Annotated in this window: 57 protein-coding genes and 1 pseudogene; 38 read left to right on the top strand and 20 right to left on the bottom strand. The window is 36.4% G+C overall.

Going from position 1 to position 57,055, the window contains the following annotated elements; translation table 11 throughout:
* Positions 1–244: 244 nt before the first annotated feature.
* From rpmB to ftsY, 4 genes are all read left to right on the top strand, one after another.
* A complete protein-coding gene (rpmB, locus tag BELBA_RS01075; RefSeq protein WP_014770902.1) occupies positions 245–487 on the top strand; it encodes a 50S ribosomal protein L28 in 243 nt (80 codons plus the stop codon).
* A 31-nt stretch (positions 488–518) separates the two neighbouring features.
* Entirely contained in the window at positions 519–701 is a 183-nt protein-coding gene (gene rpmG / locus BELBA_RS01070; protein ID WP_014770901.1) for a 50S ribosomal protein L33, read from the top strand.
* A 42-nt stretch (positions 702–743) separates the two neighbouring features.
* On the top strand, positions 744–896 hold the full coding sequence (locus tag BELBA_RS19215) for a DUF4295 domain-containing protein (RefSeq protein ID WP_014770900.1): 153 nt from the start codon (positions 744–746) through the stop codon (positions 894–896).
* Positions 897–985: 89 nt separating this feature from the next.
* Complete coding sequence (gene ftsY / locus BELBA_RS01065) at positions 986–1,945, top strand: signal recognition particle-docking protein FtsY (RefSeq protein WP_014770899.1); 960 nt, start codon at positions 986–988, stop codon at positions 1,943–1,945.
* Between the two features lie 75 nt (positions 1,946–2,020).
* On the opposite strand, the gene BELBA_RS01060 is transcribed toward ftsY, so the two are convergent.
* A complete protein-coding gene (locus tag BELBA_RS01060; protein ID WP_014770898.1) occupies positions 2,021–4,027 on the bottom strand; it encodes an alpha-ketoacid dehydrogenase subunit alpha/beta in 2,007 nt (668 codons plus the stop codon).
* Positions 4,028–4,130: 103 nt separating this feature from the next.
* Between BELBA_RS01060 and BELBA_RS01055 the strand changes: the two genes are divergently transcribed.
* The 6 genes from BELBA_RS01055 to BELBA_RS01030 all read left to right on the top strand — a co-directional run bounded on the left by BELBA_RS01055 (position 4,131) and on the right by BELBA_RS01030 (position 10,407).
* Positions 4,131–4,688: a helix-turn-helix domain-containing protein gene (locus BELBA_RS01055; protein WP_014770897.1), complete on the top strand. Its 558-nt coding sequence runs from the start codon at positions 4,131–4,133 to the stop codon at positions 4,686–4,688.
* Between the two features lie 623 nt (positions 4,689–5,311).
* Positions 5,312–6,628 carry a 30S ribosomal protein S12 methylthiotransferase RimO gene (gene rimO, locus BELBA_RS01050; protein WP_014770896.1) on the top strand — a complete coding sequence of 439 codons (1,317 nt, stop codon included), beginning with the start codon at positions 5,312–5,314 and terminating at the stop codon, positions 6,626–6,628.
* A gap of 83 nt (positions 6,629–6,711) precedes the next feature.
* Positions 6,712–7,581 (top strand): glycerophosphodiester phosphodiesterase, encoded by an 870-nt coding sequence (locus BELBA_RS01045; protein WP_014770895.1) that lies wholly within the window; start codon positions 6,712–6,714, stop codon positions 7,579–7,581.
* A gap of 47 nt (positions 7,582–7,628) precedes the next feature.
* On the top strand, positions 7,629–8,048 hold the full coding sequence (locus BELBA_RS01040; RefSeq protein ID WP_041779171.1) for a hypothetical protein: 420 nt from the start codon (positions 7,629–7,631) through the stop codon (positions 8,046–8,048).
* A gap of 118 nt (positions 8,049–8,166) precedes the next feature.
* Positions 8,167–9,333 (top strand): hypothetical protein, encoded by a 1,167-nt coding sequence (locus tag BELBA_RS01035; protein WP_014770893.1) that lies wholly within the window; start codon positions 8,167–8,169, stop codon positions 9,331–9,333.
* Positions 9,334–9,411: 78 nt separating this feature from the next.
* On the top strand, positions 9,412–10,407 hold the full coding sequence (locus BELBA_RS01030; protein ID WP_014770892.1) for an adenosine kinase: 996 nt from the start codon (positions 9,412–9,414) through the stop codon (positions 10,405–10,407).
* 70 nt (positions 10,408–10,477) lie between these two features.
* On the opposite strand, the gene BELBA_RS01025 is transcribed toward BELBA_RS01030, so the two are convergent.
* The 5 genes and pseudogenes from BELBA_RS01025 to BELBA_RS01005 all read right to left on the bottom strand — a co-directional run bounded on the left by BELBA_RS01025 (position 10,478) and on the right by BELBA_RS01005 (position 16,371).
* On the bottom strand, positions 10,478–11,002 hold the full coding sequence (locus BELBA_RS01025) for an FKBP-type peptidyl-prolyl cis-trans isomerase (RefSeq protein ID WP_041779457.1): 525 nt from the start codon (positions 11,000–11,002) through the stop codon (positions 10,478–10,480).
* Between the two features lie 66 nt (positions 11,003–11,068).
* The gene (locus tag BELBA_RS01020) at positions 11,069–11,386 is read right to left on the bottom strand and encodes a hypothetical protein (protein ID WP_014770890.1); all 318 of its coding nucleotides are present in this window, start codon (positions 11,384–11,386) and stop codon (positions 11,069–11,071) included.
* A gap of 151 nt (positions 11,387–11,537) precedes the next feature.
* Positions 11,538–14,312, bottom strand: coding sequence for a leucine--tRNA ligase (leuS, locus tag BELBA_RS01015; protein WP_014770889.1), 2,775 nt, complete (start codon positions 14,310–14,312; stop codon positions 11,538–11,540).
* A 147-nt stretch (positions 14,313–14,459) separates the two neighbouring features.
* Complete coding sequence (locus tag BELBA_RS01010; protein WP_157466039.1) at positions 14,460–15,392, bottom strand: hypothetical protein; 933 nt, start codon at positions 15,390–15,392, stop codon at positions 14,460–14,462.
* A gap of 76 nt (positions 15,393–15,468) precedes the next feature.
* Positions 15,469–16,371, bottom strand: a pseudogene (locus BELBA_RS01005) (mechanosensitive ion channel family protein).
* Between the two features lie 158 nt (positions 16,372–16,529).
* On the opposite strand from BELBA_RS01005, the gene BELBA_RS01000 reads away from it, so the two are divergent.
* The 4 genes from BELBA_RS01000 (at position 16,530) to BELBA_RS00985 (ending at position 21,240) form a co-directional block, all read left to right on the top strand.
* Complete coding sequence (locus tag BELBA_RS01000) at positions 16,530–18,071, top strand: bifunctional GNAT family N-acetyltransferase/carbon-nitrogen hydrolase family protein (RefSeq protein ID WP_014770887.1); 1,542 nt, start codon at positions 16,530–16,532, stop codon at positions 18,069–18,071.
* 3 nt (positions 18,072–18,074) lie between these two features.
* Entirely contained in the window at positions 18,075–18,635 is a 561-nt protein-coding gene (locus BELBA_RS00995; RefSeq protein WP_014770886.1) for a KdsC family phosphatase, read from the top strand.
* Positions 18,628–19,476 (top strand): 3-deoxy-8-phosphooctulonate synthase, encoded by an 849-nt coding sequence (kdsA, locus tag BELBA_RS00990; RefSeq protein WP_014770885.1) that lies wholly within the window; start codon positions 18,628–18,630, stop codon positions 19,474–19,476. Before BELBA_RS00995 ends, kdsA begins: the two co-directional genes overlap by 8 nt.
* 66 nt (positions 19,477–19,542) lie before the next feature.
* On the top strand, positions 19,543–21,240 hold the full coding sequence (locus BELBA_RS00985) for a L,D-transpeptidase family protein (RefSeq protein ID WP_041779170.1): 1,698 nt from the start codon (positions 19,543–19,545) through the stop codon (positions 21,238–21,240).
* Here BELBA_RS00985 and BELBA_RS00980 read toward each other — a convergent pair.
* A complete protein-coding gene (locus BELBA_RS00980) occupies positions 21,229–21,936 on the bottom strand; it encodes a murein L,D-transpeptidase catalytic domain family protein (RefSeq protein ID WP_014770883.1) in 708 nt (235 codons plus the stop codon). The genes BELBA_RS00985 and BELBA_RS00980 overlap by 12 nt on opposite strands.
* A gap of 352 nt (positions 21,937–22,288) precedes the next feature.
* On the opposite strand from BELBA_RS00980, the gene BELBA_RS00975 reads away from it, so the two are divergent.
* The 9 genes from BELBA_RS00975 (at position 22,289) to guaA (ending at position 29,537) form a co-directional block, all read left to right on the top strand.
* On the top strand, positions 22,289–22,699 hold the full coding sequence (locus tag BELBA_RS00975; RefSeq protein WP_014770882.1) for a 6-pyruvoyl trahydropterin synthase family protein: 411 nt from the start codon (positions 22,289–22,291) through the stop codon (positions 22,697–22,699).
* The gene (gene folE / locus BELBA_RS00970; protein ID WP_014770881.1) at positions 22,659–23,354 is read left to right on the top strand and encodes a GTP cyclohydrolase I FolE; all 696 of its coding nucleotides are present in this window, start codon (positions 22,659–22,661) and stop codon (positions 23,352–23,354) included. Before BELBA_RS00975 ends, folE begins: the two co-directional genes overlap by 41 nt.
* A 118-nt stretch (positions 23,355–23,472) precedes the next feature.
* Positions 23,473–24,159, top strand: a complete 687-nt coding sequence (locus tag BELBA_RS00965) for an SDR family NAD(P)-dependent oxidoreductase (RefSeq protein WP_014770880.1) — start codon at positions 23,473–23,475, stop codon at positions 24,157–24,159.
* 79 nt (positions 24,160–24,238) lie between these two features.
* Positions 24,239–24,502, top strand: coding sequence for a hypothetical protein (locus tag BELBA_RS00960; protein ID WP_014770879.1), 264 nt, complete (start codon positions 24,239–24,241; stop codon positions 24,500–24,502).
* 24 nt (positions 24,503–24,526) lie between these two features.
* Entirely contained in the window at positions 24,527–24,970 is a 444-nt protein-coding gene (locus BELBA_RS00955) for a hypothetical protein (RefSeq protein WP_014770878.1), read from the top strand.
* Positions 24,967–25,599: a flavin reductase family protein gene (locus BELBA_RS00950; RefSeq protein ID WP_014770877.1), complete on the top strand. Its 633-nt coding sequence runs from the start codon at positions 24,967–24,969 to the stop codon at positions 25,597–25,599. The genes BELBA_RS00955 and BELBA_RS00950 overlap by 4 nt, the downstream gene beginning before the upstream one ends.
* Before the next feature lie 162 nt (positions 25,600–25,761).
* Entirely contained in the window at positions 25,762–26,904 is a 1,143-nt protein-coding gene (locus BELBA_RS00945) for a hypothetical protein (protein WP_014770876.1), read from the top strand.
* Positions 26,905–26,923: 19 nt separating this feature from the next.
* Complete coding sequence (locus BELBA_RS00940; protein WP_014770875.1) at positions 26,924–27,931, top strand: ligase-associated DNA damage response exonuclease; 1,008 nt, start codon at positions 26,924–26,926, stop codon at positions 27,929–27,931.
* A 76-nt stretch (positions 27,932–28,007) separates the two neighbouring features.
* On the top strand, positions 28,008–29,537 hold the full coding sequence (guaA, locus tag BELBA_RS00935) for a glutamine-hydrolyzing GMP synthase (protein ID WP_014770874.1): 1,530 nt from the start codon (positions 28,008–28,010) through the stop codon (positions 29,535–29,537).
* Positions 29,538–29,782: 245 nt separating this feature from the next.
* On the opposite strand, the gene BELBA_RS00930 is transcribed toward guaA, so the two are convergent.
* The 3 genes from BELBA_RS00930 to BELBA_RS00920 form a co-directional block, all read right to left on the bottom strand.
* Positions 29,783–30,043, bottom strand: a complete 261-nt coding sequence (locus BELBA_RS00930) for a type II toxin-antitoxin system RelE family toxin (RefSeq protein ID WP_014770873.1) — start codon at positions 30,041–30,043, stop codon at positions 29,783–29,785.
* On the bottom strand, positions 30,030–30,227 hold the full coding sequence (locus BELBA_RS00925; protein ID WP_041779456.1) for a hypothetical protein: 198 nt from the start codon (positions 30,225–30,227) through the stop codon (positions 30,030–30,032). Before BELBA_RS00925 ends, BELBA_RS00930 begins: the two co-directional genes overlap by 14 nt.
* 139 nt (positions 30,228–30,366) lie before the next feature.
* Positions 30,367–30,639 carry a hypothetical protein gene (locus tag BELBA_RS00920; RefSeq protein WP_041779169.1) on the bottom strand — a complete coding sequence of 91 codons (273 nt, stop codon included), beginning with the start codon at positions 30,637–30,639 and terminating at the stop codon, positions 30,367–30,369.
* A 66-nt stretch (positions 30,640–30,705) separates the two neighbouring features.
* Here BELBA_RS00920 and BELBA_RS00915 point away from each other — a divergent pair, with 66 nt between their 5' ends.
* The 3 genes from BELBA_RS00915 (at position 30,706) to BELBA_RS00905 (ending at position 34,165) form a co-directional block, all read left to right on the top strand.
* Positions 30,706–32,379, top strand: coding sequence for an ABC transporter substrate-binding protein (locus BELBA_RS00915; protein ID WP_014770871.1), 1,674 nt, complete (start codon positions 30,706–30,708; stop codon positions 32,377–32,379).
* Between the two features lie 10 nt (positions 32,380–32,389).
* Positions 32,390–33,685, top strand: a complete 1,296-nt coding sequence (hemL, locus tag BELBA_RS00910) for a glutamate-1-semialdehyde 2,1-aminomutase (RefSeq protein WP_014770870.1) — start codon at positions 32,390–32,392, stop codon at positions 33,683–33,685.
* A gap of 231 nt (positions 33,686–33,916) precedes the next feature.
* Entirely contained in the window at positions 33,917–34,165 is a 249-nt protein-coding gene (locus BELBA_RS00905) for an ArsC/Spx/MgsR family protein (RefSeq protein ID WP_342626389.1), read from the top strand.
* A 746-nt stretch (positions 34,166–34,911) separates the two neighbouring features.
* Here the strand turns inward: BELBA_RS00905 and BELBA_RS00900 are convergent.
* The 5 genes from BELBA_RS00900 to BELBA_RS00880 all read right to left on the bottom strand — a co-directional run bounded on the left by BELBA_RS00900 (position 34,912) and on the right by BELBA_RS00880 (position 40,581).
* The gene (locus tag BELBA_RS00900; RefSeq protein WP_014770868.1) at positions 34,912–37,584 is read right to left on the bottom strand and encodes a peptidase associated/transthyretin-like domain-containing protein; all 2,673 of its coding nucleotides are present in this window, start codon (positions 37,582–37,584) and stop codon (positions 34,912–34,914) included.
* A gap of 48 nt (positions 37,585–37,632) precedes the next feature.
* On the bottom strand, positions 37,633–38,454 hold the full coding sequence (locus tag BELBA_RS00895) for a GLPGLI family protein (protein WP_014770867.1): 822 nt from the start codon (positions 38,452–38,454) through the stop codon (positions 37,633–37,635).
* Between the two features lie 51 nt (positions 38,455–38,505).
* The gene (locus BELBA_RS00890) at positions 38,506–38,700 is read right to left on the bottom strand and encodes a hypothetical protein (protein ID WP_014770866.1); all 195 of its coding nucleotides are present in this window, start codon (positions 38,698–38,700) and stop codon (positions 38,506–38,508) included.
* 31 nt (positions 38,701–38,731) lie between these two features.
* Positions 38,732–39,652 (bottom strand): IS1595-like element ISBeba1 family transposase, encoded by a 921-nt coding sequence (locus BELBA_RS00885; RefSeq protein WP_014770856.1) that lies wholly within the window; start codon positions 39,650–39,652, stop codon positions 38,732–38,734.
* Between the two features lie 368 nt (positions 39,653–40,020).
* Positions 40,021–40,581 (bottom strand): hypothetical protein, encoded by a 561-nt coding sequence (locus BELBA_RS00880; protein WP_014770865.1) that lies wholly within the window; start codon positions 40,579–40,581, stop codon positions 40,021–40,023.
* A gap of 156 nt (positions 40,582–40,737) precedes the next feature.
* Here BELBA_RS00880 and tnpC point away from each other — a divergent pair, with 156 nt between their 5' ends.
* Entirely contained in the window at positions 40,738–42,180 is a 1,443-nt protein-coding gene (tnpC, locus tag BELBA_RS00875) for an IS66 family transposase (RefSeq protein WP_245531113.1), read from the top strand.
* A gap of 11 nt (positions 42,181–42,191) precedes the next feature.
* Here tnpC and BELBA_RS00870 read toward each other — a convergent pair whose 3' ends face one another.
* The 3 genes from BELBA_RS00870 to BELBA_RS00860 all read right to left on the bottom strand — a co-directional run bounded on the left by BELBA_RS00870 (position 42,192) and on the right by BELBA_RS00860 (position 44,977).
* Complete coding sequence (locus BELBA_RS00870) at positions 42,192–43,226, bottom strand: BF3164 family lipoprotein (protein WP_014770863.1); 1,035 nt, start codon at positions 43,224–43,226, stop codon at positions 42,192–42,194.
* Between the two features lie 350 nt (positions 43,227–43,576).
* On the bottom strand, positions 43,577–43,900 hold the full coding sequence (locus tag BELBA_RS20445; protein ID WP_014770862.1) for an SdpI family protein: 324 nt from the start codon (positions 43,898–43,900) through the stop codon (positions 43,577–43,579).
* Between the two features lie 687 nt (positions 43,901–44,587).
* Positions 44,588–44,977 carry a hypothetical protein gene (locus BELBA_RS00860; protein WP_014770861.1) on the bottom strand — a complete coding sequence of 130 codons (390 nt, stop codon included), beginning with the start codon at positions 44,975–44,977 and terminating at the stop codon, positions 44,588–44,590.
* A 207-nt stretch (positions 44,978–45,184) separates the two neighbouring features.
* On the opposite strand from BELBA_RS00860, the gene BELBA_RS00855 reads away from it, so the two are divergent.
* From BELBA_RS00855 to BELBA_RS00845, 4 genes are all read left to right on the top strand, one after another.
* Positions 45,185–45,478: a transposase gene (locus tag BELBA_RS00855; protein WP_014770860.1), complete on the top strand. Its 294-nt coding sequence runs from the start codon at positions 45,185–45,187 to the stop codon at positions 45,476–45,478.
* The gene (locus BELBA_RS20030) at positions 45,475–45,972 is read left to right on the top strand and encodes a hypothetical protein (RefSeq protein ID WP_245531112.1); all 498 of its coding nucleotides are present in this window, start codon (positions 45,475–45,477) and stop codon (positions 45,970–45,972) included. Before BELBA_RS00855 ends, BELBA_RS20030 begins: the two co-directional genes overlap by 4 nt.
* Positions 45,872–46,312 (top strand): DDE-type integrase/transposase/recombinase, encoded by a 441-nt coding sequence (locus BELBA_RS19210; RefSeq protein ID WP_342626388.1) that lies wholly within the window; start codon positions 45,872–45,874, stop codon positions 46,310–46,312. Before BELBA_RS20030 ends, BELBA_RS19210 begins: the two co-directional genes overlap by 101 nt.
* Before the next feature lie 256 nt (positions 46,313–46,568).
* On the top strand, positions 46,569–47,171 hold the full coding sequence (locus tag BELBA_RS00845; RefSeq protein ID WP_014770859.1) for a TetR/AcrR family transcriptional regulator: 603 nt from the start codon (positions 46,569–46,571) through the stop codon (positions 47,169–47,171).
* A 595-nt stretch (positions 47,172–47,766) separates the two neighbouring features.
* Here the strand turns inward: BELBA_RS00845 and BELBA_RS00840 are convergent.
* A complete protein-coding gene (locus tag BELBA_RS00840; RefSeq protein ID WP_014770858.1) occupies positions 47,767–48,453 on the bottom strand; it encodes a protein kinase domain-containing protein in 687 nt (228 codons plus the stop codon).
* 197 nt (positions 48,454–48,650) lie between these two features.
* Here BELBA_RS00840 and BELBA_RS00835 point away from each other — a divergent pair, with 197 nt between their 5' ends.
* The 6 genes from BELBA_RS00835 (at position 48,651) to BELBA_RS00810 (ending at position 53,915) form a co-directional block, all read left to right on the top strand.
* Positions 48,651–49,571: an IS1595-like element ISBeba3 family transposase gene (locus BELBA_RS00835; protein ID WP_014770857.1), complete on the top strand. Its 921-nt coding sequence runs from the start codon at positions 48,651–48,653 to the stop codon at positions 49,569–49,571.
* Positions 49,572–49,739: 168 nt separating this feature from the next.
* Positions 49,740–50,660 (top strand): IS1595-like element ISBeba1 family transposase, encoded by a 921-nt coding sequence (locus tag BELBA_RS00830; protein ID WP_014770856.1) that lies wholly within the window; start codon positions 49,740–49,742, stop codon positions 50,658–50,660.
* 52 nt (positions 50,661–50,712) lie between these two features.
* Complete coding sequence (locus BELBA_RS00825) at positions 50,713–50,889, top strand: hypothetical protein (protein ID WP_169315097.1); 177 nt, start codon at positions 50,713–50,715, stop codon at positions 50,887–50,889.
* Between the two features lie 111 nt (positions 50,890–51,000).
* Positions 51,001–52,224, top strand: coding sequence for a DUF4221 family protein (locus BELBA_RS00820; protein WP_083833680.1), 1,224 nt, complete (start codon positions 51,001–51,003; stop codon positions 52,222–52,224).
* On the top strand, positions 52,211–52,633 hold the full coding sequence (locus tag BELBA_RS00815; RefSeq protein WP_014770853.1) for a hypothetical protein: 423 nt from the start codon (positions 52,211–52,213) through the stop codon (positions 52,631–52,633). Before BELBA_RS00820 ends, BELBA_RS00815 begins: the two co-directional genes overlap by 14 nt.
* Before the next feature lie 43 nt (positions 52,634–52,676).
* Positions 52,677–53,915 (top strand): IS256 family transposase, encoded by a 1,239-nt coding sequence (locus BELBA_RS00810; protein ID WP_014770852.1) that lies wholly within the window; start codon positions 52,677–52,679, stop codon positions 53,913–53,915.
* 593 nt (positions 53,916–54,508) lie between these two features.
* On the opposite strand, the gene BELBA_RS00805 is transcribed toward BELBA_RS00810, so the two are convergent.
* The gene (locus BELBA_RS00805) at positions 54,509–55,462 is read right to left on the bottom strand and encodes an NAD-dependent epimerase/dehydratase family protein (RefSeq protein WP_014770851.1); all 954 of its coding nucleotides are present in this window, start codon (positions 55,460–55,462) and stop codon (positions 54,509–54,511) included.
* A gap of 150 nt (positions 55,463–55,612) precedes the next feature.
* Here BELBA_RS00805 and kbl point away from each other — a divergent pair, with 150 nt between their 5' ends.
* A complete protein-coding gene (kbl, locus tag BELBA_RS00800; protein ID WP_014770850.1) occupies positions 55,613–56,809 on the top strand; it encodes a glycine C-acetyltransferase in 1,197 nt (398 codons plus the stop codon).
* The last annotated feature ends 246 nt before the right edge of the window (positions 56,810–57,055 follow it).

Raw genomic sequence — 57,055 nt, 5'->3', positions numbered from 1 at the left:
CATTTTCATAAAAATTAACCTCTGCGCAAGGAGTTTCATCTCTTAAATGTTCTCCACGCTAGCTTTTAATTTCTAGCCTCTCAATTGTTCAGTCTATTATCTCATATCTTAATATCTCTCCTAATCATCCACATTTTTAAAACTTTACGGAATTATTTTGAAGTTCACTTTTGGTAATTCATTAAAAACTCCGATATTTGCAGACTCAATTATAAAAACGTCTTAAATAATACGATCATATATCATGGCAAAAGTTTGTGACATCACCGGTAAAAGACCTCAAGTAGGTAATAATGTATCGCATGCGAACAACAAGACCAAGCGTAAATTCCTTCCAAACTTACATAAGAAATCATTTTATGTGCCTGAAGAAGATGCTTGGATCACTTTGAAAGTCTGTTCGAAGGCTTTGAGAACCATCAATAAGAATGGTATCAGCTCAGTATTGAAAAAAGCTCAGAACGAGGGTTTCATCATCATTAAATAATTAGAATTACTCTTTATAAATAATCAGAGCTATGGCTAAGAAAGGTAACAGAGTACAAGTGATTATGGAATGTACAGAGCACAAAGCTTCTGGTGTTCCAGGTACTTCAAGATACATCACAACAAAAAACCGTAAGAATACAACTGAGAGATTGGAATTGAAAAAATTCAACCCTATCTTGAAAAAAGTAACGGTTCACAAGGAAATTAAATAATCAAGGAATACTGTCGAAAGACTTTATATAAACCTCACAGATATGGCTAAGAAAGTAGTAGCAACCCTAAAAAAAGAAGGTGGCGTAACATATGCTAAGGTAATCAAGGCTGTTAAGTCTGAAAAAACTGGTGCTTATACCTTCAGAGAAGAAATGGTTCCAACCACTATGGTTCAGGATACCTTGAAGAAATAATATTTTGCACTTAGTTGCAAACTAAAGTCCCTCTGAGTAAGACTCAAGAGGGACTTTTTTATTATATTCGGGTTCAAATTGTAAAAATTATGGGAATTTTCGGTTTTTTCTCCAAAGAGAAAAAGGAAAGTCTTGACCAAGGACTTCAAAAATCTAGTGAAAATATTTTTTCAAGACTCGGTAAGGCTGTTGTGGGTAAATCCAAAGTTGATGAGGAAATTCTAGATGAACTCGAAGAGATTCTGATCACTTCAGATGTTGGAGTGGATACCACAATCAAGATAATCAGAAGAATTGAAGCTCGGGTATCTCGAGATAAATATGTTAATACTGCTGAATTAGATCTTATCCTAAGAGAGGAAGTAATTGGCTTGCTTGAAGAAAATCAGAGTGTAGATTTAGCTGACTTTGATCTTCCTGCTGATAAAAAACCTTATGTCATTATGGTGGTAGGTGTCAATGGTGTAGGGAAGACTACAACTATTGGTAAACTCGCTCATCAGTTTAAGCAAGCTGGAAAATCCGTCGTATTAGGTGCTGCGGATACTTTCAGGGCAGCTGCGGTAGATCAATTGATTCTTTGGGGTAAACGTGTCGATGTGCCTGTGATTTCTCATGGTATGAATACCGATCCTGCTTCCGTAGCTTTTGATACAGTAAAAAAGGCTGTAGAAATGAATGCTGATGTGGTTATCGTAGATACTGCTGGTAGATTGCACACCAAAGTCAACTTAATGAACGAGCTGACCAAAATCAAAAGGGTTATGCAAAAGTTTATTGAAGATGCCCCTCATGAAATACTCCTTGTTTTAGATGGCTCTACTGGTCAAAATGCTTTTTTACAAGCCAAAGAATTTACTAAAGCTACTGATATCAATGCCTTGGCAATTACCAAACTTGATGGTACAGCAAAAGGAGGAGTGGTCATAGGTATTTCAGATCAATTCAAAATCCCAGTGAAATACATTGGAGTAGGTGAGAAAATGACGGATTTACAAGTCTTTAATAGAAAGGAATTTGTTGATTCCTTATTCAAAAAGAAAAAATAAAGAATTCAATTTTTGTTAGATTATGTGATTAAAATTCAGGTTCTAATCACATAATCTTTCCTTTTTATCTTTATTTCAATATTTTTTGAGCTTCAATAGCTTCTCTTTAAAGCGGTCAACTGGAAGAAAATTCTTCTCTAAATTTGGTGCAAATGGAATAGGAGTATCTAGACTTCCCTCGCGCAGCACCGGTGCATCAAGTAGCTCAAAACAATGTTCAGAAATCCAAGCACAAATTTCTCCACCAATACCACCTGTCAGACAATCTTCCTGAAGGAAAATTACTTTACCCGTCTTTTGAACAGTTACTTTGACAGCTTCTTTGTCCCACGGAAGTAATGTCCTCAAATCTAGAATGTCTGCATCAATTCCTAGTTCTTCTACAGCAGTTTTAGCCCAATGCACACCCATGCCATAGGTGATGATGGAGAGTTCGTTACCTTCAGCTGCCAAATTGGCTTTCCCAATTTCTATTGTATAATAATCGTCTGGAATACCTGCAGTAATAGATCTGTACAATGCTTTATGCTCAAAATATAAATAAGGATTTGGGTCTTCTAGTGCGGCATTAAGTAAGCCTTTTGCATCATATGGATTAGATGGATAGACAATTTTCAACCCAGGTGTGTGGAAAAACCACGCTTCGTTGGATTGGGAATGAAAAGGGCCTGCTGCAACTCCCGCTCCTGTTGGCATGCGAACGACTACGTCGGCATTTTGTCCCCAACGGTAATGGATTTTTGCAAGGTTGTTTACAATTTGATTGAATCCCACAGAGACAAAGTCGGCAAATTGCATCTCTACCATGGCTTTGTAACCTTTGATCGAAAGTCCTAAACCTGCACCAATTATAGCACTTTCACAAAGTGGGGTGTTTCTCACCCGGTCTGCTCCAAACTTCGCTTTAAAGCCTTCTGTAATTTTGAAAGCTCCCCCATATTCTCCAATGTCCTGTCCCATAAGGATCAAATTGGTGTATTTTTCCATAGACTGACTTAAACCATCTGATATCGCATCAATAAATCGTTTTTCGGATGATGAGTTACTTTGTGGCTCAATGACTTTTTGTTTAAAAGGGAAAAATAGATCCGCCAACTCCTCTTCTGTATTGGCTTTTACTGCCTCTTCTGCAAAAGCAATATCCAATCCTTCATTGATCGCTGATTTGATTTCAGCATTGAATTTTTCTTTTTCCTTTACACTCAAAATACCAGAGTTTAATAAAAACTTTTCGTAATTCTCTACAGGATCTTTGAGCGACCAGGTTTCCATCAGCTCTTTGGGAACATACTTGGTTCCTGAAGCTTCCTCATGTCCTCGCATTCTAAAAGTGATGGCTTCTACGAGAACAGGTCTTGGGTTTTTTCTGATATCTTCTGCCAGATTTTTGATGCAATCGTACATTTCGATCACATTATTGCCATCAACTCTAACCGTCTCCATGCCATAACCCGGCCCTTTTTCAGTGAAATACTGGAATGCAAATTGCTCCTCACTTGGCGTGCTTAACCCATAGCCATTGTGCTCCACAACAAAGATCACAGGAAGTTTCCAAACAGCTGCTACATTCAAACCTTCATGAAAATCACCCTCCGAACTTGCTCCATCACCAGTAAAGACAAGTGTTACTTTTTCCTCTTTGGATAATTTATGTGCCAATCCAATTCCGTCAGCAATAGCCAACTGTGGACCTAGATGTGAAATCATTCCCACTATATGATGTTCTCTACTTCCAAAATGAAAAGAACGATCTCGACCTTTTGTGAAACCTGATTTTTTTCCCTGAAACTGTGCGAATAGCTTTTCTAAAGGAATATCTCTCCCTGTGAAAATCCCCAAGTTTCTATGCATTGGGAGAATGAATTCGTCTTTTTCTAAGGCATTTACAGCTCCAATAGAGATTGCTTCCTGTCCCCAGCCACTAAACCATTTTGATATTTTCCCTTGTCGAAGAAGAATCAACATCTTTTCTTCAATCCGTCTTGGAACCAACAGGGATCTGTAGAGTTGAAGAAGGGTTTCTTCACTGTATCCTTTTCTTTCAAAAATCACTGGTGTGCTAGCTGTAATATTTCTATTCATGATGGGTTTATTTTACGATACCAAAATAGAGTTTATTACTCAATTTTCTGATGATTCTGCTTAGGATATCCTAAGATTCATAATCTTTCAGTAAATTAGATAGATGGAAGAGCTTCAAATCAAAAATATGGTTTGCCCGAGATGCATTATGGCTGTCGAAAATCTACTTTTTGATAAGCACATAGCTTTCGAAAAGGTGGTTTTGGGAAAAGCAATTCTTCTTCAAAAGCCGAGTGAAAAGCAATTAGAAGAGCTTGAGGCTGACTTGATGAGAATGGGCTTTGAGATACTTCAAGATAAAGATGTTCAAAGAATAGAAAAAATAAAAGCTAGTCTACATCAGGTCTTACAGTCCGGAGAGATTCCTTCAGGCTTTAATCTAATGGATTATATCAAATCTATTCTCAATGAAGATTATAGCAAATTGAGTCACCTTTTTAGTAGCATGGAAGGTATTACCATAGAGAAATTTTTTATAGAACTCAAAATTGATAAAGTCAAAGAATGGCTCTTTTATGAAGAAATGAATCTGAGCGAAATTTCCTACAAACTTGATTACAGCTCTGTACAACACCTTTCTTCTCAATTTAAGAAAGTAACTGGAATGACTCCTTCCGATTATAAAAAGATGATCAAAAAAAGTCCGGAGGGTTGGAGGTGAGGATTGGGGATGGTTTAAAAGTTGTAAGGTTTGAAAGTTTGGGGATCGATAGGATTGGTTGACTTTTTTCTTTGTACATCCTACTTGGTACTTGGTACATTTTTAAGATAAAAAGCAAAAGCGTCGATTCACATCGACGCTAAAAAATAATGCAAGGAGTTGAAAAAATGTTCGTTTGCTGTACGAAATCAAAAGTAGAAAGAATCCCTCCTTTAAATGCAAACAAATCATTAAGGATATTTTAATTAAAAGGATAATGATTCTTGGATTGTTAATATTTTCTTAATATTCGATTTGGAGTAAAAAAATCTGGTCTTTTACTTTGGTCATCAGACAACAAATGACGATGTAGTAATGGGCTGTACTCTGTAATAGTTTGTGAACATCTGTATTTTAGGTTTTTAAGATGGGATCTATGGTAGATAGGTTTGTCAATAAAAGGCGAGCAAGGAATACAGCCCTTTGTTACACCTTGGGAAGCGTACCTTTTTATAAGTATTTGATGTGAATAATACCTAGAAAATCGAATACTAATATTTTAATAAATACTATCAAAGAATGATTTTCTGCTAAACCATTCTGTTGTTGTAAAATGCTTACCTTTGCACCAAAGTAAGAAATAAGTGAAAGCGAGAACATTAAAAAAAGACAAGGTCAATATCATCACCATGGGATGCTCCAAGAATTTGGTAGATTCCGAGGTGCTTTTGACCCAACTCAAAGGAAATGGCATCAATGCTAGCCATGAATCGGAAAAGGATGATAATAATATCATCATCAATACTTGTGGTTTTATTGACAATGCTAAGCAAGAGTCTATTGATACAATTTTACAATATGTAGATGCCAAAGAACAAGGTTTGGTTGATAAAGTATATGTGACGGGTTGTCTTTCTCAGCGTTACAAGGATGATTTGGAAAAGGAAATTCCACAAGTAGATGCATTTTTTGGGACGAGAGACTTGCCCGCGATTTTGAAAAAATTCAAAGCAGATTATAAACATGAATTGGTAGGGGAGCGCTTACTGACGCATTCATCGCATTATGCTTATATGAAGATTTCAGAGGGCTGTGACAGACCTTGCTCCTTCTGCGCTATCCCATTAATGCGAGGAGGACATATTTCTAGATCCATCGAAGATCTAGTCAAAGAAGCGGAACATAAGGCTGCCAATGGTACCAAAGAATTGCTTTTGATTGCCCAAGATTCCACCTATTATGGTTTGGATTTGTATAAAAAGAGGAGATTGGCAGATTTGATGCGTGCTTTATCAGATGTGAATGGCATCGATTGGATTCGCTTGCACTATGCTTATCCTACGGGTTTCCCAATGGATGTCATAGATGTGATGAAAGAAAGACCAAATATTTGTAATTACCTCGATATTCCTTTGCAGCATGGATCCACTTCTGTATTGAAAACCATGCGTCGTGGAACGACAAGAGAAAAGCAGGAAGAGCTGATTCACTCTATCAGAGATATTATGCCTGATATTGCTATTCGAACCACCTTGATTGCCGGACATCCGGGTGAAGGAGAAGCTGAGTTTCAAGAAATGGTAGAGTTTGTGGAGAAAATGAAGTTTGAGCGCTTAGGAGTCTTTACGTATTCTCACGAGGAAAATACCCATGCAGGTGCGATGGAAGACATCATCCCGCAGGAAGAAAAACAAGCGAGAGCTAATCATTTGATGGGTATTCAGGAGCAGATTTCTTACGATCTTAATCAAGAGAAAATCGGAAAGACCTTCAAGGTTTTGATTGATAAAAAGGAAGGAGGTCATTTTGTTGGCAGAACAGAATACGACTCAGTCGAAGTCGATAATGAAGTGCTTATTGATGCAGCCAAACATTACTGCAGGGTTGGAGATTTCGTTGATGTCAAAATCACAGACGCTACGGAGTTTGACCTCTATGGAGATGTTCAAGACACACAATAATCAAGGTTTAGAAATCATCACAATTAATTCATATTGTGGTGATTTTTTGTTTTCGGACAAAGTGTAATTTGCAAATAAAAAACATGAAAAAGATTCTCCTTTTTGCTTTAGCTATGCTGCCAATGATTTTACAAGCACAGTTTTCTTATGATCTTCAAGGCCACCGTGGTGCGCGTGGTCTGATGCCGGAAAATACTATTCCAGCGATGATCAAAGCTTTGGATTTGGGAGTGACTACGCTTGAGTTGGATTTGGCAGTGACCAAAGATGGAGAGGTCATCATTTCGCATGAACCTTATATGAATCCATTGATTTGTCTAACACCTGAGGGGAAAGAAATTCCTGAAGGAGATAGAAGTCATAATATTTATCAAATGACATTCGAAGAGGTGAAGCAATACGATTCAGGCTCGAAATATCATTCAGGATTTCCACAGCAAGTCAAGTTTCATGTGACCAAACCAAGACTGAAGGATCTTTTTGAAGTGGTAGAGAAATATGTAGCCGATCACGATTTGCCTCAGCCAAATTACAATATCGAGATCAAAAGCAGTCCTGAAGGTGATGATGTTTATCATCCTAGTCCGGCTGAGTTTTCGGATATGGTTTACAAACTAATAGATTCCAGTATTTCATGGGACCGAGTGAATATACAGTCTTTCGATTTCCGTGTTTTAAAATATTACAATCAAAAATATCCTGAGGTGACTTTGGCGATGCTCATTACTGACTCAAGGAAATCACAGGAGCAATTGAAGGAACTTGGTTTTCAGCCAGAGATTTATTCTCCTTATTTCGTGGCTTTGACAAAGGATGTGGTTAGTGATTTGAAGGGAAAAGGTATGAAAGTAATTCCTTGGACTGTGAATACCACTGAACAAATGCAAAACTTGCTAGATATGGGTGTAGATGGAATTATCACAGATTTCCCAAATTTGGCTCCAAAACGTTGATTTATGGTTTTTTTGATTGGATTAATAAATGAAAGCAATTTTATTTCATGCGAAAAATATTCATTATTATCTGCCTTTTAGCGACACTTTCATGTCAGTCAAAAAAAGAAAAATCATTTAATTATTCTCTAGAAACAAGCAGTCATAATTTGGTAGGCTCTAGTGATTTGATTTTTGACAAGCCCTATCATATTATTAATGACACATTGTTTAGTTTTGATTCGTATCAGAGTAAAATCACAAAAACTCCGCTAAATGGCGAGGAAGGCAATGAGCTTATTCTCTCTTTTAGTTTTGATGAACAACCAAGTACATTTTATTATATCAATTCGGATTCCATAGTTTTTTCTACTGGAAATACATTGTTTATATCAGATCAGAAAGGTATTCAGTACCACTCCATTAGACTTTTTAGTAAACTAGACAAAAACAATCAATATCTACTTCAGGAGAATCATATTTTCTGATTTTTCTCCGAGCCTCTTTGTGTAATAAAAATATTTACCCCTTTTTCCTAAAAAAAGCCAAACTTCGGACTTTCAGATTATATGCTTATTTTTGGCTTTTCTTAATCAAAAGCAAAGCATGAAGATTGTAGAAGTAAGCAGCCCTGCGCATCAAAAGGAATTTATAGAAATGGCAGTTCAGCTGTATAAAAATGAGCCTAACTGGATTCGTCCTTTGGATAAAGATATTGAGGGTTTGTTTCATGCTGATATTAACAAATTATTCAAGCTTGGTGGAAAAGCTAAGAGGTGGCTGCTTCAAGATGAAAATGGAAAAACCATAGGGAGAGTCGCTGCATTTGTAAATCCAAAATGGAAAGAGAAACAGCCTACAGGTGGAATGGGGTTTTTTGAATGTGTAGAAAATCAAGAAGCAGCATTTCTTCTAATGGATACTGCCAAAAGCTGGCTTGAGGAACAAGGCATGGAAGCGATGGATGGACCAGTCAATTTTGGTGAAAGAGACAAATGGTGGGGTTTGTTAGTTCAGGGTTTTTCGCCTCCTAATTACAATATGCCTTGGAACTTTCCATACTATAAAGATTTCTTCGAAGCTTATGGCTTCCAAATCTATTTCAAGCAATTCACCTACATGCGTCCTGTTCAGGGAGTAGGCTTTGATCCGAAGATGATAGATAGAGCAAATAAAATCATTGGTGATCCTGATTTTGAATTCAAACACATGACTGGAAAAGAGCTTTCAGAAAAAGCTCCTGAGTACTTTATGACTGTTTACAATAAAGCATGGGCGAGACACATGGGGAAAAGTTTGACCCTTCGGGAAACTCAGTTGATGTTTGGAAAAATGAAGCCCATCATGGATGGGAGGTTGATTTATTTTGGATTTCATAAAGGCGAGCCGGTATCTTTTTTTATAAACATTCCAGAGATCAATCAGCTGTTCAAATATGTAAATGGAAAAATGGATTTGATTGGAAAATTGAAATTTGTTTGGAATAAGATTTTCAATCCACCGAATAAGATGCTTGGATTGGTTTTCGGAGTTGTTCCTGAATTTCAAGGAAAAGGTGTAGAAAGTGCGATGATCATGGCTTATAATGAGAAATTCGCGAAGCATGATTCCTTTCCATATAAGACAATAGAGATGAACTGGATCGGAGATTTCAATCCTAAAATGATGCGTGTCTGTGAGCAACTCAATGCAGAGATTTATAAAACACACCATACATATAGGTATCTTTTTGACAGAGAAAAAACTTTTGAAAGACACCCGATTTTCGAATAACTAAGACTAGAAAAAAAATAGAATCACATTTTCCGTACAGTATGTGTCGGAAAGATAATTAATTAGAAAAAAAATAGAATGAAGAAGTACGACGTAACAGGCATTGGAAATGCACTTGTAGATATTGAGTTTAAAGTTAAAGATCAGTTTTTTATCGACAATCAAGTTGAAAAGGGCTTGATGACTTTGGTAGATGAAGACAGGCAGAATGCCTTGATGAATGTCATCAATACAGCGGAAGCTAAAAAACAATGTGGAGGTTCTGCTGCCAATACTGTAATCGCAGTGAGTCAGTTTGGTGGAAAATCCTATTACTCATGCAAAGTAGCCAATGATGAGTTAGGTAAATTTTTCGTTGCAGATATGAAAGAAGCAGGTGTGGAAAATAACCTGAATCCTGAAAAACTGGAAGAAGGAATCACTGGAAAATGTCTGGTGATGGTAACAGAAGATGCGGAACGTACGATGAATACTTTCTTGGGAATCACTCAAACATATTCTGTAGCGGATGTCAATGAAGCAGCTATCAAAGATTCCAAATATCTCTACATCGAAGGCTACTTAGTGACTTCCGAAAATGGTAAAGCAGCCATGCGTCATGCCAAGAAATTAGCGGAAGACAATGGAGTGAAAGTAGCCATGACTTTCTCTGACCCTGCTATGGTGAAGTATTTCAAAGAGGCATTTGATGATGTAATCGGTCATAGTGTTGATATGCTTTTTGCCAATGAAGAAGAGGCCATGCTTTATACAGGAAAAGATAATCTGAAGGAAGCGAGAGAAGAATTGAAGAAAGTAGCCAAACATTTTGTAATCACCCAAGGAAAAAATGGGGCGATGATTTATGATGGGGATACTTTTATAGATATAGAACCGTATTCAACAACTGCTATTGACAGTAATGGAGCAGGTGATATGTTTGCAGGAGCATTTATGTATGGGATCACTAATGGCCATTCTTATGCTTCAAGTGGAAAGTTAGCATCCATGGCAAGTTCAAAAATTGTCAGTCAATTTGGTCCGCGATTACAATGGCACGAGGCCAAAGACATATTGGCAAGGTTAAATCCTTAAAACAAGTAGCCCTTCCGAATTTGATTCAGAAGGGCTATTTTATTTTTAAAAGGGTAATTTACACTGCTTTTCAATGCTGATGCCCATGTTCTCCATGCACATGACCGTGCTCGAGTTCTTCTTCTGTTGCTTCTCTGACATCAAAAATCTCTCCATCGAAGTGAAGGTCAAATCCTACCAAAGGATGATTGAAATCCAACAAGATTTCTTCGCCAAGGTCTTTGATTACTTTTGCTTGCATTGGGAAGCCATTTTCATCTACCAAAGGAAGGAAATTTCCTTCTTCAAGCATATTCGGCTCAAATCCATTTTGATCATTAAACTGACTTTTTGGCAATGCCATAATCATTTCTTCATCTGCTTCTCCATAAGCATCTTCTGAAATGATGATAAAATTAAATTTATCTCCTTTTTCTTTTCCAGCGAGTTCTTCTTCGAATTTTTCAGGTAAACCACTATTTCCAAAAAGGAAATAAAAGGGATCTTCCCCATCTCTTACTTCCACACTGAATGGTGCAGATTCCACTTCTTCCTCGTCCTTGCTTACTTTGAGTTCATAGGTAAGCCCTACTACTGAGTTTTTTGTAATTTTCATATTGATTTTTTCAGACTGCAAAGGTACATTTATTTTAATAAATGGCCTGAGAATCATCTGATTTCCTTATTTGATTGCTCCGTTAATCATGACTACGAACATTCCGAGCATACTCAAAACAAAGGTTAAAAACACCAATCCATGTTTTTTCTTCCAAGTACCATAAACAGCCAAACCAAAAATGGATAAGAAAAGCAATCCGAAAACAAGGATATTCAAGAGGTACAAGTCCTCTGAGGAATGGAAATAAGGCGCTTCAGGATTGTCAATTTGCAGGTGAACTTCTTCTCCAAATAATTTTATTCCGATCCATTCTCTAAGATATGCATAAGTAAAAATCCCGGAAGCCGACAATGCTGCAAATGTGATAAAAAATCTATTCATAATATTCCTATGGTCAATATTCGGGAAATTGATTGGGTTTTGGACAAAAGCAGAAGCATGTGGAAATAAATCTCCTTGCTAAGGAAATTTAAAAATAAAAACACTTTGCCCTGAGAAAAGCACTATGTAATTTATTCAGGGCAAAGTGTTTTTAAATAACAATATTGACAATCTTTCCAGGCACAACAATCATCTTTTTAGGAGCATTGCCTTCCAGCCATTTCTGTACGATTTCGTCTTCCAAAGCTGCTTTTTCTATCTCTTCTTTCGTCAAACTCAAAGAAAGTGAAAGTTTTGTCCTCATTTTCCCATTGATGGAAACTGGATATTCATGGCTGTTTTCTATCAAAAACTCTTCCTTGAATTCTGGGAAACTCGCATAAATGATAGATTTTTCATTGCCCAAGATTGCCCACAGCTCTTCTGCGATATGGGGTGCATAAGGAGAAACCAAAATTGCAAGTGGCTCCAAAATAGCTTTCTTATTGCATTTGAGTGCAGTCAGTTCATTCACACAGATCATAAAAGAAGCTACTGAAGTATTGAAAGAATAATTCTCTAAATCTTCTTCAGTCTTTTTGATTGTTTTGTGCAATGTTTTCAACTCTTCCTGGCTTGGAGCTTCATTGGAAATAGACACTTCACCATTACTGTCATGGTAAAGTTTCCAAAGCTTCTTTAAGAATTTCGATACACCGTCTATTCCATTGGTGTTCCAAGGTTTGAATTGCTCCAATGGACCCAAGAACATTTCATAAAGTCTCAAAGTATCCGCGCCATATCGTTCTATAATATCGTCTGGATTGACGACATTATATTTCGATTTGGACATTTTCTCAACTTCCGCACCACATATATATTTTCCGTCCTCAAGAATAAATTCCGCATCTGCTAAATCCGGTCTCCAAGTTTTGAATTTATCTAAGTTCAATTGATCATTGTGGACAATATTCACATCCACATGCATAGCAGAAGTTTCATAATCATCCTTCAATCCCAAGCTGATAAATTTGTTGCTTCCTTTGATTCTGTACACAAAATTTGACCTTCCTTGAATCATACCTTGGTTAATCATTTTTTGGAATGGCTCTTCGATATTGACTACGCCGATATCAAATAAGAACTTCGTCCAAAATCTTGAATAAAGAAGATGTCCGGTAGCATGTTCAGCTCCACCGATATATAAATCAACAGCACCCCAATATTTGGCGATTTCTTGATCCACGAATTGAGTTTCATTTTTTGGATCCATGTAGCGGAAGAAATACCAACTCGAGCCTGCCCAGCCTGGCATGGTGCTTCTTTCCAATGGAAATTCACCTTCAGCTGTTTTGTAATTCCAGTTTTTTGCTCTAGCCAAAGGAGGTTCACCATCTTCGGTTGGAAGATATTTATCTACCTCAGGAAGCACCAATGGCAAATCCTTTTCTTCAATCAAATAAGGAAGTCCATCTTTGAAATAGACTGGAAGTGGTTCGCCCCAATAGCGCTGACGCGTGAAAATCGCATCACGCATTCTGAATTGAATTTTACCTTTCCCGATTTTTCTTTCTTCTACGAATTCAATGGCTTTGTCCATTGCTGCCTGCATTTCTAATCCAGATAAAAAGTCAGAATTGATGATGGTTCCACCTTTTCCAGGAAAAGACCCTTCTTCCATGCTTCCTTCAATCACCTGACGGATTTCAAGTCCAAAGTGCTTGGCAAAATTATAATCTCTCTCGTCATGTGCTGGAACAGCCATCACAGCACCTGTCCCATATCCTGCTAAGACATAATCAGCGATCCATATCTGAATTTCTTCTCCATTGAATGGATTGATAGCATAAGAACCTGTAAATGCTCCCGAAATGGTCTTGACATCTGTCATCCTATCTCTTTCTGAGCGGTTTTTGGCTACTTCTACATAAGCTTCTGCTGTAGTTCTTTGATCTTCTGTGATCAAGTCTTCTACATAATCATGTTCAGGAGCCAATGCCAAATAGGTGACACCATAGATGGTATCTATTCTTGTGGTAAAAACCTTGATTTGCTTGTCATGCCCTTTGACTTGGAAAACCATCTCCGCACCCTTGGATTTTCCAATCCAGTTGCGTTGCATTTCTTTAATTGGTTCTGTCCATTCAACGGTGTCCAAGCCTTTTAGTAATCTGTCTGCATAAGCAGTGATTCGCATCGACCACTGCATCATCTTTTTTCGTTCAACAGGATGTCCTCCTCTTTCAGAAAAGCCATCTTTCACTTCGTCATTGGAGAGCACAGTCCCCAAGGCAGCGCACCAGTTTACAGTGGTTTCTGCCAAAAAAGTCAATCTATATTTTAAAAGGATTTCTTGTTGTTTTTCTTGATTGAAATTATTCCAGTCTGATGCTGAAAATTCACTCGTGTCTTCATCACAAACGGCATTCACTCCTGCATTTCCCTTATTCTCAAACCTACTGATCAAAGAATCTATACTTTTGGCTTTGTCTTCATCCTTATCATAATAGCTCTTGAAAAGCTGCATAAAGATCCATTGGGTCCAACGATAATAAGCAGGATCCGAAGTTCTCACTTCCTTATCCCAATCAAAAGCAAAACCGATATTTTTCAATTGCTCAGTATATCTTTTGATATTTTGCTCAGTTGTCACTGCTGGATGCTGACCAGTTTGAATGGCATATTGTTCCGCTGGAAGACCAAAAGAATCATAACCCATCGGATGAAGCACATTGAAGCCTTGAAGTCTTTTGTATCGAGTAATGATATCAGAAGCAATGTAACCTAATGGATGTCCCACATGCAACCCCGCACCTGAGGGATAAGGAAACATATCCAAAGAATAGAATTTAGGTTTGCTTGCATCAACTTTGGCATTGAAAATCTGGTTCTTTTCCCAATATGTCTGCCACTTTTTCTCTATTTCCTGCGAGTTATAATCAGCCATTTTTGAATTTGCGCTTTGATTTTTGTGAATTGCTTGCAAAAATAGAAAAATATGCGGGAAAAGAGGGTAGGATCATCAATACTTCAAGGAGTATTTTGTTTAAAGCTAAATTGTATATGAAGTTGAAAAAATAGATTTGGCTAAATTTTACCAGAATCTGAAACGTTTTTCGTAAAGTCTGTTTCTGAAAATCCAGTTGTCCCAAATGTCAGGTGAAAGATAAATTTCTATTCCTAAGTTCAAGCCCATATAACCATCAAATCTTTCTGTAAGTCCCGAACCACGACGAATTCTACCTCTATTATTTAATATTTTTTGAATATCTGGCTCTCCATTATCTTCTCTTAAAAATTGTGGGTTTCTAACTGCTAATCTTAATCGATCTTGATTGTTTCCACTTTGATAATCTGCAACCAAATCTTGATAAAACTCACTGATATTGTATGCGCTGATGTCATCCATATAATCGGTTAAGGTCCATCTGTAATTCAACTCTAAGGTTAAATCTGCATAAACGCTCAATTTGTACTTGGCTCCGATCCCTGTTGGGAAGACAATGATATATTTGTTGTAGGGATTGTTTTCAATTTGAAGCGGTCTTAGATCCACCCAGATGCCATTTAATTCAGCTTTTGGATCGTTTGAAGATACACCTACACCAGCAAATAAGAATAAATTAAAATAGCTTCGCGTAATATTATAAACCTTTACAGGCTTCCAATGAAACTCCCCAATCATCGAAGCTTCCATATTCCTTGCTCTGAAATGAAGATTCCTAGGATATCTAAATGCTCTTGGATCTGAAGGTGGATCTTGACCAGAAATTTGATAGTATGAAAACTCTGCTCTTGCACGAATTCTTGTTCCAAGTGTTCTTCTTACTGCTATATTAGCATTCCAGTCAGGTTGAATACCTTCATTATATTTCCAAAGTGAATAGAGCTCACCAAAATATTGCGTAGGACCGGTGGAGACTGAGATTGACCAAGGCTCTTCAAATCTATACCTATACAAACTTTGCCCAAAAGCCTGCTCAGATACCATGAAGAGTATCAAAAAGAAAATGATATTTCTGAGCATTTTTAACATTTGAAAAATTCCTTAATTTAAATTTTTGTACTTAAATGATTTTAACATGTAAATAAAGCAATATTCTTTAGCTTTTCAATTTTTCTCCGCCAGTGATCACATGAATATCTCTCTGAGGGAATGGGATTTCCACTCCTTCTTCTGAAAATTTTTTGAAAATATCATAATACAATTCGCTCTTTAAAACTTTAGGCTTGTTAATGTAATCGGATGACCAAACTCTTAAGGTAAAGTTGAGACTACTATCTGCAAATTCATCAAATAGAACATCAGGTTTTGGACTTTTCAAAACCCCTTCATTTCTATCGGCTACATCTAACAAAATAGCCCTGATTTTTTCTGGATTTTCTTTATAAGATACTCCGACAGGGAAGTTAAACCTGATATTTCTATCATTATGTGATCAGTTGATGACTTGACTGTCAATAAATTGAGAGTTGGGTACAATGACCGAAATATTATCATTCGTGACAATAGTTGTTGATCGTGCTGAAATCACAATTACATCTCCAGAGATATCTCCAACTTCTATTCGGCCCCCCACTTTGATAGGCTGCTCGAATAGGATTATCAGCCCACTTATAAAATTATTGGTGATATTTTGAAGTCCAAATCCAATACCTACACCTAAAGCCCCTGCTAAAATACCAAAAGCACTCAGATCAATTCCACTTGTTTGAAGAATGGAAAACATACCGGCGAAAATGATAAAGTATTTGACAATAGTTGCTGCGGACTGTCGGGTTCCCGGAGTAATTGCATAACGCACCAAAACTCGACTTACTAAAAATCTTCTTACTATTTCTGATACAATTAAAAGTAAGGTAATAGAAACCAAAAGTGTTAAAATAATGCTGACTGTAATACTTGATTCTCCAATGTTGAAAAGTCTCAGATCTAGGATTTTATTCATGTATTCCAAAAAATCATCAAAGGTTGTTTCTTTTAAATCTGTTAATTTTTCTTCCATTATCAATTTTGATTTCTTCTTATCTTTTAAATTTAATTAAATTATCATATTAATCAATATGGCTAAAAGTTTGTTTGATATTCGAAAGAATATACTGTTTTGGATTTAGAATGATTCTCTTTTAAAATATTTGCCTGAAATTTAATTAATTTTGTATCATGACTAAGCAAAAAGAAGAGTTAGAACACCGCTTAAAATTAAGAAATATCAAATTGTCTGATTATGATGATATTAGAGAGATCATGGTCAGTATTTATAAAGAGCCAGGGGGGGCATGGACTAGACAAGAGCTAAAAAACCAGCTTAAAGTTTTTCCTGAAGGTCAAATTTGCATTGAAGATAATGGCAAAGTTGTCGCTGCTGCACTCAGTTTAATTGTTGACTATACCAAATTTGGAGATAACCATACTTATGATCAAATCACAGGATATGGCAAGTTTGATACTCATGATGCTGATGGGGACACCCTTTATGGCACAGATGTATTTGTAGACAAAGAGTATCGCGGGATGCGTTTGGGAAGAAGACTTTATGATGCAAGGAAAGAACTTTGTGAAAATCTTAACTTGCGTTCTATCATTGCAGGTGGTCGAATCCCAGGTTACTCAAAATATTATGATCAGATGACACCAAGGAAATATATTGACTTGGTAAAAAGCAAGGAGATTTTTGATCCTGTGTTGTCTTTTCAGCTGGCGAATGAATTTCACGTAAGAAAAGTAATCACCAAATACCTTCCAGAAGATACCGACTCCAGAGCTTATGCAACACTTTTAGAATGGATCAATATCTATTACGAAAAAGACGAAAAGCTGATTGGTAACAAAAAATCCATAGTCCGACTTGGTTTGGTGCAATGGAAAATGCGTCGCTTCAATGATGTCGATGATTTGATGCAGCAAGTAGAGTTTTTTGTTGATACTGTTTCAGGATATAAATCTGATTTCTGCCTTCTGCCTGAGTTTTTCAACGCGCCACTTCTAGCAGCTTTCAACGATATGGATGCTTCAGAGGCAATTAGAAACTTGGCGGACTATACAGATGAAATTGTCACTAGAATGAGAGACTTGGCACTTTCATACAATGTGAACATTATTGCTGGAAGTATGCCGGAATATGATGGCAAAAAGCTTCGGAACGTAAGTTATCTCTGTAGAAGAGATGGTACTGTAGATAAGCAGTATAAATTGCATATTACACCCGACGAACAATCATATTGGGGTTTACAGGGTGGAAATGGAATTAAAGTATTTGATACCGATGCAGGAAAAATAGGAATTTTGATTTGTTACGACGTGGAATTTCCTGAATTGGGAAGAATTCTTGCAGAGCAAGAAATGGATATTTTATTTGTGCCTTACTGGACTGATACCAAAAATGCCTTCTTGCGTGTCAATACTTGTGCAAAAGCACGTGCTGTGGAAAATGAGTGTTATGTTGCCATCACAGGATCTGTAGGTAATCTTCCGCGTGTGGAAAATATGGATATTCAGTATTCTCAAGCTGCAATTTATTCTCCATCTGACTTTTCTTTTCCTCATGATGCCACAGTGGCTCAAGCTTCTGAAAATGCGGAAACTACCATCGTTGCAGATGTGGATTTGGATCTTCTCACCAAACAAAGGAAAGCTGGAAGTGTAAGAAACTTAGATCAAAGAAGATTGGACCTTTATTCAATTCATTGGAAGAAAAAGAAATAAATTATGCAAAATTATCTCTCAGGTTTGACTGAGGAAATAAAAAATAAAGCAAGTGCAATTCGATTGATAATCACAGATGTTGATGGAGTTCTTACTGATGGAGGTATCATCTATGACGATAATCAACTTGAGTATAAGCGGTTTAATGTAAAAGACGGTTTAATAGTCAGTCACTTACGGAAAAACGGAGTCATGGTCGGAGCCATCACAGGTCGGAAGTCAAAAGTGGTAGAAGATCGATGTGAAGAATTGAATTTTGATTTTCATTATCACGGAGTAAAAGACAAAGGAAAGAAATTGAAAGAGGTGTTGGAAACTTTGGAAATACAGCTGTCAGAGGTAGCTTATTTAGGGGATGATTTGATCGATTTGCCCATCTTGACGCAAGTAGGGTTGTCAGTTTGTCCAGCCGATGCTTTGCCTTATATTCAGGATAAAGTCGACTTGGTATCATCTCTGAATGGTGGACAAGGGGTGTTTAGAGAAGTTGGCGATATTGTACTGATAGCAAAAGGGTTATTAGATGGAATTATTGAGAAACTAGTAAATCAAACTCATGAATAGAAATACACAGGTAATGAAAATCACCGAAAATGTGATTTTGGGAGCAGATAAGCCCGTACTTTTTGCAGGCCCATGTGCCGTTGAAAGTTTTGATATTTGCATAGAAATTGGTTCAAAAGTAAAAGAGCTGTCGGAAAAATTTGGTTTTTCTTATGTTTTCAAAGCATCTTTTGACAAAGCAAATAGGACTTCCTCTGGATCATTCAGAAGTATCGGCATGGATAAATCCCTGGAAGTTTTACAAAGGGTTGGAAAGCAGCTGAATGTTCCTTTAGTAACTGATATTCATGAAAGTTATCAAGCAGCTGAGGTAGCAGAAGTTGTTGATGTACTTCAGATTCCAGCATTTCTATGTCGTCAAACAGATTTGTTGTTGGCTGCGGGAAATACAGGCAAAGCGGTAAAAATCAAAAGAGGTCAGTTTATGGCACCGGAAGATATGCAGTACGCGGTGACCAAAGTGCGATCTACTGGGAATGAAAATGTTTGTTTGACAGAAAGAGGATTTTCCCTTGGATATCACAACCTTGTAGTCGATATGCGAGGGCTTCCAATCATGCGCCAATTTGCCCCCGTGGTTTTTGATATCACACATAGTGTGCAACAGCCAGGTGGTCAAGGTGGCACAAGTGGAGGTCAGCGGGAATTTGCTCCTTTTTTGGCAAGAGCAGCCGCAGCAACTGGAATTGATGGGTTTTTTATTGAAACACATCCTGAACCTGAAAAGGCACTGAGTGATGGACCAAATTTAATTCCTTTACACAAAATGGAAGGTTTTCTTGAGATGCTGAAAGAGTCTTGGGAACTTGGAAGAAAATATCAGGATTTTCAAGTGAAATAATATCAAATCATTTAAAAAAGGGAATTCAACTTGTTGAACTCCCTTTTTTTTTGGACTTTTAAAGATATGAAGAAGCTGTATATTTCATCCTTTGTGCTATTTATAGTCGTTTTTTTACCCCATAAATCCTTTTCTCAAAACCCTCAAGTGCTGATTTCAGGCTTTATCAGGAATCTAATAGAAATGGATAGTCCTGAAAATGGCGGTCAAGTTTATGATCAAGAATTATTCAGTTCTGTCGTCATCAAAAGATTTTATAGTGACAGATTTTTTAGTCCTACTTGGTCCAATGGCATAGTACTTCCTGAGATAGCTTATGAAATGCGCTATGAAATTCAGCAAATTAAATTTGACGGTCTCAACCCAACAGATTATCACCTGAATGCCATCAATGCGCTTTTTGAAAAATATGAAAATTCAAAAAATGCAAATGGAGATTTCTCACTCTCAGATTTTGCAGCTTTGGATGTGTTATTAACCGATGCTTATATCCTTATTTCCTCTCATCTTTATTTGGGTAAAGTTAATCCCGAAAACCTTAAAGCTGAATGGAATATTCAAAGATCAGCACCTGAGTTGTTGATTGATAAAAGGCTTGTTGAAGCCATTGTAAACGGGAATATTAGAAAAAGTTTTGAAGAACTTTATCCATCATTTTCTATCTATAAAAGAATGAGAGATGGGTTGAGGTTGATGTACGAGCATCAAGAAAGATTTGAAGAGAAATATATTGGGAAGTGGAAAAGGCTAAAAATAGATAAATCTATAAAAGTAGGAGAGGCTCATAATCAAATTGAAGAAATCAGATCTCGGTTGCAGTTTTGGAATTTTGTAGATCAGTATTTTCCTAAGGAAGAGAAAGTTTACGATAGCCTAATGGTAGAAGGAATCAAGACTTTACAAAGAAGGCATGGACTTGTGGCAGATGGGGTGATCGGACAAGAAACGATTCATGCGCTCAATCAATCTCCTGAAGACCTTGTTGCTACCGCAAAGGTGAATTTAGAAAGATTGAGATGGCTTCCTGCTGCTCTCAAAGAGCAAGAATTGATTTTGGTAAATACTGCCAATTTTCAGCTCGATTTTATTTCCAAGAGAGATACTGTTTTAACCTCAAAAGTGATCGTTGGCAAAAGCTATCATTCCACACCACAGTTTAGCGCAGAAATGTCTTACTTGGTATTCAGCCCTACTTGGACCGTACCAAATTCTATTACAAGGAATGAAATTATCCCTTCCATAAGAAAGAATCCTAATTATTTGGCAAGCAAAAATATGAATGTCATCACCAATTCTGGAGCCATTGTTAACCCTTCTACTATTGATTGGCAAAAAATTAATCCAAGGAATTTCCCTTACATGATCAGACAAGAACCCGGTGAGCAAAATTCTTTGGGATTGGTAAAATTTATGTTTCCAAATAAGTATAGTGTTTACATTCACGATACACCGAGTAGAAGCTTGTTTGCAAGGGAAGATAGAGCCTTAAGCCATGGATGTATTCGAATTGAAAAGCCCCAAGAATTAGCAGAGTTACTTTTGGCTAGTGATAAGCAATGGACCAGCGATAAAATCAAGGAATCAATGGGCCTAAAAAGGGAAAAAGTTGTCAACTTGGATAGAAAAATCCCAGTTGTAATTTTCTACCTGACTTATTGGGCAGATTCTACCGGGCATCAATTTTTCCGTAAAGATATTTACGATAGAGATTCTGAAGTATTAAAAGTCCTCAGTGAAGCCCCCAAAGAAAAATCAAGAATTTAGGATATTCGATTTTGTTAGATAATTGGGATCATTTCCGTAAATAAAAAGCACAGATTGTTCTTTAATCAGATCAATAACCATTGCCGTTTCTTCTTGAGGAAGTGCAGGACATCCTAGACTTCTGCCAAGTCGCCCCGTTTGCTGAATGAATTCTTCTTCTGCATATGCGGCTCCATGAATCACAATTGCTCTTTCTCTCGCTTTATCATTGAATCCAGCTTCCAATCCATCTAAGCGCAAGGAGTATCCATGTTTTCCTTGGTACGTTTCTCCTGTGAGGTAAAAACCAAGACTACTCATGTATGATGAGTTTGTGTTGGAGAAATTTTTGGCCATCAAATCCCCAGAGTTTCTTCCATGAGATACAAATCCATGATGAATAATCTCTCCGGAATTCATTTCAATGATCCAAAGCCTCTTTTGAGTAGATGGAAGAGAAAAATCTATAACTGCTAAAGGTTTACTTTCAGAAATACCTCTTTCTTTTCGTACTTTTTGATATCCCGAAAGGGCGAAATTTAGAATATTGACTGAAGGTAAATCATATCCTTTATTCAAAGGATTACTTTTGATATAGTCAACATCTAATAAAATATTTTCTTCAAGTTTTTTGGTATCAAATACATCATCAGCAGAAATTAAGTTGGTATAAACAGCCGAAAAGATAAATATGATAGAAAGGGTGATTTTTTTCATACCTCAGAGTAATGCAATTCAAATTAAGAAAGTTCCATTAAATTCATAATCAGTATATTGGATAAATTATTGTTTAACAGGTTGAATTTATAAGATAAAAAAAATAATTAACCATTTTTCCATCTTTGAAGAATTATTTCATCAATTAATTAGGCCTAAAAAGCAGTTTGGAACTGTTTCTTACCAAATGAATGTTTGATGTCGTAATTGAAAACAGCAGTTATCTTTACAAAAACATTCCAGATAAATACAAAATGAATTTATTCATCTGTTTTTCAACGTTTTAAAATTTTTGTTTAAAGAATTATATTAAATATTAAACAAAAATTAAAAAGCACAAGTTTACTAATCAATGAAAATAGCAGTATACAGAAAAGAGCACTTCAACTGTGCACATAGGTTACATAATCCTTCATTGTCTGAGGAGAAGAATGAAAAAGTCTTTGGAAAATGCAACAATAAAAACTATCATGGTCATAATTATGACTTAACTGTTAAACTTGTTGGTCCCGTTGATCCAGAAACAGGCTATGTTTTTGATATGAAAGTACTCAGTGACATTATCAAGATAAATGTTTTAAATAAATTTGATCATAAAAATTTAAACCTAGACACAGATGAATTTAAAGACCTTAACCCAACTGCGGAAAACATTGCAGTGGTTATTTGGAATATTTTAAGAAAAGAAATTGATAACAAATACGAATTAACTATTCGACTATATGAAACAGAAAGAAACTTTGTTGAATACGATGGGAATTAATATCAGCAGGGATATTGATGAGATTGGTGATGAACATGTAGGCACATCCTTTGAAACTCCCCTTCGTGAAGATGCCTTTGAAATGGATGATGAGCTTAAAATTGAGTTGATCGAAAAGCACTTCAGAGAAATCATGCATGTTTTAGGACTCGACCTGACAGATGACAGCTTGAAAGGAACTCCTAGGAGAGTTGCTAAAATGTATATCCAAGAGATTTTTAGTGGACTTGACCCGAAAAACAAGCCTGACGCTAAATTATTTGAGAATAAATACAAATACAATGAGATGTTGGTGGAGAAGGATATCACTTTCTTTTCCAACTGCGAACATCATTTCGTGCCTATCTATGGGAAAGCGCATGTCGCTTATATTTCTAATGGTACAGTAATCGGACTTTCTAAAATCAATAGAATAGTTCAGTATTTTGCCAAAAGACCTCAGGTTCAAGAAAGATTGACTATGCAGATTGGTAATGAATTGAAAGAAATTTTGGGCACAGATGATGTGGCAGTTGTCATCGATGCACATCACATGTGTGTTTCTTCAAGAGGTATAAAAGACGTGAATAGTTCCACAGTTACTTCTTTCTACAGCGGTAAATTTGAAAAAGAAGAGCATACTAGAAATGAATTTATGAAATACATTTCTTTATAAATAGATCATAAAACTAAACCAACAAAACTGGCCAAAACGTAAGTTTTGGTCTTTTTTTATATCATTTTTAACAAAACATTTTGCCTCAAAATTGATTAATTATATAAAGACAGTTGGAATGAAAAATAAAAACATTGTAGTCATAGGAGGTAATTCTGGGATAGGTGCTGAAGTTATTTCAAAGCTGGAAAAACAAGGAGCTATTGTCTATTCTTATTCAAAATCCTTATCAGGAGATTCTCACCTAGACGTTACTACGGACTTTAAGGACATACAGGGTTTACCAGAAATTATTGATGGATTGGTATATTGTCCAGGGACGATCAACTTGAAACCTTTTCATAGATTTTCAATAGAAGATTTCAAAAATGACTTTGAAATCAATTTACTGGGAGCAGTGAAGGTTCTGCAAGCTTGTCTCAAAGGCATGAAAAAGTCTGATACTGCATCTGTAGTATTGTACAGTACAGTAGCAGTAGGTGTTGGTTTAGGTTTCCATTCTTCTATCGCTAGCGCAAAAGGGGCAGTAGAAGGACTTACCAGATCTTTGGCGGCTGAGTGGGCTCCAAACAAAATAAGAGTAAATTGTGTAGCACCATCTTTGACCGATACTCCACTAGCAAATCAACTTTTGGGGAATGATGATAAAAAGGAAGCTTCAAACAAAAGGCATCCATTAGGAAGATATGGTCAACCTCAAGACATTGCTGCGGCGACAGTTTATTTACTTTCAGATGACGCATCTTGGATGACGGGTCAGATTTTGCACCTTGATGGAGGAATGTCTTCCGTAAAAGGAATTTAAGTAAGTTTTGTTTAAACAAAACAAGTATTAAAAAAGTAATAACTCAGGGTATGTTCCCTGAGTAACAAGTACAATGATTATGAAAACTCCACCGGAATCTTTTTTGATTTTCAAGGAAGAACTGAAGAAGGCAAGACTTGAGAAAGAGAGACTTCAAAAGGAATATGAGGCAAAACTATCTGAAATGAATCTTGAATTGGATAGGTTGAAAGAGCAGATATCTGCACAACAAGAGTTGATGAAAACAACCTTGGAGTACGCAATTCGTTTAGAGGAGAACTTAGATACCTTTAAGGTCGAAGTAGCCAATACACCTACGATGAAAAAAAAGTCGTTTCACTAACCATCCAATCTAACCTTCATTACAATGAACGCAACAGTAAATCTTATTGAAACAAATAATTTTGAACTGATATTTGAGGAAAGGGACGCCAAAGTATATGCAAGCCCGGAAAAAGGAATAGTTATCTGTGAATTGCTTTCTGATTATGTGCCCATTGACAATTTTAAAAGTATCTTTTTAAGAATTTCTGAAATTATCAAGCAAGGTGGCTATTCCAAGTTTATATTTGACAAAAGAGCTTTGAGAGCTTTTCACCAGCCGAGTATGGAATGGTATTTCCTACATTGGAAAAATGAAATGCTGGAATATGGAGTCTCACAGCATAGAAAAATTCTTCCAGCTGAAAAATGGTTTGAGAAAATGGTTATGATTGCCAAAGAACAAATCCTCAAAAATAATCCTGACAATATCATCGAGAAACTGGATATCAGATATTGTGATTCCATAGAAGAAGCGATTGCTATATGATGAAAGCTTTCACTAAACAATCCCTGCTAGAAGCTGATTCAGCCTTTAGAAGGGATTTTGTCAATGCGCTTGCGGGCTACAAAAGCTTGAACCTTATCGGGTCGAAAAGTCATGCAGGACAAACCAACTTAGCACCTTTTTCTCAAGTATTTCACATCGGAGCAAGTCCTCCATTGGTTGGAATCTTGTTTCGCCCACATACTGTAGAAAGACATACACTTGAAAATATCCTTGAAACCGAATATTTCACACTCAATCACGTGCATGAATCTTTTTATCAACAAGCACATCAGACTGCAGCGAGTTATAAAGTATCTGAGTTTGAAGCAACAGGGTTAAAAGAATCCTATAAAAATGATTTTTTTGCTCCTTTTGTAGAAGGTAGCCGAGTTCAGTTGGCTTGTAAGCTGGTCGAAAAACAAACCTTACAGGTAAATGGAACGGTTTTTATCATCGCTTCCATCGAAGAAGTTCATGTGGATGCCGAGGGGCTTAGAGCAGATGGTTCCTTGGATTTGGAAGCCTTGGGAACTGTGACGGTATCGGGTTTAGATGAATATTATGTAGGAAAGAGATTGGCTAAATTGAGTTATCCTAAACCTGGGAAGGATTTGGAGGTGTTGATTTAACTCGATTCCTTTTAGTGTTTCATTTATATTTTATTATCATTCATAAGATATATTTTTGATCTCTAGATTCCCCCTTTTCATCACTTTTAAGCTTATTTTGATAGCGTATTTTTTGATTATAAACTTTTATTAGTTTGATTTAAGTCCACTAATTTTATTTCTATGAAAAAGCTATTTGTTTTTGCGGTTTCAGCAGTTTTGTTAATCAATCTTATTTCATGTCAAGACTCCAAAGAAGAAAACACCGTTGTCAATGATATAGAACTTGCAATTATTGACAGTTTACAGATTGATCATCTTGGCGAACTCTATTTGATTGATCTGAAAGAAGATCGGTCAGAATACCTTTTGTATGACGTCTTTACAAATGATTTTTTGAGAGTGGACCCAGCTGGAAATATATTACAACAAATCAATCGAACCGGTGATGGGAAAGACAACTATCAATCGGATTATTTTATGACAGTTCAATACCTTGAGAGTGGAGATATTTTGATAGAAACGTTCGGTATGCAATTTATTTACGATGGCGAATTTGCATTGAAAGATAAACGGCAAACTCCTTTTAGCCCAGTTACCAACAGAATTATGGGGTCCACTGTTAATCTCCCTATTGGGGATATGATGTTTTCACATGCTTTTCATACTGAAGACCCACGGGAAGAGTTTTCAGAGAGTTTTTATGTTGATTATCCACTACTGACATCCTATAAACTTGATGACTTTTCGGTTATAGCTAAAGAAAAATTACCGAGGGAAAGTCAAATGGTCCTTAATCCGGGTAGTTATAATTTTGAAAACCCTCTTGCAGTTTATCATAACAAGGAACTCTATATCAACTTTACGTCTTCTCCAGAGATATATGTATATAACTTTCCTTCAATGGAGCTAAAAAGAACTATTGCCTTAAATCCAGGAGAAAATTACATGCAAAATTTACCCAGTGACCCAAATGAAAATTTTGGGAAATTCTTCAATAGATTAAAGTACTCTACATTTGAAGGTTTCAATTTTTCTAATGGATATTTACTCACTTGGTATAAAGGAGGAGCTCCTAAAGAAGAAGTCGATGCTTTGCCAAGAAACGTGGTAGGACAGCCGGAATTTTTAGCCTTAGAAAAAAAATACAAAAAGACTTATTATCAGGTTTTCGATGGAGATAAGAAAATCTGGGAAGGTGAAAAAGATATTAAGCTTACAAGTTGTAGAAATGTCTTATACAGTAAATTGAAAGAAGGAGAAAAAGCCGATGAAGTTGAAAAGGACTTTGAAACTTTTTATTTCTACGGTGTAAACATTGACTAACCGGTGACGTTCTTTGAATATGGCACTGCTGGAATTGACTGCTTCAGGACTCTATTGTCCCCAGGCTGATGTATTTATTGATCCTTGGAAGCCTGTCGATAAGGCAGTCATAACCCATGCCCATGCGGACCACTCCCGATGGGGGATGAAGCATTATTTAGCACACCATCATTCGGAACAAGTAATGCGGCTGAGGTTGGGACAGGATATCAATTTAGAGACGCTGGAATACAGGGAACCAATTCATATCAATGGTGTGCAGATTTCGCTCCATCCAGCAGGACACATTCCCGGTTCAGCACAGGTGAGGCTAGAGTACAAAGGGAAAATTGTAGTAGTCTCAGGAGATTATAAAGTGGAAGATGATGGACTTGCAGCGGCATTTGAACCGGTCAAATGCCATGAATTTGTATCTGAATGTACCTTTGGCATGCCAGTTTACACTTGGGAGCCGCAAGCGGTGATCATTGAAAAAATCAATGCATGGTGGAAAGCAAACGCCGATCAGGGTAGGAATTCGGTGCTTTTTGCATATTCCTTAGGCAAAGCTCAACGGGTTATCAATAATTTAGACCTGTCCATTGGAGAAGTTTTCGCCCATGGAGCCATATGGAATGTCAATCAAGCCTTAATCGCAAATGGGGTGAAAGTGAGAGATATTCCCAAAGTCACACAAGAGATTCCAAAAAGTAGATTCAAAGGATGCTTGATTATGGCACCGCCTTCTGCCATGGGAACACCGTGGATGAAAAAGTTTTCTCCATACCGCACAGGTGTTTGTTCAGGTTGGATGACCATCCGTGGGGCAAGAAGGAGAAGAGCTGTGGATACGGGATTTGTCTTATCAGATCATGCAGATTGGCCAGGATTAATTCAGGCAATTCAAGCAACAGAGGCAGAGAAAGTTTATCTCACACATGGAAGCACAGCTGTTTTTGAAAGATACTTGGAAGATGAGTTGGGTGTGGAGGCTGTGGCTTTGGAAACGCTTTTTGAAGGAGATAATGCAAGTTTCAACGAAGATTGATTTGAGCAGCCAAATATTCTTCCGAAAATTTTAGCATTTAATTTTACCAATTGTCATGGGCTGATTACCTTTGCGCATGGCAGAACAGATTTTGATCCTTGATTTTGGTTCTCAGTACACGCAACTCATCGCCCGAAGAGTTAGAGAACTCAATGTATATTGCGAAATTCATCCTTATAATAATATTCCTGAAATCACCTCAGACATCAAAGGGGTAATCCTTTCGGGAAGTCCTTGCTCAGTAAGAGACGAAGGATCACCGGATTTAGATTTAGATATTTTTAGAGGTAAACTCCCACTTTTGGGTGTTTGCTATGGTTCCCAACTCCTTGCGCACAAATATGGAGGTGAAGTGCTTCCTTCTGAAATTAGAGAATACGGAAGGGCCAATTTAAATCATATCGACACCCACTTCGATCTACTCAAAGAAATGAGTCATGGATCAACTGTTTGGATGTCACATGGAGATACTATCAAGGAATTGCCTGATGGATTTGATGTAATCGCAAGTACCTCATCTGTCCGTGTAGCAGCATTCAAAATTCAAAATGAAGAAACGTATGGGATTCAATTTCACCCAGAGGTAACACACTCTTCAGAAGGCAAAAACCTTCTTAGAAATTTCGTAGTTCAGATTTGTGGATGTGCCCAAGATTGGACCTCTGATGTATTTATCGATGCAACGGTTGAAGACTTGAGAACCAAGATCGGCCAAGACAAAGTTGTCATGGGATTGTCAGGTGGAGTAGATTCTTCTGTAGCGGCAACCTTGATTCACAGAGCTATTGGAGCCAACCTCTATTGTGTGTTTGTTGATAATGGTCTTTTGAGAAAGAACGAATTCGAGGAAGTACTGCATTCTTACAAAGACATGGGACTAAACGTGATCGGCGTAGATGCAAAGCAGCGATTTTATGATGCTTTAGCAGGAGTGTCTGATCCCGAATTGAAAAGAAAGGCGATAGGAAATGCTTTTATCGAAGTTTTTGATCTGGAAGCAAACAAGATTGATGGAGTCAAGTGGTTGGGTCAAGGTACAATTTATCCTGATGTGATCGAATCTATTTCTGTCAAAGGTCCTTCTGCAACCATCAAATCCCACCACAATGTGGGCGGCCTTCCTGATTTCATGAAACTGTCTGTCGTTGAGCCACTAAATACACTCTTCAAAGATGAAGTGAGAGAAGTAGGAAGAGCTTTGGAAATTCCTGAAACGATCGTAGGAAGGCATCCTTTTCCAGGGCCAGGACTTGCTATCAGAATTTTAGGAGATATCACAGCCGAAAAAGTAAAGACACTCCAAGAAGTAGATTACATCTTTATCCAAGGCCTCAAAGACCATGGACTCTATGACCAAGTTTGGCAAGCAGGAGCGATCCTTTTACCAATCCAATCTGTCGGAGTTATGGGTGACGAAAGAACCTATGAAAAAGTGGTTGCCCTTAGAGCAGTAGGTTCTGTAGATGGAATGACAGCAGACTGGATTCACCTGCCTTATGAATTTCTTGGTAAAATGTCTAACGAAATCATCAATAGAGTCAAAGGAGTAAATAGAGTAGTTTACGATATTTCTTCTAAGCCACCTGCAACGATCGAGTGGGAATAGAATTTAATTTCCCCAAATGAATTGTAAACATTTAAGCCAAAGCATCTGCTTTGGCTTTTTTCTTTTCTATGACCGTAAAATGGATTAAATTCGTAGCCAATATTACAGGAACGATATTTGGACTGCTGTGGACTGTTGACGGTGGACACCTGTGCGCCTGTTGACAATTATCAGCATGATTATTTGTGAATAATATTCATCCTGATGTCATAGCGGATAATCATAAAATGATATAATTGAGAAGATCATTCGTAAATATCTTTTCTATGTCCTACTTTTCTGATATCTACCACTAGTATTTCGTCGGCAACGGCGTATATCACTCGATAATCTCCGATCCGGATTCGCCAGTTCTCAGATATTCCACGAAGTTTTTTTGCACCGTTTGGTCGAGGATCTCCTGACAGGGCTAAAATGGCTTTGATAATTTTATTATTGACCTGTTTAGGTAATTTTGAGAGCTCTTTTGCAGCAGATTTACTTACAATAATCTCATATTGATTCATCCAATTTGCCTTCTTCTTTTAATGTCTTGATCAGATCCTTTAGCGGTATTTTTTCTTCGTCCTTTCTCTGCTCCGCTATCATATTGTCATAAAAATCTTCCCACAGTTTTCCATATATTTTTAAATCAATTTGAACAGCAACTTTTCTGTTCTTATTATCCGTCACATAATTTATTCCCTTCATGATCATTGCTTTTGCGTTATTAAAGTTAACGATTTATTCAAATATTTGATTCATCCTGGTGGAGTTGTTGCAGTCTATCCTAATTAATTTTGAAAATCGGATTCAATTTTTTTGAATACTAAAATTAACTATCAGTTCTCTAACCAGTAGCCAATATAAAACAATTTATTTCGAGAGCTACTGTGGACTGTTGATTTTCGACTGTTTTCTGTATGATCATGCCTGAATTTGAATGCTGGTGCCATTGCAGATAATCTTTATTCCATTTTAAAAATCCATCCATCCATCTGCTTTGGCTTTTTTCTTTTCTATGACCGTAAAATGGATTAAATTCGTAGCCTATATTACAGGAACGATATTTGGACTGCTTTTGACTGTGAATACCTGTGCGCCTGTTGACAATTATCAGCATGATTATTTGTGATAAAATTACATCCTGATGTCATAGCGGATAAGCATAAAATTAAATTATAAACACATGAAATACACCTTTCTTTTGATTTTATTTGTCTCTTTATTTTTTGTTGAATCTTACGCTCAGGATCAACTTGCAAGCTACAATAGAGCAAAAACCCTTATCGGTTATGGTAATTACAAAGAAGCCATGGACTTATTGCGCCCCTATTTAGACGAAACTCAATACGGTGAATTGGCAAACTATGCAACTTATCACTTCGCAGAAGCAGCGTTTCTAAATAGTCAATATGCCTTATCAAAAGCTACCTTGACACCACTCTTGGAAAAGAAGTCTTGGAACAAAATTGAAGATGCAAATTACTTGATGGCTTTGATCCACTTTGAAGAAGGGAACAACTCAGAAGCATTGAATACCATACTGCAAATCACTGATCCAGCAATCAAAACCGAAGCAGAAAACGCTTCATTTAAATATCTCAAAGAAGCCTCATTAAGTTATTTGGTTGGAAATATCAAAAAGTACGAAAGTAACAGAGGGTTTTTATTTGCGCTGAAAACACAGTTGGAAAGTCAAACAGTTATGTCAACAAATGACAAGTCGGTTTATAATCAGATCAAAGATGTTAAACTCGATCCCCTAGACAATACGCCTGAGCGCACCCTCAGAGTTAAGAATAATGGTGTGTTGGATGTGGCAATCGTCTTGCCTTTCAATTATGCAGGAGGAACCGGAGTGAGCAATATCAATGCGGGGAATTTTATTTTTGACTTATACCAAGGGATCGATTTTGCCATAAAAGGAGCAGTAAAAGAAGGTGTCCAATTGAATGTAAAGACATTTGATACAGAAAGAAACCCATCCAAAATCAACAGCATTTTTGCAGATCCATTTTTTGATCAAGTAGACCTGATCATTGGTCCGCTTTACCCTGAAGAAACCGACGTCGTAGCAAAATTTGCACAAAAAAATCAAATTCCTTTTATCAATCCGCTTTCTAATGTGGATGATAAACTGGATACTTATGAATTCGCGTATTTATTCCGTCCTTCGATTTCTTCGATTTCGGAAGGTGTATTTGAATATGCTAGGAAATTTATTCAAGGGAAAAGAATTGCTATAGGCTATTCTAATTCGACTAGGGACGAGCAGCTTGCAAAGAAAATGGTTTCAGATGCTACAAAATATGGCTTTCAGATTGTCGCTAATCAAGAAATTACAGATAGAAATATCAGAACCTTTTTTACTGACTTGAATCTCCGAAGTGGAAATGCGACCGCAAAAGCAGATATCATCATCATCCTAAGTGATGATCCAAATGTGGCTTCACCAACCTTTGGACTCTTGGAATCTATATCTGGAAATACGCCTGTAATGGTGATGGACACTTGGCTGTTTTTCAATTTTGCGAATTTTGAAATGCTCCAAAACCAAAATTTCCACTTTATTTCCAACAATACCATACGCTTTGCAAGTTCTCAGGTAGAAGAGTTCCGTGAAGCCTTTTTTGAAGAAAATCAAATCTATCCCTCCCTCAACGCACACTTGGGGTATGAATTGATGAATTGGGTGACGACCACAATCAACAGCTCAAAAGGATTTGATTTCAGAAAAAACCTGAATGAAATCGGAAGAAGCGAAGGAAGAATTTCCTACGGTTTGGATTTTAGAAATAGCAGAAATAATAAATTTGTACCCATTCTGAAATTGGAAAATGGGGTATTAGAAGAGAAATAAAATAATTTCAATGCAGATTAATAAAAGTAAAGCCTTATTTGAAAAGGCTCAAAATTATATTCCAGGAGGTGTGAATTCACCGGTTAGGGCATTTAGAGCAGTAGGAGGGAACCCTATTTTTATAGAAAAAGCAGATGGCGCCCATATCTTTGACGCAGATGGCAATAGTTACTTCGAGCTGATCAACAGCTGGGGACCAATGATACTTGGTCACAATCACCCAATGATCAAAGAAGCTGTCATCAAAGCGATGGAAAATGGAACATCTTTCGGTGCGCCAACAGCGAGGGAAGTGGAAATTGCCGAATTGATCACCAAGATGGTCCCCTCTGTAGAGAAGGTCAGAATGGTCAACTCGGGAACAGAAGCAACCATGTCTGCCATCAGAGTGGCAAGAGGATTCACCGGTAAGGATAAGTTCATCAAAATGGAAGGACACTACCATGGACATGGAGACTCCTTCTTAATCGCTGCAGGTTCTGGTGCCATGACCATGGGCAATCCCGATTCACCAGGGGTCACCAAAGGAACAGCCAAAGACACATTAATTGCTCCATACAATGATTTGGAAGCGATTGAGGAATTGATAAAAGTAAACAAAAACGAAATAGCTGCCTTGATTTTAGAGCCTGTTCCGGGCAACATGGGTTTGGTAACTCCGAAACCGGGTTACTTAGAAGGTTTGAGAAAAATCTGTGACAAAGAAGGAATCATATTGATCTTCGATGAGGTAATGACAGGCTTCCGCTTGGCAAAAGGTGGAGCGCAAGAACTCTTTGGCGTAACTCCAGACATGACGACACTAGGTAAAATTATCGGTGGAGGAATGCCTGTTGGGGCCTACGGTGGCAAGAAAGAAATCATGGAGTTTGTATCCCCAGCTGGTCCCGTTTATCAGGCTGGAACTTTGTCAGGTAATCCAATCGCCATGGCTGCGGGTCTTACGATGCTACAATATTTAGATACACACGATGAAGTTTACACAAGGTTGAACCAAATAGGAGATAAATTGGTCAGTGGAATCAAAACCTCTTTAGAGAAATTAGGTCTCAATTATACAGTCAATCATTTAGGTAGCATGTATAGTTTATTCTTTACGGATAAAGAGATCTTTGATTTTGCTTCTGCAAAACAGGCTGATACAGCGCTTTTTGGAAAATACTTCCAAGCCATGCTGCACAGAGGGGTGTATTTAGCACCTTCACAATTCGAAAGTTTATTCCTCTCCACAGCACTGACAGACGAATACATCTCCCAGATCGTACAAGCCAATGAAGCCTCTTTAAAAGAGATTTTGAGTTTGTGATAGATACTAGACATAAGAGGTTAGACACAAGATTTAAGACTCAGTTATCGTTTTATACTGGTTTAACCAAATAACCAATTAACCTATTAACCCAATTAACCTCTTAATCCAGTTAACCTTTTAACCAATTTAACCTTTTAACCCATTTGCCCAATTAACGCTTTTAACGTTTAACATTTTAACAACAACGCCATGCAACTCAGAATATACGGAATCAAAAATTGTAACACGATGAAAAAGACCTTTGATTTTTTGGAATCAGAGGGCATTGAATACGAATTTGTGGATTATAAAAAGCAAGCGCCAAGTGCAGCTTTATTGGTGAAGTTCGCAGACAAAGTGGGTTTTGAGTCCTTGATTAATAAACGCGGAACAACTTATAGAAAACTGGATGATGCAGACAAGGAAAAGTTGGAATCAGAAAAATCAGCTTTGGCTGTATTAGCAGAAAAAAGCTCCATGATCAAAAGGCCATTATAGAATTCCCAAATGGGGATTATTTGGTTTTGGGTTTTGAGCCGGAAGAGATTAAGGAAAAATTATAAATTAAAAAAAAGCTTTCCATAATGAACAGCTTTTTATTTTTTAAACTTAAACAATGTAATTCTAACCGTTTAGAATATTCTAAAAGTATTAATTAAATATAAATAAAAAAAATAAACAGATAGGAATTGATCTCTGTCTGTTTATTGAAATCTTCAATTATGTTGATCTTGTTTGTGCGTCTTTATGTAGACCGCATCTACACCTTCAATATTTTTTAGGGTGAATAATGAAAAGTTTATCTTGTTTAATCAGTGACCATCAGTTCAATCTGTTCAATCAGCGTTCTATTGGCATGTAGATGACACAGATATTGCTGGTTATCACCGACCTTGTTTGTGCGGCTAGGTGTAGATTCAATCTACACCTTCAATATTTTTTAGGATGAATAATGAAAAGTTTATCTTGTTTAATCAGTGACCATCAGTTCAATCTGTTCAATCAGCGTTCTATTGGCATGTAGATGACACAGATATTGCGGGTTATCACTGATCTTGTTTGTGCGTCTTTATGTAGACTGCATCTATACCTTCAATATTTTTTAGGGTGAATAATGAAAAGTTTATCTTGTTTAATCAGTGACCATCAGCTCAATCTGTTCAATCAGCGTTCTATTTGCATGTTAAAGGCATGACTAGTGAAAGAAATATCAATCCAATGCACTTATAAAATTTGATTGAAACCTAAAAAGCAAAATTCATAAACAGCATTACTTGCCTTGGCCTCAATAGAAAACTTTGTTGACGAATAAAAAAGGAATCAGCGCTAAAAGTACCGAAATTACTGTTGTTTAAAATATTTTGTCCTTGAAGAGATAGGTCCCAACGACTATTTTTGATTTTATATTGATACATCACATCTAGGAAACCAGTTAAGTCCCTACTTCCCGAAAGTCTGTTGTCATAATGCTCCCATTTGAAAGTAACAGTTTGGTTTTCTTTGATAAAAAGATCTAATGATGCCACATGGTTGAACTGTCTAATACTACCTAGACTCCTTTCTTCTACTTGAGAATTGATGAAATTTAGTTTGGCTATATATGTAAGGTTTGCTACCCTTGATGGGTTAACTTGAACCTCTACTCCAGAACCTAATATTTCAAATTTTACCGATGACAAGATACCATTTATAACCTGTTCATTAGTTTGAACTTGATAGTTGCCAGAAAGTGTCAGGTTTGTTTTGATCAAAGGTAAGTATTTACTTATTCTGAAATTTGTAAGATGACCTGTCCCCCTATTATTCATATCCAATGTCTGATAAAATACTTCTCCAGATGCTGCCACTTCACTTTCCATGATGGTATTCATTCTGGTATCTGTGTAGCTATAATTTAGACTTGAAAAAATGGAATTAATCGGGTCGCGATAATTGATCCCATAATTTAAGGAATGCCTTAAGACTCCTGGAACAGAAGTAGATCTTTGCTGAAATGTCCGGAAATTTCTTACTATAAATCCATAGTGAATATCATTGATTCCTTTAAAGTCATTTTTTCTTGAAAGTCTTAAGGTTGTATTCCATTTTCCAGTAAAAAAATACTTCATAAACAATTGAGGTTCAATGACCAATCTAGAAACTTCACTTTGCTCGGTTAACAGCCCATCGTTCACATTGATATTGAAATAACTCAGGGGAAATTTGAATTGTAAATTGAAACTCTCCTGTTTCAAATTTAATTGAGAATTTAAATAGGGCTTAAATTGGCTGTAGGAAAGATCATTGACAAATGGTTCTGGTACGATCATCTCACTATCTCCAACCATTGTTTCCAGATTGCTTTGCATACTTTCATTTTCATAAAGTAATCCTACATTCCCTGAATAAGACCAGTTTCTGGGCAAGCCTTTGGTTATTCCAATGGAATGATGCGCAAAAATGGACTGATAGCCAATTTCTTGATTCAATCTTTCATAGGGCATATTGTCGTTGAGCAATTCCTCGAAGCTACCAGGACTAACTTCAAAATTCTGATTTGTTTGCCTAAATCCAACATCAGATTTAATATTTAGCAATTGCTTTCCTAATGGTTTTAAAGTATGAAAACTATTGCTGATGGAAAGTAAAGGTAAATTAGCTTGTTGATCCCAATTGACTTCATTTAACCGACTTATGCCCAGCTCTCTATTATTTAGGATATTGATATTGAGGTTATTTTTGAGGTATGACTTTTTTTCATTCTTTATCCAAGAAATTTCTCCATCTAGGGCGCTAGATAAAAGTCTGTTTTGATGTGATTCTACAAGCTGAATAGTATCATTTGGTAAAAAATAAGCCGTATTGATTCCTCCCTGCTGTCTTTGGCTATCATGTAAATATGAAATATTGGTCCGTAAATCTGTTCCACCTTGGTTTCTCTTGAGTACATTAGCAGAAACCATCTGACTTTGGTTAAATAAAAAACGTTCTTTCTTGATAGATGGAGTCGATAGTGTGGGTAAACCAAACCAAGGTCTTAAATCTGCTTGTGCACCTATATTCTCCTGAAGCTCCTCTAGTGTTAAAACAGTAAGTTCTTGACCAATATCTTTTCCAGAATTATTTGTTTGTAAATTGTAGAGCATCTGTAAGTCATTTCGAAAAGTCATAGGGCTAAATTTTCCCTCATATAAAAATGGAGCTGCACCGATTCCAGCAGTTCCAGTACCTAACCAGACATTTTTTCGTGTAAGCTTTAAATTCAGTGAGGCTTTGTCAGAGAAAACAAGACTATCCAATACCCTAAGTGGTTGATGATTCTCTAAAATTTGTATAGACTCAACAGCATCTGCAGGAAGATTTCTACTCGCTAAATTGTATCTACCTTCCAGCAAGTCCATCCCGTCAATATAAAATTTCTGAATACCATTTCCTTCATACAGAATCCTTCCATTTTCAAGCACTTCTATACCTGGAAGTTTTTTAAGAATATCAGCAATTACTCTGTCATTTTGATTGGTAAAACCATCAACAGCATAACTTAAGGTATCATTTTTTAACGTTACAGGATTTTTGATAGATTTAAGGGTGAACTCAGGGATTTCTTGTATGCCCTCTTCCAATTCCACCAACAATTCCTGTGTCTTGTTGGGTATAAACATTTGAAACTCCTGTATGGTCAATGAACGAAAAAGCACGAGTAGACTATCCGAATCAGATTGTACTTTGATAGTAAAATTACCAGCCTCATCGGTAATCCCATAAGAAAGAGTGGAAAGACTTGTGGGATTTTTGACAAGAATATTTACTCCAAAACTTGATGAAGATTCCTTTGCTACAGTAACCTTTCCTGAAATGATGGATTGACCTATAGCAATAGTGCTGAACAATAGGAAGCTGAAGAAAAAGAATAGGAAAATTGCATTATACCGTTTCATTTATCAATCAAAACTAATAAATAAATAAGGCAATGGTGATTGATGTTTTCATTTAGAATCTCTTAATATTTGAATTTCTAATGGATTATTCTTTTGATCATATCGATTTTGAACTTCTTTAGCCTGATTTGGATCGGTCATGGTAATTCCAGCTCTAGCTAACCTTTCAAAAATATTTGTGTTAAAATCAGCTTCTAATTGGAAATACTTATTTCGAGTAGTTTTAATTGGAACAGGATTCATATTGTGATCTAAACTTTCTTCCATTTTTGAAATACCCACCATATTAAAACTATAGTGATTTTTAGTATCATTTAATTTTACAATTAATCCAGGGAGATTCCCAAAAACATAAGGGCCATCGTTTATTGGGATTTCTGTTGTAAACCAAGCCTCAAAATTCCTTCCTCCATAAGTTGTAATAGCTTTCTGCACTTTGAAACCCTCATATTCATCAAATTCTTCCAGAATTTCCCAATCTTCTGCGACTAATGTTCCTTCAAAAACAAAATTATCTGGTATTATTCGATCGTAATATTTGTAGGATTTGTTCTTCCAATCTTTAACTATTGTGTATTTAAACTTAGGCTTTTGTATTTGATTGACTTGACCAAGAATGAGACCTGGATTGGCAACGCCATTTTCTTTAGCAGCAGCTACCAGTGAATCTCTCTGCATTTGATAGTAATTCCTAAATTTAGACTTTTTATCTCCAACAAAAAGTACCATTAAGTCACTTGAGACGAAATCTAAATTTGTAGAATCAGATTTAAATATGACTTCATAATAAACCATATGAGTTGATACATAGTTCTGGTTTAATTCAGAAGAAGCGAAAAATGAAATTAGGATAATTAAAATTTTTGACATAGTTTCTAAATTTAAAGAGAGTGATTTTCATCACTCTCTATGAACTTTAATTTAAGGGCACAATAATTCATCTGCCTCTATGGCTCCATCAATTATTTCAAAGATGTCATCTCCACATACTATTGTTTCGAATTGACAAGAAGTTGTGACAGGAACACAGGTTGTTTCGTTTTCTTGAAGTGTCGCAAACCCCATTGATGCTCCTATAAATGCTAAACTTAGTGATAAAAAGATTTTCTTTTTCATTTTTTCATGTTTTATTAATAAATAATTATGATTATCCGCTTGTATACAAGTAGGGGCAAATGCTTGCAATAACCAATCTGTCAAATAGTTTTTCACCAAAGTATCTTCGGTTTAGTTTGTAACAGAATTCATTGAGATAGTTTTGAAGCATCTTTTCTGAAACCATATGGTACTTCTGCAGATCTCTTTTGAGGTTACTTATTGCTATATGTACCCATTTGAGATTGAACTTACCTTCTTTTGTGGAGGATAGTTCGCTTACATGGACATCGATACAATCTTCTAGGTTAGAATAAGTCGTACTTTCATCAGTCTGAACCACAGCTTTCTTGTCAATCAGGCCTTTTATCAGTTTTTCGGCTGTTTTTGCCTTCAAGTTATCTATTTTGACCATCTTGAAATATCTGCAGCTTTTGTCCTTTTCTCCGGTAATTAAGTCTTCAAGAATAGATGATTCAGCCATGACAGCAACGGAAGCTTGTTTTTGACTTCCGCGTCCTTTCTTCAGCTTCATCCTTTCCGAAGATTTTGTTGCCTTGCTTACAAAAGCCTCATCATATTCAACCATATCCTCTAGTTTATATTGGCTATCACGTTTACCCATTGCTTCTCGGAGCTTGTGGTACAGCCTGAAAACAGTCTCGTATCTACTATGCCCCATCTGCCTCTGGAGTTCCAGGCAGCTAAACCCCTTCTTGGTTGCACTTACAAGTGTCATTGCAAGCAACCAGATCCTTAATGGCAACTTGCTGTTTTCCATAACGGTACCATTCTTCAGGCCTGTCCTAAATTCACAATGTTTACATTGAAACATATTGAGAGAATTAAGCCAGTAGTGTTCTCTGGACTTACATTTCTTACAAATAATGCCTTCCCTTTCTCTTTGTTCCTTAAAGAAATGAATGCAACTTGCCTCATCTGGATATCTTTCATTGAATTGTAGGATAGTCATGGCTTCTTTCTTTATTTCAAGCCAATTAAACACTTAAAATACAGCCCTGAAAGTTATTGACACGTATTGTCAAAGTATAAAATTTGCCTACTTGTACGTAGGCGGATATTCATATAAATAATTATTTAAGATAATAAAAAAAATAATAAAGAATAATATAATTTTAATTTATTTTATTATGTTAATTCAAAAATTCATTAACTTTGGGTTGATTAAAATTTTCCAATTAAAAACATAGAATACCTCGATTTATAAAAATATTATTTTCTTATTTTAAGTTCAAATTAATAATCTTTTTTAAAATCCTATTTTTTTCTTTGTGTAGTTCAAGGTAGAAATTGATGGTTTTCTTGTTTTTTAAGATCATTTCAGTTGTAATAAGATAAATTAATTTCCTGAAGAATCATTTTGTATTCTTTAATTAAATCCGTATTGTAAATTGGATCTCCCATAATCTTAATCTGATTATTATGATCAATCAGAAATGTTCTCAATTTCTTATCTGATGTTAATAAATTATTCTTATTTTCAAAATTATACTCATCATCCCAAAGTATTAAACCTTTTACATTAATCAATGGCTCAAAATGTTTTAAAAACATCACTGAACCTTCTTTTGAAACGTTCATTATAAAGATAACCTGACCAAGGGAATCGTTTTTTGTAATTTCTTGGAGAAGTATATCCCTTTGGTTAATTTCATTAATTACACATTTCATACAAAACCCATCAACTATTGATATAATTTTTGCTTTATTTAGAAAAGTTAAGTTAGAAAAGTCAAAATCACATAATTCCCCTTCAATAAGCAACTTAAGATTTTCATTAAATTCAATACGAGGATATTTATCAAATTTATAATATGTGCTATCATTTTTCTTTTCCGAACATGAAACCCATATTGATAAACTAAAGAATAATAAGTACAAATATTTTAATTTATTGTTTTGTAACTACTCAGGTACATTATTTACTGACCAATATTCAAGTATTTGGAGTCTTGTTGCCCTCTGTGGTGTATTGATGCGTATTTGTATGTGAATGTACGAAAATCAGCTTTAAAGTTGGTTTATCCACATTTTTTTGTGGGGAAAAACAGCGTGGATTATTGGTATTCATGGGATTATGTGCTGATATTCAGGAAACATTTCTATAGTATATTGGACCACAGGGATACGCTTATTCAGGAACTGATCAAGATGAACCTCCAGCTTATGGAGCAGGTCAAGTCTTTAAAATCTAGGGTATCCGATTTGGAAAATGAGCTTGCCCGTTACCGTAATCCCAAAAACAGCCGCAACAGCTCGGTTCCCCCTTCAAAAGACGAGAACCGCCCCAAAAAAAATCAGAGTCTCCGTCAGGATACAGGGCGCAAAACCGGCGGTCAGCCTGGACACAAAGGCCATACCCTTGAAATGACATCCTCCCCGGACATAATAGAAAACCACATCCCTTTATTCTGTACCTGCTGTGGTGGTGATCTGTCGGCGGTTCCAGCAGAACTGTCCTCCAAAAGACAGGTCCTGGATCTTCCTGTGATTAAAGTGGTATGTACCGAGCATAGAATCTTTTCCAAAAACTGTTCCTGTGGAGAAAAGATCAGTGGGTCATTCCCTGACAATATCAATGCCCCCATACAGTACGGGAGCGGTGTTGAAACCATTGTCGGTTATCTGCATGCCAGACAGTATGTTCCCTATAGAAGGATGAAAGAACTTCTCAGGGACTGCTTCGGTATTAATCTCAGCGAGGGGAGTATCGATAACATTATCGGTAGGTTTGCCCGCAAGTCTGCACCAATATATGCAAAGATAAAGACGGCAGTCTCTAAAAGTCCTGTGATAGGAGCTGACGAGACTGGGGCTAAAGTGGATGGAAACAAACAGTGGGTCTGGACTTATCAGACCGAGGAACTCACCCTGTTAGCTATATCTGAATCACGTGGACTTAAGGCGATGAATACACATTTTCCCGATGGGTTCGGAAAGGCAGTATTGTGCCACGATGCATGGAGGGCATACTTCAACTATTCGGAAAACCTGCACCAGCTCTGTTGTGCACATCTGCTTAGGGAGCTCAACTACATTGTTGAACGCTATAAATCTAAATGGGCTGACAGCCTTAGGGCCCTGTTCAGGGAAGCTATCTCACTGAAGAGAAAACTCAAAAAACTATCAGATCCAGAGAATAGCAGGAGTATTGCTTCCATTGAAGAGAAGATGGATAACCTACTCGCCCAACCTGTAGAGTCAAAACATAAAGAAGCAGTATCCCTACAAAAAAGACTCCTGAAATACAGAAAGTCACTTTTTACTTTTCTCTATCACCAAAAAGTACCACCGGATAACAATGCCTCTGAAAGAGCCATACGCAACATCAAGGTGAAACAAAAAATATCAGGACAGTTCAAATCCAACAATGGAGCTGAAAACTTCAGTGTTATAAGATCCGTCGTGGATACCCTGATCAAACGTTCGGGAAATATCTTAGAAAATCTAAATCATATAGCTAATTTACAACCTGAGTAGTTACATTGTTTTTAATCATATTGAAAGTATCCAATTGGGGTTTCTCGATCAAGGAATGAAATGAATATCCTAGCATTGGTTTCGTCAACGCTGAAATAATCTATCTCAAAACCAACATTATAAATTTTTATGAGTTCACCATCTAGATTGAAGAATAAGAGGATTTCACTTCCATTGCTTATGGGCCTTTTGTTTTCATCAATTCTAAACCTTGGTTTGTTCCTATAGGCTGCTATTATATAGTTTTGGGTGATTTTTATTTGACTAAAAAAACCAAGTTTTCCATTTTCATTATCAAATTCTTTTTCTCCCAATATATTAAACTTCAAGTGCCCATTTTGATCAAATACCGTAATTAGATCGTGAAATGCGTATGACAATGCCATCATTTTATTTTTATGGGAATAATCAAAAAAGCCCCTTGTTTTTTGCCCTTTTAATTTTGGATGCTCGTATCCAAAAAATGATGTTTTACCTGTGTTTAAGTTATATCTACCTAATCTGACTCTTGCAGAATTGACATCTAATACTTCCAAAGCTACTCCAACAGCCATACTATCAGAAATAACTTCAAATCTAGTGAGAAAATTCTCATTATTAAATGGTAACGAGACACTGGGCTTATAATCTAAATCAAGGATAGCAGAATCAATTTTAAAATTGAAAATTCTGAGTTTAGAAAAGTCAGGCATCCAAAATTCATTGGTTTTATTGGAATTAGCTAGAAGTCCATACCTAGTGATTTCTCCTGGGCCTTCACCAAGAATGCCAGTTCTAGAAACGAATTCTAAGGAGTTTTTATTAAATAAAAGTATCCCTCTATCAGTGAGAGAGGACAAATCAGTAACAATTAAATAATCATCTTGAATTTCTAAATGTGGTCTTTTGATGATTTGCTCAATTTCAAGATCAATGATTTTATTACTCACATCAATCATTTCTGCCTCTGAAATCTTGAATCTCTTTGTTGGATCTTTCTCCTGACAACTAATTTGTAAGACAAGTAGAATAAAATAGATTAATTTGTAATAATATTGCTTCATCATTTTCTCAAAATCTTTATTCAACTAAAGTGGATGCTTGATCCCTGTTTAAGACAATTAGCTTTTCCTCCTCTGCTAAGACTAAGAAACTTCTAATTGGCGGAGCTATCTCCTTTCTTCAAATATTCTTGAATCAAGCCAAATGCAGACTCGTCCTGAGGTTGCGGAGCGGAGATTGTTACAAGCTTACCTTCCTTCTCGATAAGCGCATACCTCGGGAAACCTTGACCTATTTCAAACAGATCATTAAAATAAGTTTCATCTGATTTCTCTGCTTTTAAATGAACTCCCTCAATATGATATTTCTTGATGGTATTGGTCCATTTTTCTTCTGTGTCATAAAAGTTATTTTATCATATCAATTTTCTTTCTGTAGCAAAAGTTAATGCTGGCGTAAAAACTATAAATTCTGAGAAAACTATGTAACCGATAAATTTAAACGGTATTTCGCCAATGAGCATTAATATTTGAGTTAGATAGATAATAGGAAGTATGAAAATCCAATTCATAAAAAAATAATTTTGTGAGACATCCCAGTTTACTTGGTTCTTCATTGACAATTTAGTCCTATAGCCAATAATTGGATTTATAGTCTTTGGCCTAACAAAATAGATAAGAATGACTATTAAAGTAGTGACAATGTTTAGCACCAATATTGCAACTAGAAATTTATTCATTTTTAGAAATTAAAGAATTGAAATTTTAAATTCTATTATTTTTGAAATTAATCAATATGAACTACTACTAATTTCTCTTTCAACGAGAACTATGAAATCAAATATAATTATAATTTATTAAAAAAAATAAAATAAAAAATAGACATATGTAATTATCCCATACTAAATAAAGAAGCGCTATCTTTTACCTATTTTTGGGGGATTTCAAAGATTTTTTTTCAAAAGTTAGGTGTAGATTGCATCTGTTTCCACGACTAGGTGTAGATTGTATCTACACCTTCAATATTTTTTTGAATCAACTTTGAATAGTATTTTTCGTTTTTGAATCAGTGATCATCTGTTTGATCCGCTAAATCAGCGTTCTATTTGATCTTATACTTTAATCAATTGTTTTAATTTTCCCTGATACGATTGGTATTAATTTCTTTTAGCGGTATCATTTAGTAAGGATGCAGCCGCCATTTTTTCAACAAAATCTGATTTGGAAATCATCAAAGACATAATACTTTGAAAAGTGCGTTAAATAGCACTATCATAACTACATCTTGGTTTTCATTATAAAATTTTAACAAAAGGTGTGTTTTAAAGCACTATGACTTGGCTTAACTTGTGACGTGGCGGATTGTACTTTGTTCTTCGTATCCTTCAACCTGTCGTTCCCTGAAAATATAAATGCACATCAACACATTATAAAAAATACGAAAGACTCCTTCCGTTTTTATCTGCCTTGATAATATTATTGTTTTTCAAGTAACTCAGTCTAACTGAAATAGAATTTTCCAACTTACTGATATCTGATTTGGGTTCTAATTGCTGAATCTTTTGGATGATTTCAGATTTATCTCCCTTCTCAATTTCTTTGAGTGCAAACAAGATTTTCTTGTCTAATTTAAGTTTATCAGAATATTGGTCTGGTATAAAACTTTCATCAGATTTGATAATGTTGCTAGGGAAATTAACAAAATCCACACCTTCCAATGCTTTCAATGCAGTGTCTATTTTTTCAATCTCATTGATCAATGAGTTTCTTTTTTCTTTTAAAAACTTGATAATCTCTTGCTCAGATAGTTCGGTCATGTTGTATTGATTTAGAAAGAAGGTTTGAAAAGTTAAAATTAGAGAGTTTTTTAATTTAAATTAAATTTCAAGAATAAATTAATTAAAAATGCCACCTTGCATGATGAAAGGCTATAATATTGTTTAATTGCTTTTATATTGGTTTATAATACTCCCCAAAATTGAGACCAGAGGTTAAGTTAAAAAAAACCGTTTAAATTTAACCTTATGAACAAGCAAACAAGACGAAAGTTTTCTCCTGAGTTCAAGGCAAAAGTGGCCCTTGAAGCAATCAAGAATCAGTTTACATTGGCTGAATTGTCCAAGAAGTTCGATGTTAGCCCTGTGATTATCTCCAAGTGGAAGGGTGAGTTTTTGGATAATATGTCAGCTGTATTTGAAAAGGATCATTCAAAGAAAAAGGAAGAAGGCCCTGCCCTTGAGCAGCTCTATGCCCAGATCGGAGAGCTAAAAGTAGAGAATGACTTTTTAAAAAAAAGCTGCAAGAAACTGGGGATATGAAAGACCGGGCGACATTGGTTTGTTCCGATTATAAGGGGCTTTCTATAAGGAAACAGTGTGAAGTATTGGAGGTTCCCCGAAGCAGTCTATATTACAAACCAAAAGGGGAAAACGAGATCAATCTGAAACTGATGGGAATCATGGACAGGCATCTTACCGATCACCCTACTGAAGGCGTTGTGTCGATGGTCTATCTGTTGACAGGACTGGGCTTCGTTGTCGGCCCAAAGCGCATCAGGAGGCTTTTCAGGCTGATGGGCAGGGAAACCCTTTACAGGAGGAAGAACCTTACCAAATCCGGTTTGCGTGAATATATCAGGCCTTATCTTCTCAGGAACTTAAAGATTGAAAAGGCCCAACCAAGTGTGGGTAACCGATATCACCTACATTCCGATGCAGAAGGGGTTTATGTTCCTGACCGCAGTCATGGATGTTTACAGCAGAAGGATACTGTCATGGGGTATATCCAACAGTCAGGACGCCAAATGGTGTAAGCAGGTAATCGAAGAGGCCATCAGAGAAAATGGTAAGCCAGAGATAGTCAATTCCGATCAGGGAAGCCAGTACACATCAGCCTTATGGATCAATTACCTTGAAGGGCTGGATATCAAAGTATCAATGGACGGAAAGGGAAGGGCTTTGGACAATGTATATATTGAAAGGTTCTGGAAGTCGATCAAGTATGATTACATCTATCTGAACCCAAGCGAGGACGGTTATGACCTGCTCAAAGGTGTCAAATGGTATATTGAATATTACAACCAAAAGGTTCATCATACCACTAGGGAGAAGCCTGGGGAAAGATATTATGGGCCAACCCGAAAAGCAGCATAAAGTAAAAGTTAGTTGTCCTATTTCCCAAGGGTACCCTTGGGAAATAGGACAACTAAAGAAGTATTAACAAATAAATAAATTAACTTAGCAACTGATACTTTTGGTCCAACAAATGGGGAGTGTTATAGTTCTTATATAGTTAAATAGAACTGAAAAATGTTTATCCGTAAAATGTAATGCCTCTTCTTTCATAACGTGCAACATTCCAGATACTCATCTAGATAATTAACAAAATCACTTGAATAATTAATTAACAATGGGAAATATAGGTAATAATGATACTAAGCTATTTCATGCAATTGAAGACTTTTTTTCAAAAAAGGGCCATGAAGGTCTTGGAATTAATGCCATTTCCAAGAAATCAGGTGTGGACAAATCATATATATATAGAAAGTATGAAACCTTTGAAAACTTACTAGAAGCTTATTTTATACATAAAGATTATTGGTCCACAAGGGTAAGTGCTGTAAATGACGCTATCTCCGATGATGCTCCTTTTTCATTAAGGCAAATCATTGATTATTATTTGCATAAGCAATTTGATACAGTACTGACAGATAATCAATTTAAAAAATTAATGTTGTGGAGTGTTTCCGAGGAGAATGAGTTAATGAAATCATTTATTACCAAACGAGAAGAGGTAGGCGAGAAGCTCTTTGAGGCAGCCAAAGTAGAAATCAAAGAAACCGCAGTAGATTTTCGGGCTGTATCTGCAATCAATGTTGCTGCACTCTACTATTTGGGACTACACGCAGCTTCAAACAATGGCACATTCTGTGGTCTTGATCTCAACACAACAGAAGACCAACAAAAAATCAAAGATGCCATCTCCTTTATCAACCAAATATTCCTAAAATAAATAAGCCCCAAATTGGTTCAAGTCTATTGACTTGGACCTTAAATCACTGCTTTTTCAAACTGCTTACTCTTTTTAAAATTTGACACGGATCACCCTTTCTCCTTTAACCTTTTCCCTTTCGCATAATTATTTCCCTGCAGTTTTCAACCTGCCTACTCTTTTTAAGTTTTCTCCTGAAGTTTCAGATTCTAAAAGCTATTGCATTCAACTTCTCCAGAATTGCAGAATTGTGGAGTGTGTTCAGCTCCTTTTTCCCTAGGTTTCACCTGCGTTCAATAACCTTTTGTATTCAATCCCTCCGGGATTACTCCGCTTCTTAAAATTTGCAATTTCGAGATACAGATAAAATGGATTAGCAATCCCATTTCTATTGGTGATTAAAGTTTATTGACTTAGACAATAAACCCCAGTTTTTTCAACCTGCCTACTCGTTTCAATAGATTTTCGTTATTTATCTACATACTGAATCAAACATATCATTGTACGGTTTGACCAAAAATATTTCTGCTTAAAAAATTTGGATTTTTATAATTACTAGTTTTATTTTTCTTTCCTTTTTTGTGCCCCCCCATATAGCAACGATCCGTATGATTGGTTAATAACCTAGGATTTCCAGAAGCTCCTTTGCAGTATATCTATTCTCTTTTTCAACTAAGCACATTAATAGCAAATCATTGTAGGGTTCAGGAAAAAGTCTTGGATCTTGATTGACGAATTTTATTTTTTTAACGTTTTCTCTAAGCTCATTTAGTGAAAATTCATTTCTATCACCAAAAGGAAGTTTTGAACTTAGTATTTGATAAAGCATAACTCCGAAAGACCAGATATCTGAATATTCATCCATTTTCCCTTCTAAATAGACTTCAGGAGCAATAATTTCCGGAGTATAAAATGATTTGGTTTCAAAGGAGCAATTAAAAGGTCTGATAGAGTCTAAATCCCCAATCTTAAAATTAGGGTTTTGAAGTACTGAATCCACAAGAACATTTGACAGTTTGAGGTCACCGTGTAACATCTTTTTGGAATGGATATAATCAAGACCATGAAGTACTTGGATTATAAGTTTGTTGACAAAGTCAATGTTTATTTGTGCGGATTGTAGAATGTCACCTACCGAAGCGCCATCACAATACTCCATTTCTATGATTACTTCCTTCTCCAAAATTTTGAGATTAAATATTTTCACCAAGTTTGGATGGTCAAAAGCCAAAAGTTCGCTAACCTTTTCTGTTGATACTTGTCGGTATTTATTGATTTTATATTTTTTTTCAAAGGTATTCATATATTTTTTCTTTGATTGTGTTTCATTTTAAATACTTGTATATGATGTCAATAAAAATATTGTAAATGTAATTAAATAAAAATAATTATGAATATACGTAATTCTGCCAGTAGCCAAATTATATACTGACAGTTGGTGACAATCGATTGGTAATCAAGCTAAAGAGAGGTTACTTGGTCAAAACAAAGGTTCTGACCATGAATATTTTGAAGTTTGAAGAGCGCTTTCCAGATGAAGAATCCTGTATTAGCTTTTTCAAAGCTAAACGAGAGCAGGAAGGCGTGGTTTGCAAAAAGTGCGAGGAAAAAGAGCACTATTGGCTCCACAGTAAAAGTATGTTTCAATGCAAAAGTTGTGGATTCCGTACCAGTTTGAAAAGTGGAACTGTGATGGAAAATAGCAATCTGTCACTTCGTAAGTGGTTGATGGCCATGACCTTCTTTAGTGCCACTAAGCAGGGGTTTACCGCTCTTGAACTCCAGCGACAAATGGGGTTTACTCGCTACCAAACCGTCTTTGATTTATGCCATAAGATTCGTGTCATAATGGGTAAGCGGGATGATCAATATAAGCTCGAAGACATGGTAGAATATGATGAAGCTTACATCACCAAGTCAACCTCAGCCCAGAAAAAGAAGTCTCTCAATCGGGGCCGAGGAACCCAGCAGAAGTCCACAGTTGCTGTGATGGCTGAATCAACCATTCTGGAGGATCCTAAGACAAAGAAGTTATCCAAAAGCTGCCGATACTTCAAGATGAAGAAAATAGAGGACTTAAAGGCCAAAACGGCAGAGAAACTGATTAAAGACTTCATCAATAAAGATGCTGTTCTTCAAACCGATGACAGTACCACTTACGCTAAATTTGAGGACTTCGTGGATGTCCATGTCACCGAATTATCTTCAACAAAAGAGGGTAGATTCAACCTTAAATGGGCTCATACAGCAATCAGTAACCTCAAAAGTGATCTTAGAAAGTATAAAATGATATCAGAAAGAAGGCTTCAGAACTACATCGACGAGTTTTGCTACAAACTAAACCGAAGATACTTTGGAGAAAGACTCTTTGACCGACTTATTATTGCTTCTATCCAACCCTACTGGCAAAGTAGCGGATAATCATAAAAATAATTTTTATTATTAGTAATTTATATTATATTTATGAAACTTTAATATGAATATCCGCCTACGTACAAGTAGGCAAATTTTATACTTTGACAATACGTGTCAATAACTTTCAGGGCTGTATTTTAAGTGTTTAATTGGCTTGAAATAAAGAAAGAAGCCATGACTATCCTACAATTCAATGAAAGATATCCAGATGAGGCAAGTTGCATTCATTTCTTTAAGGAACAAAGAGAAAGGGAAGGCATTATTTGTAAGAAATGTAAGTCCAGAGAACACTACTGGCTTAATTCTCTCAATATGTTTCAATGTAAACATTGTGAATTTAGGACAGGCCTGAAGAATGGTACCGTTATGGAAAACAGCAAGTTGCCATTAAGGATCTGGTTGCTTGCAATGACACTTGTAAGTGCAACCAAGAAGGGGTTTAGCTGCCTGGAACTCCAGAGGCAGATGGGGCATAGTAGATACGAGACTGTTTTCAGGCTGTACCACAAGCTCCGAGAAGCAATGGGTAAACGTGATAGCCAATATAAACTAGAGGATATGGTTGAATATGATGAGGCTTTTGTAAGCAAGGCAACAAAATCTTCGGAAAGGATGAAGCTGAAGAAAGGACGCGGAAGTCAAAAACAAGCTTCCGTTGCTGTCATGGCTGAATCATCTATTCTTGAAGACTTAATTACCGGAGAAAAGGACAAAAGCTGCAGATATTTCAAGATGGTCAAAATAGATAACTTGAAGGCAAAAACAGCCGAAAAACTGATAAAAGGCCTGATTGACAAGAAAGCTGTGGTTCAGACTGATGAAAGTACGACTTATTCTAACCTAGAAGATTGTATCGATGTCCATGTAAGCGAACTATCCTCCACAAAAGAAGGTAAGTTCAATCTCAAATGGGTACATATAGCAATAAGTAACCTCAAAAGAGATCTGCAGAAGTACCATATGGTTTCAGAAAAGATGCTTCAAAACTATCTCAATGAATTCTGTTACAAACTAAACCGAAGATACTTTGGTGAAAAACTATTTGACAGATTGGTTATTGCAAGCATTTGCCCCTACTTGTATACAAGCGGATAATCATAAACTTTAATTAATAATTATGAAAAACGTAACGTTAAAAAAGAAAATTATGTTAGTAGCTTCTTCAGCAGCTATCATAGCCAGTACAGGTTTTACTTTTAATCAACCTGCTGAAAATGTTGTAGCGCCTTCCAGTACTACTGAGATGCCTCAGGTTTATTGGGGAACTTGTAATTCACCAGGTGGAGGTTGTTTTCTAATGCCAACCTTTGTTGTAACAAATTAAGAAAACAGAGCCCTCTACTATTAGGTCTGTGGGGCTCTTTTTTTCATTTTTTCTATAATATGTACTAAATTAATTTTCGTAATCAGAATTTTAAATACGATTTTCTTATTAATGTCTATGATAACTTTTAATCATCAAAGAAGAAGCTTCTGTTTAAGTATAATTTTTTTATTTTATGTTTCATTTTCGATTCTAGGCTGTTCGGCTTCTACAGATGATGGGGAAATATTTGAAGTTAAGGAAGGAGAGTCTATTGCAATAAAATTGGATCATCAAACTAGTCCGGCAGAACAGTATACCCAATACATCAAAGATTATAATGGCAAAGAAGTTTATGCAGTACATGTCAAAAACAGGGCAGCAATAAAGTTGTATGATTTGGCTTCAGGGGAGCTTTTTGAAGAAATTAAAATCCCTACTACGGGTCCTGACGCCATAAATAGTGTAGGTCATTTTTATATCCATAATCAAGACTCTATTTTTTTGAATCAGGGACTTTTATTCAAATTAGTATTGGTGAATAGAAGTATGGAGAAGTTAGATGTTTATGATTTAATGCCTGATGATATTGATTGGGATCCTAATACATATAGGACAACTTCAACTGACTTAGCTTCTTTAACTTTTGATATGAAAAGAGATTTTGTTGTTATTAATAATTCGATTAAAACTCAAACTATACCGTACTTATACCCATTAGATCCTAAAATGACAAATGTGGAAGGGTTAATTATTTCTGTCGATTTAGCTAGTAAATCCTTTTATAAGTTTGGGGATTTTCCTGAGGAAATGAAAAATAAAGTTTGGGGAGGATTTCTTTCATTATATTTCTTAAGAGAAAATTCAGAAAAAGGTGAGTCAATACTTTCATTTGCAGCATCGGAAAATATATTTGTTTATAACAATTCTCAAAAGTTCAATTCTATTTATTACGCTTCATCTAATAAAATAAAAAAAATATCACATTATGTCAAATCGGATCCAGTTCAAGAACAAGAGATGGATTATTATATGAATATGCCGGTTTATGGAGGTATATACCATGATGAGAAGAATGGGTATTTTTACAGAATAGCAAAGTATCCAAATGGGGATAACTATGATCCCTACAAAAGTGATTTTTTAGACCCCATGGCTAATCCGAGGGATTTTTGCATTATTGTATTGGATAAAGATTACAAAAAAGTCACCGAATTTGATATAAAGCAACCGAAAGATGGTGTCTATTATGATATGTGCTTTGCCAATGAAAATGGTCTGTATATACCTTATGTTGACTTGAATAATGAAGATGTTCTTTATTTCAAAAACTTCAAAGTTTATGATACAAAGTAGATTGAAGTGGTTTTCCTTGATATTTGTATTCTTGACAATGCTCGTCTCTTGTAGTTTGGATGAGAGCAAAAAGTATGATAATCAGATTTTTAAATTTATCATAGAAATAACAGGAGAAAAAGAACCTGAGGGAGAATTTATATTTGTTTCTGATAGTGGATGCAGAGGATGTAGCAATATGATTGCCTATGATCTAGCGAATGGAGAATTGTGCGAAGATATAACAATTATCATTGTAGACATCAAAAAACTGGGTGAAGCCAAATTGAAGTTCTATAGTGATGAGACCAAGGTTTATTACGACAGCTTGGATATAAAATCAAATGTGAAAATAGTCATTCCTTCTGGATTGAATTACTTTGTTTCCACCAAACATGATGTGATAGAGAATAGGGGTGTTATTTTTTAATTTGAGACTGTTCATTTAAGTGTGTCTGCTAACTTTACACAAGATGAACAAGAAAAAGACAATTGAGGATTTATTAAATGATCCAAAGATGAGTGACCGTCTAAAAGAGCGGTTATACAGCAAGAAGGGCTTGCTGGGCAAAGAGAGCCCCTTTAGTGAGATTTTACAACAAATGGTGAATACCATGCTTGAGGGAGAGATTGAGAGTTTTCTATTAGAAGAGCGGGCCTCTGGCCATGTTAATAAGCGTAATGGCAGGACTCCCAAGCGAGTGGTGAGCGATGCCGGTTTTCTGGATATTTCTACTCCCAGAGACCGTAATGGAGACTTTGAGCCCGAACTGGTAGGCAAACGTGAACGTGAACTGAGCAGCGGCCTTGATGATCAGATACTGGCGCTGTATGCGCAGGGTAATTCAGTGGAAGACGTAAGACGTCTGCTGGAGGAGATTTACGGGGTGAGTATCTCAGCAGGCCGTATCTCCCAGATTACCGATAAGGTGCTCCCTGAGATTCAGGAATGGCGTACAAGAAGCCTTCAAAGCTTTTATCCCATCGTGTACCTGGATGCCATACACTTCAAAGTACGCCAGGAGGGCAAATACATCAGTAGCGCCTTCTATACAGTATATTCGGTGGATTGGGAAGGGAATAGGGACGTATTAGGTCTTTACATCAACTCGGGCGGAGAAGGAGCTAAAAAATGGGGCCTGGTAATGGAAGATCTTAAATCAAGAGGAGTAGCCGATATTTTGGTGGTCTGCACGGATGATCTACAGGGATTTTCCGAACAGATTCAGGAAGTGTTCCCTGCTTCAGTTGTCCAAAAGTGCATTGTTCATCAAATGAGGAATTCGCTGAAATATGTGGATGAAGCTGATAAGAAGGCTTTAATAAAGGACTTACGTCAGGTATACACCTCCACCACTGAAGAAGGTGCGAAAACAGCATTGTCAGCCTTTGAAGCCACATGGGGCAAGAAATATAAGTATATAGTACGGCAATGGCGTGACAACTGGACTGAGCTGATGGCATTCCTGGATTTTCCTGTAGGGATGCGGAAGATGATCTATACAACAAATCCGGTAGAGGCCCTACATCGGATCATGCGAAAACTGATAAAAAGCAAAGCTGCATGGGCATCGGAAACAGCACTGTTAAAGCAGCTCTATTTATCGATCAGTCGGAACGAAAAGTCATGGAAGAAAAATGCAAGGGGATGGACTTCCATCCAGCGTGAAATCATGGAGCTGTACCCGGATAGGGTGCCACAAAAAAACTGAATTTTCAGCCTACTGTCTTAGTTGCCTTAAGGCAACTAAGACAGTAGGCTGAAAGAAAGATTAAACCTTAGACACAGTTTAATGAACTATTCCTTTAATTTCCTTGTTCACAGTTCCCATCAAACCAATTGGTTAAAGTCTATTGACTTGGACCTTAAATCTTGCAGTTTTCAAACTGCCTACTCTTTTTAAGATTTTTCTCGGATCACCCTTTTTCCTTTTTCCTTTAACCTTTCGCTTAATTATTTCACTGCAATATTCAAACTTTTTTAACCTTTAACCTTTCTTCCTTTTCCCTTTTCCCTAATTTCCCCAATTGGTTCAAGTCTATTGACTTGGACCTTAAATCTTGCAGTTTTCAAACTGCTTACAACTTTTTAAGATTTCTCCTGGAGCACTCTTTTTCCTTTAACCTTTTCCCTTTCCACTAATCATCCAAGCTTTTCTAACTTTTCAACATTTAAACTTTATCAACCTTCCAACCTCCCTACATCATCATTATTACATTCAATTAAACCCCCTAACCAAAGAACCAATAACTAACTTAATTGAAAGTTGCTAAAGTCGTCAGTTGACAGTTGACCGTTGACAATTCAAAAATTAACCATATACTCCGGCAAATTCGCCAAAATATCTTCTGTCATTTTTTTCAAATCATAATCATGTTTCCATCCCCAATCTTCTCTGGCCCTGCTATCGTCAATACTATCCGGCCAACTGTCGGCAATAGCCTGTCTAAAATCAGGTGCATAAGAAATACTAAATTTAGGATAATGGATTTTGATACTTTCGAAGATTTCTTTCGGGGTAAAGCTGATCGCTGAAAGGTTATAGCTAGATCTGATTTTTACTTGCTCCTTTGGGGCATGCATCAGGTCAAGTGTTGCCTTGATCGCATCAGGCATATACATCATTGGAAGCGCACTATCTTCTCTTAAAAATGAAACAAAATGTTCACCGGCAATGGCTTTGTGATAGATATCTACCGCATAATCCGTGGTTCCTCCGCCGGGAAGTGATTTATAGCCAATCAATCCAGGATATCTTAAGCTTCTGACATCCACGCCGAAATTTTCAAAATAGTATTCACACCATCTTTCTCCAGCTTGCTTGGAAATACCATAAACCGTATTGGGTTCTTTGACACAATATTGTGGCGTATGGATTTTTGGAGTATTGGGACCAAAAACCGCAATGGAAGATGGCCAATAGACCTTGTCCATCTTGTGCTCCTTGGCAAGCTCCAAAACAAAAAGAAGACTATCCATATTCAGTTGCCAAGCAAAAAGTGGATTTTTCTCTCCTGTGGCAGAAAGTACTGCCGCAAGATGATAGATTTGCTTTACATTTTCCTTCTTTACCAAGCTAGTGACTGCATCATGATTCATGATATCCAAAACAGCAGTTTTGCAATAGTCAAACTTTTCGAGGGCTTTGGGATTAATATCGGTTGCAATAACATTATCGCCTCCGTACTGTTGGGTAAGTGCAAGTGTGAGCTCCGAACCAAGTTGTCCGGCTGCACCGATGATAAGAATTCTGTCCATTATTAAAACTTTCAATCTATTAGGTTTCCTAGACCCTTTAGCTTTTGATATATTTGGGTATTGATTGAGGCAAAAATAAGGATTTCATTTTAGTAATCTTATTTAATTTCCATCGATGTCGATTACATTCCATATTTAAAACAAAATAATATGTTTGATTCTCTAAAACCCAAATTAGAAAAAGAGTTAAAAGAAATAAAAGAAGCTGGCTTATTCAAAAGTGAGCGGGTTATTACTTCTCCACAATCATCTGAAATAACCATTGCTGGTGGTCAAAAAGTATTGAACTTCTGTGCGAACAATTACTTGGGATTATCTTCCCACCCGCAAGTAATCGAAGCTGCTAAATCTGCTATCGATAGCCACGGTTTTGGTTTGTCCTCAGTGAGGTTTATCTGCGGAACGCAAGATATTCACAAGGAACTGGAAGAAAAGATTTCCAAATTTTTAGGGACGGAAGACACGATTCTTTACGCAGCAGCCTTTGATGCAAATGGGGGAGTATTTGAACCTATCTTAGGCCCAGAAGATGCCATTATCTCAGATGCCTTAAACCATGCCTCGATTATCGACGGGGTAAGGCTTTGTAAAGCCATGCGATTCCGCTATCAGCATAATGACATGGAAGACTTGGAAAAACAGCTTCAAGATGCAGATGCCAAAGGTGCGCAAAGTAAAATCATCGTTACAGATGGTGTTTTCTCTATGGATGGCACAATTGCGCAGTTGGATAAAATTGTAGCCCTAGCCGAAAAGTATAATGCATTGGTCATGTCTGATGAATGTCATTCTACGGGCTTCATGGGCAAGACAGGTCGTGGAGTTCATGAACTCAAAGGAGTGATGGGCAAAATGGATATTATCACTGGCACGCTTGGCAAAGCCTTGGGTGGTGCCTCAGGAGGATTTACCTCTGGAAAAAAAGAAATCATTGAAATCCTAAGACAAAGATCAAGACCTTATTTGTTCTCGAATACTTTAGCACCATCTATCACAGGAGCTTCGATAGCAGTGTTTGATTTGCTTTCTGAGACAACTGAATTGAGAGACAAGCTCGAGTCAAACACCAAATACTTCAGAGAAAAAATGACTGCAGCTGGCTTTGATATTAAGCCTGGTGAACACCCAATTGTTCCAATCATGCTTTATGAAGCTACTTTATCTCAAAAGATGGCAGAAAAGCTTCTGGAAAAAGGAGTTTATGTAATTGGCTTCTATTACCCTGTAGTGCCAAAAGGTCAAGCACGTATCCGTGTTCAGATCTCTGCAGGACATGACAAAGAACAACTAGATACTGCAATCAATGCATTCATAGAAGTTGGAAAAGAGTTAGGTGTAATTCAATAAGCTAGAAATATCCTTTTTGACAAAGACCTTAAGTTCATTGGCCTTGATGCTAATGAACTTAAGGTCTTTTTTTATTTCCAAGTCTTAATCAATATCCATTTAAATCCCCTATTTTCTAAAAAACACCAGGAGCTTCAGACCTTCTAAACCTAAGCCATTAAGATTTCTTTATCACCACGTTTAACAATTAACACTTAACGATTAACAACAAAGTTCTATTCAGATATAAAAACTATATAAACACTT

Source organism: Belliella baltica DSM 15883 (assembly GCF_000265405.1).
GTDB lineage: Bacteria > Bacteroidota > Bacteroidia > Cytophagales > Cyclobacteriaceae > Belliella > Belliella baltica.
The sequence above is the reverse complement of the archived record's forward strand: the minus strand, read 5'-3'. Positions and strand labels throughout refer to the sequence as shown.

What these genes read in the sequence shown, in the direction of transcription:
- BELBA_RS01030 (WP_014770892.1), top strand. Translation starts at nt 9,412, where the DNA reads ATGAAGAAGTACGACGTAACAGGCATTGGAAATGCACTTGTAGATATT.
- BELBA_RS00905 (WP_342626389.1), top strand. Translation starts at nt 33,917, where the DNA reads ATGAAAAAGACCTTTGATTTTTTGGAATCAGAGGGCATTGAATACGAA.
- BELBA_RS00915 (WP_014770871.1), top strand. Translation starts at nt 30,706, where the DNA reads ATGAAATACACCTTTCTTTTGATTTTATTTGTCTCTTTATTTTTTGTT.
- BELBA_RS01060 (WP_014770898.1), bottom strand. Translation starts at nt 4,027, where the DNA reads ATGAATAGAAATATTACAGCTAGCACACCAGTGATTTTTGAAAGAAAA.
- BELBA_RS00855 (WP_014770860.1), top strand. Translation starts at nt 45,185, where the DNA reads ATGAACAAGCAAACAAGACGAAAGTTTTCTCCTGAGTTCAAGGCAAAA.
- BELBA_RS00830 (WP_014770856.1), top strand. Translation starts at nt 49,740, where the DNA reads ATGACTATCCTACAATTCAATGAAAGATATCCAGATGAGGCAAGTTGC.
- BELBA_RS00955 (WP_014770878.1), top strand. Translation starts at nt 24,527, where the DNA reads ATGAACGCAACAGTAAATCTTATTGAAACAAATAATTTTGAACTGATA.
- ftsY (WP_014770899.1), top strand. Translation starts at nt 986, where the DNA reads ATGGGAATTTTCGGTTTTTTCTCCAAAGAGAAAAAGGAAAGTCTTGAC.
- BELBA_RS00885 (WP_014770856.1), bottom strand. Translation starts at nt 39,652, where the DNA reads ATGACTATCCTACAATTCAATGAAAGATATCCAGATGAGGCAAGTTGC.
- BELBA_RS00890 (WP_014770866.1), bottom strand. Translation starts at nt 38,700, where the DNA reads ATGAAAAAGAAAATCTTTTTATCACTAAGTTTAGCATTTATAGGAGCA.
- BELBA_RS01055 (WP_014770897.1), top strand. Translation starts at nt 4,131, where the DNA reads ATGGAAGAGCTTCAAATCAAAAATATGGTTTGCCCGAGATGCATTATG.
- BELBA_RS01040 (WP_041779171.1), top strand. Translation starts at nt 7,629, where the DNA reads ATGCGAAAAATATTCATTATTATCTGCCTTTTAGCGACACTTTCATGT.
- BELBA_RS00840 (WP_014770858.1), bottom strand. Translation starts at nt 48,453, where the DNA reads ATGAATACCTTTGAAAAAAAATATAAAATCAATAAATACCGACAAGTA.
- BELBA_RS00930 (WP_014770873.1), bottom strand. Translation starts at nt 30,043, where the DNA reads ATGAATCAATATGAGATTATTGTAAGTAAATCTGCTGCAAAAGAGCTC.
- BELBA_RS00995 (WP_014770886.1), top strand. Translation starts at nt 18,075, where the DNA reads ATGCAAAATTATCTCTCAGGTTTGACTGAGGAAATAAAAAATAAAGCA.
- BELBA_RS01020 (WP_014770890.1), bottom strand. Translation starts at nt 11,386, where the DNA reads ATGAATAGATTTTTTATCACATTTGCAGCATTGTCGGCTTCCGGGATT.
- BELBA_RS00925 (WP_041779456.1), bottom strand. Translation starts at nt 30,227, where the DNA reads ATGAAGGGAATAAATTATGTGACGGATAATAAGAACAGAAAAGTTGCT.
- leuS (WP_014770889.1), bottom strand. Translation starts at nt 14,312, where the DNA reads ATGGCTGATTATAACTCGCAGGAAATAGAGAAAAAGTGGCAGACATAT.
- rpmB (WP_014770902.1), top strand. Translation starts at nt 245, where the DNA reads ATGGCAAAAGTTTGTGACATCACCGGTAAAAGACCTCAAGTAGGTAAT.
- BELBA_RS00825 (WP_169315097.1), top strand. Translation starts at nt 50,713, where the DNA reads ATGTTAGTAGCTTCTTCAGCAGCTATCATAGCCAGTACAGGTTTTACT.
- BELBA_RS00965 (WP_014770880.1), top strand. Translation starts at nt 23,473, where the DNA reads ATGAAAAATAAAAACATTGTAGTCATAGGAGGTAATTCTGGGATAGGT.
- BELBA_RS00945 (WP_014770876.1), top strand. Translation starts at nt 25,762, where the DNA reads ATGAAAAAGCTATTTGTTTTTGCGGTTTCAGCAGTTTTGTTAATCAAT.
- BELBA_RS00960 (WP_014770879.1), top strand. Translation starts at nt 24,239, where the DNA reads ATGAAAACTCCACCGGAATCTTTTTTGATTTTCAAGGAAGAACTGAAG.
- BELBA_RS00860 (WP_014770861.1), bottom strand. Translation starts at nt 44,977, where the DNA reads ATGACCGAACTATCTGAGCAAGAGATTATCAAGTTTTTAAAAGAAAAA.
- guaA (WP_014770874.1), top strand. Translation starts at nt 28,008, where the DNA reads ATGGCAGAACAGATTTTGATCCTTGATTTTGGTTCTCAGTACACGCAA.
- BELBA_RS00810 (WP_014770852.1), top strand. Translation starts at nt 52,677, where the DNA reads ATGAACAAGAAAAAGACAATTGAGGATTTATTAAATGATCCAAAGATG.
- BELBA_RS00980 (WP_014770883.1), bottom strand. Translation starts at nt 21,936, where the DNA reads ATGAAAAAAATCACCCTTTCTATCATATTTATCTTTTCGGCTGTTTAT.
- BELBA_RS00985 (WP_041779170.1), top strand. Translation starts at nt 19,543, where the DNA reads ATGAAGAAGCTGTATATTTCATCCTTTGTGCTATTTATAGTCGTTTTT.
- BELBA_RS20030 (WP_245531112.1), top strand. Translation starts at nt 45,475, where the DNA reads ATGAAAGACCGGGCGACATTGGTTTGTTCCGATTATAAGGGGCTTTCT.
- folE (WP_014770881.1), top strand. Translation starts at nt 22,659, where the DNA reads ATGAAACAGAAAGAAACTTTGTTGAATACGATGGGAATTAATATCAGC.
- BELBA_RS00820 (WP_083833680.1), top strand. Translation starts at nt 51,001, where the DNA reads ATGTCTATGATAACTTTTAATCATCAAAGAAGAAGCTTCTGTTTAAGT.
- BELBA_RS01010 (WP_157466039.1), bottom strand. Translation starts at nt 15,392, where the DNA reads ATGCTCAGAAATATCATTTTCTTTTTGATACTCTTCATGGTATCTGAG.
- BELBA_RS01025 (WP_041779457.1), bottom strand. Translation starts at nt 11,002, where the DNA reads ATGAAAATTACAAAAAACTCAGTAGTAGGGCTTACCTATGAACTCAAA.
- kdsA (WP_014770885.1), top strand. Translation starts at nt 18,628, where the DNA reads ATGAATAGAAATACACAGGTAATGAAAATCACCGAAAATGTGATTTTG.
- BELBA_RS00805 (WP_014770851.1), bottom strand. Translation starts at nt 55,462, where the DNA reads ATGGACAGAATTCTTATCATCGGTGCAGCCGGACAACTTGGTTCGGAG.
- BELBA_RS01035 (WP_014770893.1), top strand. Translation starts at nt 8,167, where the DNA reads ATGAAGATTGTAGAAGTAAGCAGCCCTGCGCATCAAAAGGAATTTATA.
- BELBA_RS01045 (WP_014770895.1), top strand. Translation starts at nt 6,712, where the DNA reads ATGAAAAAGATTCTCCTTTTTGCTTTAGCTATGCTGCCAATGATTTTA.
- BELBA_RS00895 (WP_014770867.1), bottom strand. Translation starts at nt 38,454, where the DNA reads ATGTCAAAAATTTTAATTATCCTAATTTCATTTTTCGCTTCTTCTGAA.
- BELBA_RS00975 (WP_014770882.1), top strand. Translation starts at nt 22,289, where the DNA reads ATGAAAATAGCAGTATACAGAAAAGAGCACTTCAACTGTGCACATAGG.
- BELBA_RS01000 (WP_014770887.1), top strand. Translation starts at nt 16,530, where the DNA reads ATGACTAAGCAAAAAGAAGAGTTAGAACACCGCTTAAAATTAAGAAAT.
- hemL (WP_014770870.1), top strand. Translation starts at nt 32,390, where the DNA reads ATGCAGATTAATAAAAGTAAAGCCTTATTTGAAAAGGCTCAAAATTAT.
- BELBA_RS00835 (WP_014770857.1), top strand. Translation starts at nt 48,651, where the DNA reads ATGAATATTTTGAAGTTTGAAGAGCGCTTTCCAGATGAAGAATCCTGT.
- BELBA_RS00940 (WP_014770875.1), top strand. Translation starts at nt 26,924, where the DNA reads ATGGCACTGCTGGAATTGACTGCTTCAGGACTCTATTGTCCCCAGGCT.
- BELBA_RS00815 (WP_014770853.1), top strand. Translation starts at nt 52,211, where the DNA reads ATGATACAAAGTAGATTGAAGTGGTTTTCCTTGATATTTGTATTCTTG.
- BELBA_RS00920 (WP_041779169.1), bottom strand. Translation starts at nt 30,639, where the DNA reads ATGCTGATAATTGTCAACAGGCGCACAGGTATTCACAGTCAAAAGCAG.
- rpmG (WP_014770901.1), top strand. Translation starts at nt 519, where the DNA reads ATGGCTAAGAAAGGTAACAGAGTACAAGTGATTATGGAATGTACAGAG.
- BELBA_RS00870 (WP_014770863.1), bottom strand. Translation starts at nt 43,226, where the DNA reads ATGATGAAGCAATATTATTACAAATTAATCTATTTTATTCTACTTGTC.
- BELBA_RS00845 (WP_014770859.1), top strand. Translation starts at nt 46,569, where the DNA reads ATGGGAAATATAGGTAATAATGATACTAAGCTATTTCATGCAATTGAA.
- BELBA_RS00950 (WP_014770877.1), top strand. Translation starts at nt 24,967, where the DNA reads ATGATGAAAGCTTTCACTAAACAATCCCTGCTAGAAGCTGATTCAGCC.
- kbl (WP_014770850.1), top strand. Translation starts at nt 55,613, where the DNA reads ATGTTTGATTCTCTAAAACCCAAATTAGAAAAAGAGTTAAAAGAAATA.
- BELBA_RS20445 (WP_014770862.1), bottom strand. Translation starts at nt 43,900, where the DNA reads ATGAATAAATTTCTAGTTGCAATATTGGTGCTAAACATTGTCACTACT.
- BELBA_RS19215 (WP_014770900.1), top strand. Translation starts at nt 744, where the DNA reads ATGGCTAAGAAAGTAGTAGCAACCCTAAAAAAAGAAGGTGGCGTAACA.
- BELBA_RS19210 (WP_342626388.1), top strand. Translation starts at nt 45,872, where the DNA reads ATGCAGAAGGGGTTTATGTTCCTGACCGCAGTCATGGATGTTTACAGC.
- BELBA_RS00900 (WP_014770868.1), bottom strand. Translation starts at nt 37,584, where the DNA reads ATGAAACGGTATAATGCAATTTTCCTATTCTTTTTCTTCAGCTTCCTA.